The organism is Streptomyces sp. ISL-100 (assembly GCF_018614615.1).
Lineage (GTDB): Bacteria > Actinomycetota > Actinomycetes > Streptomycetales > Streptomycetaceae > Streptomyces.
On sequence record NZ_JAGGOK010000054.1, the window covers coordinates 1 to 46,911 of the forward strand.

General features: G+C 70.5%; 37 protein-coding genes, 2 pseudogenes and 1 riboswitch. Of the genes and pseudogenes, 10 read left to right on the forward strand and 29 right to left on the reverse strand.

What is annotated here, in order from left to right:
• The 6 genes from J7E89_RS23735 to J7E89_RS23760 form a co-directional block, all read right to left on the reverse strand.
• Positions 1 to 1,392 (reverse strand): condensation domain-containing protein (locus tag J7E89_RS23735; protein ID WP_285439280.1); only part of this gene is annotated, 1,392 nt, incomplete at its 3' end.
• A gap of 21 nt (positions 1,393 to 1,413) precedes the next feature.
• Entirely contained in the window at positions 1,414 to 1,698 is a 285-nt protein-coding gene (locus J7E89_RS23740) for an acyl carrier protein (RefSeq protein WP_214976413.1), read from the reverse strand.
• 2 nt (positions 1,699 to 1,700) lie between these two features.
• Positions 1,701 to 3,458 (reverse strand): acyl-CoA dehydrogenase, encoded by a 1,758-nt coding sequence (locus tag J7E89_RS23745; protein WP_214976414.1) that lies wholly within the window; start codon positions 3,456 to 3,458, stop codon positions 1,701 to 1,703.
• On the reverse strand, positions 3,455 to 5,191 hold the full coding sequence (locus J7E89_RS23750; protein ID WP_214976415.1) for an acyl-CoA dehydrogenase family protein: 1,737 nt from the start codon (positions 5,189 to 5,191) through the stop codon (positions 3,455 to 3,457). Before J7E89_RS23750 ends, J7E89_RS23745 begins: the two co-directional genes overlap by 4 nt.
• Before the next feature lie 411 nt (positions 5,192 to 5,602).
• Complete coding sequence (locus J7E89_RS23755; protein WP_308315580.1) at positions 5,603 to 6,790, reverse strand: histidine kinase; 1,188 nt, start codon at positions 6,788 to 6,790, stop codon at positions 5,603 to 5,605.
• 110 nt (positions 6,791 to 6,900) lie between these two features.
• Positions 6,901 to 8,235, reverse strand: a complete 1,335-nt coding sequence (locus J7E89_RS23760; protein ID WP_214976416.1) for a peptidase C39 family protein — start codon at positions 8,233 to 8,235, stop codon at positions 6,901 to 6,903.
• 243 nt (positions 8,236 to 8,478) lie between these two features.
• Here J7E89_RS23760 and J7E89_RS23765 point away from each other — a divergent pair, with 243 nt between their 5' ends.
• Positions 8,479 to 9,120 (forward strand): uridine kinase, encoded by a 642-nt coding sequence (locus J7E89_RS23765; protein ID WP_214976417.1) that lies wholly within the window; start codon positions 8,479 to 8,481, stop codon positions 9,118 to 9,120.
• Between the two features lie 343 nt (positions 9,121 to 9,463).
• Positions 9,464 to 11,389, forward strand: coding sequence for an AAA family ATPase (locus J7E89_RS23770; protein WP_214976418.1), 1,926 nt, complete (start codon positions 9,464 to 9,466; stop codon positions 11,387 to 11,389).
• A 25-nt stretch (positions 11,390 to 11,414) separates the two neighbouring features.
• Here the strand turns inward: J7E89_RS23770 and J7E89_RS23775 are convergent, their stop codons facing one another.
• The 10 genes from J7E89_RS23775 to ribD form a co-directional block, all read right to left on the reverse strand.
• The gene (locus tag J7E89_RS23775; protein WP_214976419.1) at positions 11,415 to 12,509 is read right to left on the reverse strand and encodes a hemolysin family protein; all 1,095 of its coding nucleotides are present in this window, start codon (positions 12,507 to 12,509) and stop codon (positions 11,415 to 11,417) included.
• Entirely contained in the window at positions 12,506 to 13,840 is a 1,335-nt protein-coding gene (locus J7E89_RS23780) for a hemolysin family protein (RefSeq protein ID WP_214976420.1), read from the reverse strand. The genes J7E89_RS23775 and J7E89_RS23780 overlap by 4 nt, the downstream gene beginning before the upstream one ends.
• A 190-nt stretch (positions 13,841 to 14,030) precedes the next feature.
• On the reverse strand, positions 14,031 to 14,483 hold the full coding sequence (locus tag J7E89_RS23785) for a PH domain-containing protein (RefSeq protein ID WP_214976421.1): 453 nt from the start codon (positions 14,481 to 14,483) through the stop codon (positions 14,031 to 14,033).
• 42 nt (positions 14,484 to 14,525) lie between these two features.
• A complete protein-coding gene (hisG, locus tag J7E89_RS23790) occupies positions 14,526 to 15,383 on the reverse strand; it encodes an ATP phosphoribosyltransferase (protein ID WP_069929748.1) in 858 nt (285 codons plus the stop codon).
• Positions 15,384 to 15,443: 60 nt separating this feature from the next.
• Positions 15,444 to 15,716 carry a phosphoribosyl-ATP diphosphatase gene (locus J7E89_RS23795; RefSeq protein ID WP_214905880.1) on the reverse strand — a complete coding sequence of 91 codons (273 nt, stop codon included), beginning with the start codon at positions 15,714 to 15,716 and terminating at the stop codon, positions 15,444 to 15,446.
• A gap of 35 nt (positions 15,717 to 15,751) precedes the next feature.
• Positions 15,752 to 16,237 carry a 6,7-dimethyl-8-ribityllumazine synthase gene (gene ribH / locus J7E89_RS23800; RefSeq protein WP_214976422.1) on the reverse strand — a complete coding sequence of 162 codons (486 nt, stop codon included), beginning with the start codon at positions 16,235 to 16,237 and terminating at the stop codon, positions 15,752 to 15,754.
• Between the two features lie 55 nt (positions 16,238 to 16,292).
• Positions 16,293 to 17,582 carry a bifunctional 3,4-dihydroxy-2-butanone-4-phosphate synthase/GTP cyclohydrolase II gene (locus J7E89_RS23805; protein WP_214976423.1) on the reverse strand — a complete coding sequence of 430 codons (1,290 nt, stop codon included), beginning with the start codon at positions 17,580 to 17,582 and terminating at the stop codon, positions 16,293 to 16,295.
• Entirely contained in the window at positions 17,579 to 18,232 is a 654-nt protein-coding gene (locus tag J7E89_RS23810) for a nicotinamide mononucleotide transporter family protein (RefSeq protein ID WP_214976424.1), read from the reverse strand. The genes J7E89_RS23805 and J7E89_RS23810 overlap by 4 nt, the downstream gene beginning before the upstream one ends.
• On the reverse strand, positions 18,229 to 18,837 hold the full coding sequence (locus J7E89_RS23815; RefSeq protein ID WP_214976425.1) for a riboflavin synthase: 609 nt from the start codon (positions 18,835 to 18,837) through the stop codon (positions 18,229 to 18,231). Before J7E89_RS23815 ends, J7E89_RS23810 begins: the two co-directional genes overlap by 4 nt.
• Positions 18,838 to 19,914 carry a bifunctional diaminohydroxyphosphoribosylaminopyrimidine deaminase/5-amino-6-(5-phosphoribosylamino)uracil reductase RibD gene (gene ribD / locus J7E89_RS23820; protein WP_214976444.1) on the reverse strand — a complete coding sequence of 359 codons (1,077 nt, stop codon included), beginning with the start codon at positions 19,912 to 19,914 and terminating at the stop codon, positions 18,838 to 18,840. It abuts the gene before it with no gap.
• Between the two features lie 211 nt (positions 19,915 to 20,125).
• Positions 20,126 to 20,256: riboswitch (FMN riboswitch) on the reverse strand.
• 186 nt (positions 20,257 to 20,442) lie between these two features.
• Between ribD and J7E89_RS23825 the strand changes: the two genes are divergently transcribed.
• On the forward strand, positions 20,443 to 22,773 hold the full coding sequence (locus J7E89_RS23825; RefSeq protein WP_214976426.1) for a chitinase C-terminal domain-containing protein: 2,331 nt from the start codon (positions 20,443 to 20,445) through the stop codon (positions 22,771 to 22,773).
• Between the two features lie 62 nt (positions 22,774 to 22,835).
• Here the strand turns inward: J7E89_RS23825 and J7E89_RS23830 are convergent, their stop codons facing one another.
• Positions 22,836 to 24,008 carry an ROK family transcriptional regulator gene (locus J7E89_RS23830; protein ID WP_214976427.1) on the reverse strand — a complete coding sequence of 391 codons (1,173 nt, stop codon included), beginning with the start codon at positions 24,006 to 24,008 and terminating at the stop codon, positions 22,836 to 22,838.
• A 110-nt stretch (positions 24,009 to 24,118) separates the two neighbouring features.
• Here J7E89_RS23830 and J7E89_RS23835 point away from each other — a divergent pair, with 110 nt between their 5' ends.
• On the forward strand, positions 24,119 to 25,336 hold the full coding sequence (locus J7E89_RS23835) for an MFS transporter (protein WP_214976428.1): 1,218 nt from the start codon (positions 24,119 to 24,121) through the stop codon (positions 25,334 to 25,336).
• Positions 25,337 to 25,518: 182 nt separating this feature from the next.
• On the opposite strand, the gene J7E89_RS23840 is transcribed toward J7E89_RS23835, so the two are convergent.
• Complete coding sequence (locus tag J7E89_RS23840; protein WP_308315583.1) at positions 25,519 to 26,745, reverse strand: glycoside hydrolase family 6 protein; 1,227 nt, start codon at positions 26,743 to 26,745, stop codon at positions 25,519 to 25,521.
• Between the two features lie 120 nt (positions 26,746 to 26,865).
• Here J7E89_RS23840 and J7E89_RS23845 point away from each other — a divergent pair, with 120 nt between their 5' ends.
• Complete coding sequence (locus tag J7E89_RS23845; RefSeq protein ID WP_214976429.1) at positions 26,866 to 27,579, forward strand: DUF5995 family protein; 714 nt, start codon at positions 26,866 to 26,868, stop codon at positions 27,577 to 27,579.
• A gap of 153 nt (positions 27,580 to 27,732) precedes the next feature.
• Positions 27,733 to 29,279 (forward strand): annotated as a pseudogene (locus tag J7E89_RS23850) (substrate-binding domain-containing protein).
• Positions 29,280 to 29,362: 83 nt separating this feature from the next.
• Here the strand turns inward: J7E89_RS23850 and J7E89_RS23855 are convergent.
• The 4 genes from J7E89_RS23855 to J7E89_RS23870 form a co-directional block, all read right to left on the reverse strand.
• Positions 29,363 to 31,054 (reverse strand): NAD(P)/FAD-dependent oxidoreductase, encoded by a 1,692-nt coding sequence (locus tag J7E89_RS23855; RefSeq protein WP_214976431.1) that lies wholly within the window; start codon positions 31,052 to 31,054, stop codon positions 29,363 to 29,365.
• A 63-nt stretch (positions 31,055 to 31,117) separates the two neighbouring features.
• Positions 31,118 to 31,933 carry a carbon-nitrogen hydrolase family protein gene (locus J7E89_RS23860; protein WP_214976432.1) on the reverse strand — a complete coding sequence of 272 codons (816 nt, stop codon included), beginning with the start codon at positions 31,931 to 31,933 and terminating at the stop codon, positions 31,118 to 31,120.
• Positions 31,934 to 32,364: 431 nt separating this feature from the next.
• Positions 32,365 to 32,820 (reverse strand): Lrp/AsnC family transcriptional regulator, encoded by a 456-nt coding sequence (locus J7E89_RS23865; protein WP_214976433.1) that lies wholly within the window; start codon positions 32,818 to 32,820, stop codon positions 32,365 to 32,367.
• 10 nt (positions 32,821 to 32,830) lie between these two features.
• The gene (locus J7E89_RS23870) at positions 32,831 to 34,312 is read right to left on the reverse strand and encodes an amino acid permease (protein WP_251061000.1); all 1,482 of its coding nucleotides are present in this window, start codon (positions 34,310 to 34,312) and stop codon (positions 32,831 to 32,833) included.
• Positions 34,313 to 34,612: 300 nt separating this feature from the next.
• Here J7E89_RS23870 and J7E89_RS23875 point away from each other — a divergent pair, with 300 nt between their 5' ends.
• Positions 34,613 to 35,674, forward strand: a complete 1,062-nt coding sequence (locus tag J7E89_RS23875; RefSeq protein WP_214976435.1) for a GDSL-type esterase/lipase family protein — start codon at positions 34,613 to 34,615, stop codon at positions 35,672 to 35,674.
• Between the two features lie 55 nt (positions 35,675 to 35,729).
• Here J7E89_RS23875 and J7E89_RS23880 read toward each other — a convergent pair whose 3' ends face one another.
• The 4 genes from J7E89_RS23880 to rpe all read right to left on the reverse strand — a co-directional run bounded on the left by J7E89_RS23880 (position 35,730) and on the right by rpe (position 39,526).
• Positions 35,730 to 35,930, reverse strand: coding sequence for a DUF2191 domain-containing protein (locus J7E89_RS23880; protein WP_214976436.1), 201 nt, complete (start codon positions 35,928 to 35,930; stop codon positions 35,730 to 35,732).
• A 116-nt stretch (positions 35,931 to 36,046) separates the two neighbouring features.
• Positions 36,047 to 37,489 (reverse strand): GuaB1 family IMP dehydrogenase-related protein, encoded by a 1,443-nt coding sequence (locus J7E89_RS23885; protein WP_214976437.1) that lies wholly within the window; start codon positions 37,487 to 37,489, stop codon positions 36,047 to 36,049.
• A 188-nt stretch (positions 37,490 to 37,677) separates the two neighbouring features.
• Positions 37,678 to 38,760 (reverse strand): sugar-binding transcriptional regulator, encoded by a 1,083-nt coding sequence (locus J7E89_RS23890; protein WP_214976438.1) that lies wholly within the window; start codon positions 38,758 to 38,760, stop codon positions 37,678 to 37,680.
• Positions 38,761 to 38,839: 79 nt separating this feature from the next.
• Positions 38,840 to 39,526: a ribulose-phosphate 3-epimerase gene (gene rpe, locus J7E89_RS23895; protein WP_214976439.1), complete on the reverse strand. Its 687-nt coding sequence runs from the start codon at positions 39,524 to 39,526 to the stop codon at positions 38,840 to 38,842.
• A gap of 146 nt (positions 39,527 to 39,672) precedes the next feature.
• Here rpe and J7E89_RS23900 point away from each other — a divergent pair, with 146 nt between their 5' ends.
• Positions 39,673 to 41,832 (forward strand): MMPL family transporter, encoded by a 2,160-nt coding sequence (locus J7E89_RS23900; RefSeq protein WP_214976440.1) that lies wholly within the window; start codon positions 39,673 to 39,675, stop codon positions 41,830 to 41,832.
• Between the two features lie 228 nt (positions 41,833 to 42,060).
• Here the strand turns inward: J7E89_RS23900 and J7E89_RS23905 are convergent.
• Positions 42,061 to 42,471: pseudogene (locus tag J7E89_RS23905) on the reverse strand (helix-turn-helix transcriptional regulator); the annotation flags it as partial.
• A gap of 34 nt (positions 42,472 to 42,505) precedes the next feature.
• Here J7E89_RS23905 and J7E89_RS23910 point away from each other — a divergent pair.
• Positions 42,506 to 42,901, forward strand: coding sequence for a RidA family protein (locus J7E89_RS23910; RefSeq protein ID WP_214976446.1), 396 nt, complete (start codon positions 42,506 to 42,508; stop codon positions 42,899 to 42,901).
• Positions 42,902 to 43,234: 333 nt separating this feature from the next.
• Here the strand turns inward: J7E89_RS23910 and J7E89_RS23920 are convergent, their stop codons facing one another.
• The gene (locus J7E89_RS23920; protein ID WP_214976441.1) at positions 43,235 to 44,695 is read right to left on the reverse strand and encodes an RsmB/NOP family class I SAM-dependent RNA methyltransferase; all 1,461 of its coding nucleotides are present in this window, start codon (positions 44,693 to 44,695) and stop codon (positions 43,235 to 43,237) included.
• A gap of 37 nt (positions 44,696 to 44,732) precedes the next feature.
• On the reverse strand, positions 44,733 to 45,683 hold the full coding sequence (gene fmt / locus J7E89_RS23925; protein ID WP_214976442.1) for a methionyl-tRNA formyltransferase: 951 nt from the start codon (positions 45,681 to 45,683) through the stop codon (positions 44,733 to 44,735).
• 264 nt (positions 45,684 to 45,947) lie between these two features.
• Between fmt and J7E89_RS23930 the strand changes: the two genes are divergently transcribed.
• The gene (locus J7E89_RS23930; protein WP_214976443.1) at positions 45,948 to 46,490 is read left to right on the forward strand and encodes a hypothetical protein; all 543 of its coding nucleotides are present in this window, start codon (positions 45,948 to 45,950) and stop codon (positions 46,488 to 46,490) included.
• Positions 46,491 to 46,911 lie beyond the last annotated feature (421 nt).

Here is a 46,911-nt window from a genome sequence, read left to right on the forward strand (position 1 = left end):
CCGCTCAACCTCATCAAAGAGGTCGGCGTGGCCGACGGGTTCGGTGGGCGCGGCGGTGAGGTCGTTCAGGAAGGCGACAAAGCGGTCCTGATGGGCGGCAAGCTCATCCTCGGTGTAGAGCGCGGGGTTGCCGTCGAACTCAAGAAGCACGCCGTTCTCCGAGGCGGCCGGGTCGCCGTAGGAGGCCACGTACAGGTCCTTGACGGGCCCGGTCGACAGCGGGTGCACGACGGTGTCGTGGCCGCCGAACCGAATCCTCTGCCCGAAGGACATGGCGTTGACGGTGACCGAATGCACTCCTCCGGTGGCGCCGGAGAGGTTCATCTGGTGGCGCAGGTCCTCGCCGCGGTACCGCTGGTGCCTGAGGGAACCGGCGATCTGGTCGGTGGCCTGCCGCACCAGGTCTGACAGCGTGGTGCGCCCGGTCACGGACAGGCGCAGCGGGAGCTCGTTGGCGAGCATCGCGGGGGTGGACAGTGCGAGGGGTGTGGTGCGGGCCGTCATGGGCAGACCCACGATGACATCGCCGGCCGCGGTGAGGCGGTGGATGTACGCGGCGATGGAGGCAACCAGAACGACGGGCCAGCGGCCCGCTGCGGTCAGGTGAGGCGTACGGTCCGTGGTCAGCCGGACGGTACGGCGCAGGAGGGCGGGCGCGGGGTCTGCGGCGCGGCCGGTGAGAGGTGTGGGTTCCGGCTGGTCCGCGAAGGCGTCGTGCCAGTACGCGCGGTCCGCGTCGTGACGCGGCGAGGTGCGGTACGCCCGATCCTCGTCGAGGAGTTCGGCCAGCGGGCGGAAGCGGGTGGCCGACGGCTCCTGGCCGGCGGCCAGGGCGGTGTAGATCTGGGCCAGGCGGCCGCAGTACACGGACTGCCCGTATCCATCGAGGGCGATGTGGTGGTGCCGGAAGTAGAGCAAGGACCGCTCGTCGCTGGTCCGGAACAGGGCGTGGGCGTACAGCGGACCGGAGCGCAGGTCTGCCGGGGTGGCGAGGTCGTCGGCCATCCACGAGCGGGCGGCCGCGTCGGGGTCCGGCTCGGCGGAGACGTCCAGGACGGTTACGCGGACGTCGTCGCCGGCCGGCCCCACGATCTGCGAGAGCCCGTCCCCGTTCTCGACGAACCGGACGCGCAGCGCCTCGGTCTCCGCGACCGCGCGGCGAACCGCCTCGGTCAGGAGCGCGGCGTCCACTCGTCCCGAGATCTCGAAGTAGGTCGCGCAGTTGTACAGCGGGCTCTCAGGGGCGAGCTGCTGGCCCACCCAGACGCCCATCTGCGCAGCCGAAAGAGGCAAGCGAACCGACCCGTGCTCAGACACTGAATACCTACCTAGGTTCTCTTCGAACGAGCTTGTCTTCCTGCCGGACCGCGCGCATCCCCGGCGGCCGGTCATTCCTGCTGCGGAGCCGTACGGTCAGCTCCGGGTACGCATTTCCGCGGAGATGGCGACGACGAGGGCGTCGAGCGTGGGGTTGTCCCACATGACGGTGGATTCGAGGGTGATTCCCAGGCGGTCCTCGATATCGGCGATGACGGCGAAGGCGTACACGGAGTCGAGGCCGTAGCCGGCGAGCAGCTCGTCCGACCGGATGTCGTCGGCCGACATCTCCACGTGCTCGGCGACGCGCTCCTTCAGCCAGGCGGTCAGCTCCTCCCGGGAGAGGTTCTGTCCGGTGTTCTCAACTGCGGAGTCCGACATGATCAGTTCCCCCTCGGGTTGTGGTCGGCGAGCCTTCGTCTCACCAGGCCGAGACTTGTCGCCGATTCGTAGCGCTCCATCAGCTCGTCGAAGAGGAGCCGTTCAAGGTTGTCGGGTAGCCGTGCGGGCGGGCTGCCGGGCCGCACGGGGATTCTGCTGAGGACGGCCGCGAGCCAGGCCGGATCGCGGAGGAACGGGTCCTGGTGGTCCTGGTTTCCGCGCCACAGCCCGAGGCAGGCGGCGGCCACCAGGACGTTCGCATAGCGGTGCGTCCGGTCGTAACCGGCCGAGCTTGCCGCCACGGTCAGTTCGGCGGCGGGCAGTCGCTCGCACTCGTCGGCGAGCCGCCGCAGATCGTCCGCGAGGTGTCCGCCGACCTGCTCGATCTGGGGGTGTACGCCGCCGAGCCCCGGCTCGGCCGCCAGGCCGGCCGCCAGCGAGGAGCTGAGTCGTTCCCGGCCGCCGGCGCTGACTTTCAGACGGTCGAAGGGAACGGGCGGCAGGTCCGTGCCGAGCCGGAAGAGTTCTTCGGGGGGTGCCTCCGCTCCCCGCCAGGAACGCCGTGCCAGCAGGGGAAGCTGCGGCAGCAGCGACATCTGGCAGGCGGCGCGGGCGGCGTGTCCGAAGCCGGCCAGCTGGTTGTCGCGCAGCAGCTTCTGGAAGATCGCGTGCTCGCCCTCGCGGATGTAGAAGTGGGCGCCGAGGAGCGTCGAGAGCCGGTGCATGGCGTCCATCAGCACCTTGGAGACGACGTACTTGACGGCCGACGAGTAGATCGCGGTCTCGGCCGGTACGACGTGGAGGGCCCGGGCCGCGACAGTGGAGAAGGCGTCGCACAGCAGCAGGTCGGCATGGGCCGCGGCCAGCACGGAGCGGACCTCGGGAAGTTCGACCGCGGGCCGTCCGTACAGTCTGCGCGAGGTGAGATGACGCAGGCACGTGCGCAGGGCGGTGTCGAGGATGCCGGTGAACATGGCCACCAGCGTTGTGCGCGTCACCTGGAAGGACTTCAGCGCCGTCTCCAGGCCGTGGCCCTGTGGGCCGACCATGACGTCGGCGGGCAGCGGACAGTCGTGGAACTCCATGCCGCCCAGCTGGACGCCGCGCATGCCGACGGTGGAGAACCTGGGCAGGTAGCGCATGCGGCCCTCGGGTATCCGGGCCTTGTCGACCAGGATCTGGGAATGGCTCCGGCTGCCCGGTCGGCGGTCGGTGCGCGCGAACATGACGACGGCGTCGGCGCGCTGGATGTTGGTGACCACCTCCTTGCGGCCGTTGAGCAGCAGACGGCCGTCGGTCCCGGGAAGGGCCTGGAACTCGGTGCCGACCATGTCGTTTCCGTGCGCCAACTCGTGGTAGGCGACGGCCACTTTGCGGTTGCTCAGCAGCAGGTCGGCCATCCGGCGGCACTGCTCCTCGTTGCCGGCGGTCCAGATGTTGACCGAGGCGATGAAGGAGCTGACCCCGTGGCCGAGGCCCAGGCAGGGGTCGCGGCGGTAGACGGATCGCATGATCTCGATGAGCTCGTCGAGGCGGGTCAGGCGCCCGCCGTACCGGGCCGGTACGAACTCGGCGCCCAGGCCGTACGCGTCCAGCGCGCGCTCCCCGTCGGCGAACATGTCGGCTCGCTCGTCCGCCGCGAGGACGGCGGGGAAGCCCAGGGGGTTGCCGGGGTCGAGGGGATCACCGAGGTGCTGTTCCAGCGCGTCGGCCCGGTGCGGGAACGGGCCGCGCGCGGACGGGGTCGTCGTGCCCGTCATGATGTGCTCCTGGCCGCTTCGTGGTGTGGGGGAGAGAAGAGGGTCGGCACCCGGTCCTCCAGGAAGTGCTCGACGAGCCGGTCGTAGACCGCGTCGTCCGCTTCCTCGAGGGGGAGGCCGAGCCTGGTGGCGATGGTGTGGAGGCATGCCTGCAGCCACAGTCCGTCGTGCCACACCGTCGGCTGCTCGCCGCGTGCTTCCGGGAGCGGCATGTTGCCCAGCCACAGCTGGAGGCACGCGGCGGCGGCGTAGCACAGCTCGTACCGCTCGGCTCGTGCGAAGGCGGCGGAGGGCACGGTCCGCGCGGACCGCTGCCGGGTCGCGAGTTCCTCGTGCAGGGTGTCCGTCGCCTGCCTGATCCGGTCGGCCAGCGCGGCGACCTGACGGGGCAGCAGTCCCTCGGCCGCCTGGGCGCGGACGCGTGCGACAGCGTCGGGGAGGCTCTGGACCAGACTGCAACCCCCCGAGGACAGCAGGGCCAGCCGTCCCGGTGCGAACTCGGGTGGCGGTGCGCCGAGATCGGTGGCGTGCCGGACGCCCGCCGCGTCGCACCGTCGTCGGCGGTAGCCGGCGGCGAGCAGGGGGAACTGGTCGATCAGCGCGTTCCTGTTGACGGCCGTGTTGCCGTCGAAGATGGACACGACCCGGTGGTCGCGTTCCAACTTGGCGAACACGCCGTCGGCGTACGCCTTGGTGAGGAAGCCCCGCACTCCGAGGAGTTCGGCGACCCGGTCGACGGCCCCTTGCACCAGGTCGGGCACGAGGGCCTTGGCCACTGCGGAGGTCACGCTCATCTCGCCCGTGAGGGCGTGGATGCTGCGTACGGCCACGATGCCGGCGGCCTCCGCCACGAGCCGCTCGGCGCTGACCCGGCCCAGGATGCGGCGGATCCGCGGCAGCTCGATCAGCCTTCGGCCGTACAGGCTGCGGTCGCGCGCGTAGTCCAGGCCGATCCGCAGCGCCGTGTCGACGGCGCCGAGCGACAGGGCCACGCAGGTGGTGCGGGTGAGCTGCAGCGCCTTGAGGACGGTTTCGATGCCGTCCCCCGCCTCGCCCACGAGCGCTGTGCCGGGGACCTGCGCATCGTGGAATTCGATGCCGCTGATGTCCGCGCCGCGGATGCCGTGCGTGGGGACCTTGGGCAGAGTGCTCCATGATCCGTCCGCGAGGCGCTGCTTGTCCACCAGGAACAGGCTGAAGCCGCGCGGGCCGCCTTCCCGGGCGGTTCGGGCCAGTACGCAGACGGCCCGGCCCCGGGTGGCGTTGTTGATCAGCCATTTCTCGCCCGTGAGGCGCCAGGTGTCCGCAATTGGCGTCGCCATGAGTTCTCCCGCGAGCAGATCACTGCCGTGATGCCGCTCGGTGAGGCCCCAGGAAACGACAGCCCCGTCGGTGATCAGGTCGCCCAGATGCGCGGCCTGTTCCGAACTCCCCGCCACCCACACGGACGCCCCGCCCAGGAATGTCTTTCCATGTGCCACGGCGACGGTCAGGTCCCTGCGGGCCACGGTGCGCAGCAACTGCAGAAGTTCCGTGTAATCCCGGAGACTTCCGCCGGCCCCAGCAGGTACGTAGTACTCGTTCAGGCCGAAGTCATCCAGGACCTTGCATGCCGCGGCGGGAAACTCCTCACGCCGGTCGAGCTCGGCGAGATATGCGGGCCGAAATGACGGGTGCTCATTTCCCGGGGCCCCTAGTTCGAATTCCAGAGCTGCGGCAGCGGTCTCATGCACGGGACGGTTCTCTTTCTGCCTCACGGCTGTTCCTCGCACGGTCGGCAATGGATACGAGCTAATATCCGGAGCGCATCCCGGGACATAATTCCATGTGACCAGGGAACATAGTCTGCGGCTTGCGAGGTTTCAACACATCGACGCGGCAAAGCCGTTACGCCCGATCCTGCACAACCACGCGTGTTCAACTGCGCCATCGCGGCAGTTGAACACCCGGGCGTGCCTCATGAGAGAGCTTGACGGTGCGTGAAACGACATGCCACCGTGGTAATTGACTGGAGAAGCCTGCGACGCATTGCAGGGCGATCCGCTGACACCCCGATTGGCATTTGAATATTCTCTGACACTTAGAGAAACGACAGACGGAAAGACGGCGAATCCGGCGACGATCCAGTGCGAATTGCGGCTGCTCTACGGAGCTACGCCGTCTGCGATCAGTGCTCGGATGAGCGTGTTGCGGTGTGCTCCACAGGGGCGGCGGGTCCGGCGGGGAGCAACGCGGGCAGTACGGCAGTCACTTCGTATCCCCCGTCGGCCGTGGCTCCGCATGCCACGCTGCCGCCCACCATCGCGGCGCGCTCGCGTGATACGGAACGCCGACAGCTCGACGCTCTGCGCCAGTTGGACCGGCCTCCCGCTGGTACGGACGGTGACGCCGAGCCCGGCGCCGCGGACATTGGCGACCAGCTCGTCCAGCCGGCCGAGGTCGGGTTGCGGGGCGTGCCGCTCGGCGTCCGGTTCGGGGTGCTCGGAGCGCAGCACGCCGAGCACCTGGCGCAGTTCGGTGAGCGCGTCCTTGGCATTCTGGCGGATGCTCTCCAGGTTCTCCTTCAGCTCCGGGGACGGGTTCTCGACCAGGTGGGGGGCGGCCTGGGCCTGGATGGAGATCACCGACATGTGGTGGGCCACTACGTCGTGCAGTTCGCGGGCGATCCGGGTGCGCTCCTCCAGGAGTGTGCGCCGGGCCCGCTCCTCGGCGGTGAGTTCCTCCTGCGCGACCAATTGGCTGCGCGCCACATTGCGGTAGCGCAGCGAGGAGCCGACCAGCGTGGCGATCGCGAGGACCGCGACGGTGAGAGTGGCATAGCCTTCGTAACCCCAGACGAAGACGAACAGCAGGCCCGTCACCACACTGATCAACAGCGTCTCGACCGCGACGCGTGGCCGGGATCGCAGGGCGACCAGGAACAGCACCCATGCCTGCAGCGCTAGTTCGCGTCCTGACCAGTCCGCACTCCAGTCGCTGGCGACGTCACGGGGTGCGAACCAAGCCACTACGAGCGCCACCTGCAGCAGTGTCGACGTCCACCAGCCCGGGATCGGGCGGAGAAGCGCCAGAAGGGGCACAACGGACTGGCCGACAACGATGAGGATGCCGAGCGCCCCCAACTGGTAGCCGTAGAAGTAACGGTTCCAGTTGAAGACGGCCAGGGCCACTCCGAACAGGACCGGCGCCACGCCTTCGAGCACGGACAGCCGGCGCGACCGGCTCTTGCGGGGGCGAGCATCGGCGTCGGCCGTCCAGAGGTCCCTGCGCAGGTTCCCCGGCACGGTCCGCCAGATCGCCGCGAGCCTCTCGCCCCTGTCCGGTTCCTTCATGCGAACCACCCTAGACACGTCGAGCCGGCTCCGACGGGGTGTTCAAGCCCTGCTGATCTTTCGTACGGCGGGTCCGACCGTCTATGGTCGGCCAGGAGCGCCGCGCATGGTCAGGCCAGACCAAGCGACCTCAATACGCGGTGCTGACTTGGGGCTGCGTTGGTCGGCCAGTAGATGTAGCAGACGCCGCCGGTGCCGGACGTGACTTTTCCGCTCGCGTTGTAGCGCTTCGTACGCAGCCAGATATTTTCCCACTCGCGGCGCTTGTAGACGCGGCGCACTGCCTCGTTGCTCGGCGAGGCGGGGTCGTTCGCGATCACGTCGCCGTCGGGCGTGAACCCGATGGCGGTCATGAGGTGGCCTGCCGTGCCGTAGCCCGCGCCCGTCAGTTCCTCCTTGAGGAAGGACTGCGACGTTATGGCCGGGATTCCCGCACGGACCAACCTCTCCAGGTCGGTGAGCGAGTGGAGGCGGGTGACGACGGCGTTCATCTCCTTGTACGTCGCGGCGTACGCGGCGTTGAAGGGCCAGTTGCCGCACCCGTCGTACTGGTAGTCGAACGTGAAGCGCGCCGCGTGGCAGACCTGCGGGTCCGCGAAGGCCGGATTGACCCAGGCCAGGTCGGCGGCGGTGGGCTTGCGGCCCCAGTACTCGATGATCATCTGCGAGGAGGTGGGGCTGCACCAGGCCTCGCCGCCGTTGTCGTACTCGGGGTACTGGCCGATGTGGGTGTTCTGCGAGTAGCGCGGGACGACGAGCTCACGCGATACGCCGGGCTGCGAGGCGGGCACGGTGAAGCGGTCCGGGATGTCGGAGGCCATTGCGCCGAGGCGCCAGACCGTGGGGGTCAGCTGCGTGCCGGGCTTGCGGTGGAGGGTCAGCCGCAGTTGGTACGAGGCCAGGCGCAGGGCGCCGGCTGTGCTGTTCATGGAGAACGTGTCGGTCCAGATGCTGCTGCGGCCGTCGCTCTGGTCGTCGACGGAGGTCCGCTTGATGTCGGCGTCGCCCGCCGCCCAGCGGCCCATCACGTACCAGGGTGTCGTGGTTCCGTCCGAGTACGTGCCGTGCAGCTCGACCGCGAGCCAGGTGCCGGCGGGGGTGTGGGCGTTCCAGGAGGCGATGACCTCGGTGGCCGGGACCGTGGAGCGGTGGACGGGTGAGGTCCAGGTCGCGCTCTCCCAGCTGGAGGTGGTCCCGGTGTGCGGGTCGGTGTAGTCGGTGCGGCCGGACGGGGTTGCGATGACCAGTCCGGGCCTGCGGCCTGCCACAACCTTGGTGCCGGCGGCGGCGCCGGAACGCCAGTCTGGGTACGAGGACCAGAAGCGGTTGTCGATGAGGCGGCGGGGCGGGGCGGCGGCGGCAGGGGCGGCTGATGCGGTGCCTGCGCCGACCGCCGCGGCGATCGCGGCGGTCAGGACGGTGCGGCGTGACGTGGGTCTGGTCATGGTCATGGCCCCCGGGTCGGATGCGGATGGCGCGGGAAGGTGCACGACAGTGGGCCAACTATGGCTGGTGGCGGCGGGCTTCTGCCAGCACTTCGGACCGCGTCGCCCGCACCAATATTGGTGTGGACCGGTGGCGTGGCGGCAGGCCCTCCGGCTTTGAGGAGCGGGGTCTGGGGTGGAGCCCCAGTTTCGGGAAGGGGCGGGGTGCGGAATGCTCCGCCGCAGGCGGCCTAGGGTAGAGGCGTGGAACGTCGTCTCGATCAGCTGGCCCGCTCCCTGCGCGCGCTACCGCCCTCCTGCGGCCCCGTGCGGCTCGTCGCCGTCGACGGACACGCCGGCTCCGGCAAGAGCACCTTCGCCGCGCGACTGGCGGCCGCGCTCGGCGGGGCGCCCGTACTGCACCTCGACGATCTGGCGACCCACGACGAGCTCTTCGAGTGGACCGGACGGCTGCGCGAGCAGGTGACAGACCCGTTCTCGCGGGGCGAGAGCGCACGGTACGCCCCGTACGACTGGACGCTGCGCCGCTTCGGGCCCGCACAGCCACTCGCCCCCGCGCCCGTAGTGCTGATCGAAGGCGTCGGGGCCGGGCGGGCCGCCGTACGCCCGGTTCTCGCGCGGCTGCTCTGGATGGAGATGGCTGCGGGCGACTCCTGGGCGCGCGGGCGCCGCAGGGACGGACCGGCGCTAGCCGGCTTCTGGGACGGATGGACAGCGGCGGAGATGCGCCATTTCGCCGCGGACCCCTCGCGTCCGTACGCGGATCTGCTGGTACGGCAGTGTCAGGAGGGGTACGAGTGGCTCCCGGGGCCCGCCGCGACAGCACGACCGAACCAAACCGTCACGATGCGTGACTACCTGCCCCGACCCTCAGAAACGGCCTGAAAACCTCCCTCGCAAGTGCCTCAACTCCGCTTGACCCAGGGGGCGTACAGGTCTTACGTTCTCAATGTGCGGCTTTTCGAAGCCCCGCAGACGCGAAGCCCCCGGTTGTTCCCCCGTGATCGGGGGCTTCGTTCTGCCCACAGCGCCCTTCGGCGGGCGTCGGGTGACCCACTTCGCTCACCCTCGGTCACTGTCACTGCTGGGCCTGCGCCACCCTTAGGTCTGTGCCACCCGCACGGGTACGATGCCTTACGGTGCGGTCAATTCCCGTCCGCGACAAAGCGGTTCCGAGGACAGCCGACGGGCGCAGGCCCGGCCGGCACATCACGGGGGGGCACGGTCTGTGGGGGACGTGACGGAATTCGGTACGCAGGGCATCAACGCCCCCGCCGACCTCGCCTGGCTGCGTGGCGTCGACGCGTACACGATGGGCGCCTATCCGCAGGCCGAAGAGGAATTCAGGGCCGCCGTACGGATGGATCCCGGCATGGCCGACGGCTGGCTCGGACTCCACGCGCTGCGCATCGACACCACCACCGCTCTCCTGCGCATGTACCGCCACCGCGAGCGCTTCGGCGAGCAGCGCGCCAGACACCGGCGGACCCTCAACTCGTGGTACTGGCTGGGCTGGTGGGTCCAGCCCGTCCTGGAGAAGCCGCGCGACCTGCTGCTCGCGCACGCCTCCCACTGGCTCGACGGCCGCCATGTCCCCGAGCTCGACCAGGCGCTGGCCGGACTGCCGCCGGTGGACGCAGATCCGCAGGTGCGGTTCCTGCACGCGTGCCGGGCGTACCTGGTCAAGGACTGGGAGCAGCTCGTACGCCATACGGACCCGCTCGTCGACGATCCGCTGCTCGGCATCGAGACCGGGCTCTTCGGCGGCATGGCGCGGGTCCGGCTGGAGATGTACGGGCAGGCCGAGCCGATGCTGTCCGCCGCCCTGATGCGCTGCCGCAGTGAGCAGCCGCAGCGCAAGGAGCTGCGCTACTGGCTGGCCCGCGCGCACGAGGGAACCGGGCGCAGCGCGGCCGCGCTGCCGCTCTACCGGGCCGTGCACCGGGTGGACCCGGCCTTCATGGACACCTCGGCGCGGCTGGCGGCGATCGCCGAGGGGGACGGTTACGAGGACTCCGCCGGCTTCGCCGCCGTATCGCTGGCGGGGATCGGCCAGGACGCGGCCGACGCGGCGGGTGATACGGAGAGCCTCGCGGGGCCCGAGGTTCCGGAGGGCGGCCGGGACCTGCTGCTGGGCGGCGGAGGTCAGCCGCCGCTCGGCGGCGGCGCGGGCCCGGTGGCCGGGGACAGCGGCGTACGGGAGAAAGCGACGATTGGGCCGCGGCCGGGGGCGGCTCAGGCCTTCCCGGCCGGTCCCTCCGATCCGGCGCTGCTCGCCGAAGCCCTGGCCGAGCTGGAGCGCATGGTCGGCCTGGAACCGGTGAAGCGCCAGGTCAAAGCCCTGTCGGCGCAGCTGAACATGGCCAGGCTGCGGGCCGGGCAGGGCCTTCCCGTACAGCCGCCCAAACGCCACTTCGTTTTCTCCGGCCCCTCCGGCACCGGCAAAACCACGGTCGCCCGGATCCTGGGCCGGGTCTTCTACGCGCTGGGGCTGCTCGGCGGCGACCATCTGGTGGAGGCCCAACGAGCCGATTTGGTCGGTGAGTTCCTGGGGCAGACCGCCGTCAAGGCGAATGAGCTGATCGACTCGGCGATCGGTGGGGTGCTCTTCGTCGACGAGGCGTACTCCCTCTCCAACTCCGGTTACAGCAAGGGCGACGCCTACGGCGACGAGGCCCTCCAGGTGCTCCTCAAGCGCGCCGAGGACAACCGGGACCACCTCGTCGTGATCCTCGCCGGCTACCCGGAGGGCATGGACCGCCTGCTCGCCGTCAATCCCGGCCTGTCGTCCCGCTTCACGACCCGGGTGGACTTCCCCAGCTACCGGCCGCTGGAGCTGACGGCCATAGGCGAGGTGCTGGCCGCCGAGAACGGCGACGCGTGGGACGAGGAGGCGCTGGACGAGCTGCGCAGCATCAGCGGGCACGTCGTCGACCAGGGCTGGATCGACGAGCTGGGCAACGGCCGTTTCCTGCGCACGCTGTACGAGAAGAGCTGCGCGTACCGCGACCTCAGGCTCTCCGGTTACGCCGCCACCCCTACCCGCGACGACCTCTCGACGCTGCGCCTGCCCGACCTGATGCAGGCGTACGGCGAGGTCCTCTCGGGCCGCGGACCGGCGAACCGCGGCCGGCAGGAACCGCCCGCGCTCTGAGCGAACGCGCGGACGGTCCCGCCGGTCAGCCCACCAGCGCCACCTCTTCGTCCGCCGCCGGCGCCGTGTCCCGGGACAGCTGCGGCACCACCACCCGGTGAGCGGGATCGCGCACCTCGCCCACCAGCATTTCCAGTACGTCCTCCAGCGCCACCAGCCCGAGCACCCGCCCCGACCCGTCCGCGACCTGCGCCAGATGCGTCGCCGCGCGGCGCATCACGGACAGGGCGTCGTCCAGGGGCAGTTCGGCGCTCAGCGTCGCCATCGGGCGCCAGACCTGCTGCGGAACTGCCCGCTCCCGCTCCTCCAGGTCGAGTACGTCCTTGACGTGGACGTAGCCCATGAACGCCCCGCCGTCGGCGCACACCGGGAAGCGCGAGTAGCCGGTGCGCACCGTCAGCTCCTCGATCTCGCGCGGCGTGACCGACGGCTGCACGGTCACGAGCGACGCCCGGTCGAGCAGCACGTCGGTGACCGGCAGGCTGCCGAGCTCCAGTGCGTCCTCCAGCCGCTCCTGCTCCCCCGGCTCCAGCAGCCCCGCCTGGCCGGAGTCCTCCACGAGCCGGTTGAGCTGTTCGCTGGTGAAGACCGCCTCGACCTCGTCCCTGGCCTCGACGCCGAAGAGCCGCAGCACCACCCGCGCGCACGCGCCGAGCCCGGCCGTCACCGGACGGCACAGCCGGGCGAATCCGACGAGCCCCGGGCTGAGCCACAGCGCGGTCTTCTCCGGAGCGGCCATGGCGAGGTTCTTGGGAACCATCTCGCCGATGACCAGGTGCAGGAAGACCACCACGGCGAGCGCGATCACGTACCCCAGTGGATGGATCAGCCCTTCGGGCAGGTGCACGGCGTGGAAGACCGGCTCCAGCAGGTGCGCCACGGTCGGCTCCGCGACCGCGCCGAGCGTCAGGGAGCAGACAGTGATGCCGAACTGCGCCGCCGCCATCATCTGCGGCAGATTCTCCAGGCCGTGCATCACCTGTCCGGCGCGCGCCGAGCCCTGGGCCGCGAGCGGTTCGATCTGGCTGCGGCGTACGGAGACGAGCGCGAACTCGGCGCCGACGAAGAAGCCGTTCGCGAGCACGAGGAGCAGTGCGAACAGCAGTTGGAGAACGCTCATCGCACCGCCTCCGTGACGACTCGCGCGGTGCGGACGAAGCGCACCCGCTCCGCGCGGTAGCGGTCCACCTGTCGTACGGAGAGCCGCCAGCCGGGCAGTTCGGCGCGGTCGCCGGGAGCGGGGATGCGCCCCAGCAGGTCGGCGACGAGCCCGGCCACGGTTTCGTACGGCCCCTCGGGTACTTCGAGGCCTATGCGGCGCAGGGTGAGGACCCGGCAGCTGCCGTCCGCCTCCCAGGCCGGATTGCCGTCCTCGGCGGGCGCGGCGGCCAGTTCCGGCCGCTGGGCGCCCTCGTCGTCGTGCTCGTCCCTGACCTCTCCGACGAGCTCCTCGACAATGTCCTCCAGCGTGACGACCCCGGCCGTACCGCCGTATTCGTCGACGACCACGGCGATGGGCTGCTCTCTGCGCAGCCGGTCGAGGAGCTGCTGCACGGGCAGGGTCTCCGGGACCATCAGCGGCGGTACGGCGACCCTGGCCACCGGGGTCCGCAGTCGTTCGTGCACCGGCACGGCGAGCGCGTCCTTGAGGTGGACCATGCCGACGATCTCGTCGATGCGCTCCCGGTAGACGGGGAAGCGCGAGAGGCCGGTGGCACGGGTGAGGTTGAGTACGTCGGCGGCGGTCGCGGAGGACTGGAGGGCGCTGACCTTCACGCGCGGCGTCATGACGTGCTGCGCCGTGAGCCCGCCGAGGGAGAGCGTCCGTACGAACAGATCGGCGGTGTCCTGTTCGAGGGCTCCGGCCCGCGCCGAGTGGTGGGCGAGCGAGACGAGTTCGCCCGGGGTGCGCGCGGAGGCCAGCTCGTCGGTGGGCTCGACGCCCACCATCCGTACGAGCCGGTTGGCGACCGCGTTGAGCAGGGAGATCACCGGGCGGAACACGGTCGAGAAGAGGTGCTGCGGTCCGGCGACGAAGCGCGCGACCTGCAACGGGTGGGAGACGGCCCAGTTCTTCGGGACGAGCTCGCCGATCACCATCTGGACGGCGGACGCGAGCAGCATGCCGACCATGACGGAGACGCCGGGGACGGCTCCTTCGGGTATGCCGGCGGCGGTGAAGGGACCGGACAGCAGGTGGGCCAGCGCGGGCTGGGCCAGCATGCCGACCACCAGCGAGGTGATGGTGATGCCGAGCTGGGTTCCGGAGAGCTGGAAGGACAGCTCGCGCAGCGCTGATACGACGGTGCGGGCGCGCCGGTCGCCTGCGGCGGCGGCGCGCTCGGCGTCCTGCTTCTCGACGGTGACCAGGCCGAACTCGGCGGCCACGAAGAAACCGTTGGCGAGGATCAGGAGGAATGCCGCGGCAAGCAGCAGGAGGGGGACGGTCATGCCGCCGCCTCAGAAGAATGAGAACAAGGGGCGGCGCAGGTACTGCCGGACGATCCGTCCATTGCTGGAGGGAGTCACTCCTCGGGTCGCAGGTGCCCCGCGGGCCGGTGAGGCCCTTGAATGCGGAGCGGGGCGCACTCGGCGCCGCCTTCCACAGAGTAAACGGCACCGGGCCGGGTCGGGCAGGGGCTCACCCGGTGTGTGTGCCTGTGCCGCGGGATTCCGCGAGGGCGCGCAGGGCGCGGGCGTCGCGGATGGCCTGCTGCTTGGCGACACCGGGCTGGATGCCGAGGGCGGGGAGGCTGGTGCCGTCGCTGAGGTCGAGGAAGACCCAGGCGTCACCCGGGCGCAGGTTGACCCGTACGATCTCGGCCCACTCCAGCCGGCGCTTGGTGGTCAGGTTGACCACGGTGACACCGGCCTCGTCGGCGACGACCTTGGGGCGGCTCAGCAGCAGCAGTACGCCGAAGAGCAGCACCGCGGTGAAGATGAAGGAGACTCGCTCCCCGGCGCTGAGCGTTTCGAGGAGCAGGGCGATCGCGGTGATGACCGCGAACATCGCCACCCCGACGGTCAGGAGGACGGCCCGGGTACGGGTCGGCCGGAAGGTGACCGGCAGGGTGGGGAGCTCGGACTGTGACACGGCGGTCGCGTTCCTTCTGAGGGCTCGGGTAAGGCTGGTGGTTCAGAGGCGGCAGGCGTGGATGGCCGTGGTGAGGATGGCGCGGGCGCCGAGCTCGTACAGGTCGTCCATGACGCGCTGCGACTCCTTGGCCGGGACCATCGAGCGGACGGCGACCCAGCCCTCGTTGTGCAGCGGCGAAATGGTCGGCGACTCCAGGCCCGGGGTGAGGGCGACGGCCGCTTCGAGGTGCTCGGCGCGGCAGTCGTAGTCCATCATCACGTAGCTGCGGGCGACCAGGACGCCCTGCAGGCGGCGCAGGAACTGGGCCACCTTCGGGTCGACGGCCTCCTCGGCGGAGACGCCTGTACGTCGGATCACGACGGCCTCGGACTTCATGATCGGCTCGCCGATCACTTCGAGGCCCGCGTTGCGCAGGCTGGTGCCGGTCTCGACGACGTCGGCGATGACCTGCGCGACACCCAGCTCGATGGCGGTCTCGACCGCGCCGTCCAGGTGGACGACGGCGGCGTCGATGCCCTCGTCGGCGAGGTGCTTGGCGACGATGCCCTCGTAGGAGGTGGCCACCGTCATGCCGCCGAAGTCCTTGACACCGGTCGCGGTGCCGGGCTTGGTGGCGTAACGGAAGGTCGAGCGGGCGAAGCCGAGCTGGAGGATCTCCTCGGCGTTCGCGCCGGAGTCCAGCAGCAGGTCACGCCCGGTGATGCCGATGTCGAGGCGGCCGGAGCTCACGTAGATCGCGATGTCGCGGGGCCGCAGGTAGAAGAACTCGACCTCGTTCTCGGGGTCCACGAGGCGGAGCTCTTTCGACTCCTTGCGCTGCTGGTAACCGGCCTCATGGAGCATCTCCGACGCAGGTCCGGAGAGGGAGCCCTTGTTGGGGATGGCGATGCGCAGCATGAGGTCAGGTTCCTTCTGTGCGGTGGGAGTAATCGTACGTAATGAGAAAAAGGGTGCAGCTCAGAGGTGGGCGTAGACGTCGTCGAGCGAGATCCCGCGGGCTACCATCATCACCTGGACGTGGTACAGCAGCTGCGAGATCTCCTCGGCGGCGGCTTCCTTGCCCTCGTACTCGGCGGCCATCCAGACCTCGGCGGCCTCCTCGACGACCTTCTTGCCGATCGCGTGCACACCCTTGTCCACCAGCTCGGCGGTGCGGGAGGTGGAGGGGTCGCCGTTGGCGGCCTTGAGCTGGAGCTCGGTGAAGAGCTCTTCGAAGGTTTTGTTGGCCATGATGGTCCTTAGAGTACGGGGTGGCCTGCGGACACTCAGCGCCAGGGTTCGGCGACCGTGCGCAGTGTGGTCGCAGTGGCGACGGCGGCGGTGACCGCCTCGTGGCCCTTGTCCTCGTTCGAGCCTTCGATTCCCGCCCGGTCCAGGGCCTGCTCCTCGGTGTCGCAGGTCAGCACGCCGAAGCCGATGGGGACACCGGTGTCGACGGAGACCTGGGTGAGGCCGTTCGTAACGCCCTGGCACACGTACTCGAAGTGGGGGGTTCCGCCGCGGATGACGACGCCCAGGGCGACGATCGCGTCGTAGCCACGGCCGGCGAGGACCTTGGCGACGACGGGGAGCTCGAAGCTGCCGGGGACCCGCAGGACGGTCGGCTCGTCGATGCCCAGCTCGTGGAGAGCGCGCAGCGCGCCGTTGACGAGACCGTCCATGACCTTCTCGTGCCACTGGGCCGCGATCACCGCCACCCGGAGGTCTCCGCAGTTCTTCACGCTCAGTTCGGGTGCGCCCTTGCCGCTCACTCGTTCTCTCCTTCGAGGTTTGTTACGGAGTTACTGGTTGCCGTTACGGGTTGCGTTACTGGTTTCCGCAAGTGGAGGCGGAGGCGCCGTCCAGCCACGGAAGGTCGTGCCCCATCCGGTCCCGCTTGGTCCGCAGGTAGTGGAGGTTGTGCTCGCCCGCCTTGACGGGCATGGGCTCGCGCCCGATGACGGTCAGGCCGTGCCGTACGAGCGCGGCCGTCTTCTCGGGGTTGTTCGTCATCAGCCTGAGGCTGTGTACGCCGAGGTCATCGAGGATCTGCGCCCCGGCCGCGTAGTCACGGGCGTCGGCGGGCAGGCCCAGCTCCAGGTTGGCGTCGAGGGTGTCGCGGCCGAGTTCCTGGAGCTCGTACGCCCGCAGCTTGGACAGCAGTCCGATGCCGCGCCCCTCGTGGCCGCGCAGATAGACGACGACGCCGCGGCCGGCATCCGTGATGCGCTGCATGGATGCTTCCAGCTGGGGGCCGCAGTCGCAGCGCTGCGAGTGGAAGATGTCGCCGGTCAGGCACTCGGAGTGGATCCGCACGAGGACGTCGTCGCCGTCGCCGATCTCGCCGTGTACGAGCGCGACGTGCTCGACGCCGTCGACGGTCGAGCGGTAGCCGTACGCCGTGAAGTCCCCGAAGGACGTGGGGAGCTGGACGGTGGCCTCGCGGCGCACCTTGGGGTCGGAGGTGCGGCGGTAGGCGATCAGGTCCTCGATGGAGATGATCGTCAGGCCGTGCTTGCGGGCGAACGGGATCAGCTCGGGCAGCCGCAGCATCACGCCGTCCTCGCCGGCGATCTCCACGATCGCTCCGGCCGGGCGCAGGCCCGCGAGCCGGGCGAGGTCCACGGCGGCCTCGGTGTGGCCGTTGCGGACGAGTACGCCGCCGGGCTTGGCGCGCAGCGGGAAGATGTGGCCGGGGCGTACGAAGTCGCCGGCGGTGGAGCGGCCGCTCGCCAGGAGGCGCAGCGTGGCGGCGCGGTCGGCGGCCGAGATGCCGGTGGTGACGCCGTGCTCGGCGGAGGCGTCGACGGAGACGGTGAAGGCCGTACTCATCGACTCGGTGTTGTTCTCGACCATCTGGGGGAGTTCGAGCCGCTCCAGCTCGTCGCCCTCCATGGGCGCGCAGATCAGGCCGCGGCACTCGCTCATCATGAACGCGACGATCTCGGGCGTCGCCATCTCGGCGGCGATGACGAGGTCGCCCTCGTTCTCCCGGTTCTCGTCGTCGACGACGACCACGGGGCGGCCGGCCGCGATGTCGCGGATGGCGAGTTCGACGGGGTCGAGGGCCAGGTCCTCGGCGTTGTCGGTGCTGTACCAAGTGGGCAGGGCGCTCATGCTGCTGCTCCTTCCATGGCGGGCTTCACGCTCGTACGCGAACGCTGCCACCAGTCGTAGGCACCCCAGAGGACGAGGGCGAAGTAGACGACGTACACAAGGCCGGAGAAGGCGAGGCCGCTGCTGAAGGCAAGCGGTACGCCCACCAGGTCGACCAGCAGCCAGGCGAACCAGAACTCGACCAGGCCGCGCGCCTGGGCGACCATCGCGACGAGCGTGCCGACGAAGATGTACGCGTCGGCCCAGGGGCTCCAGGACAGCGACGGGTACAGGGTGAAGAGGCCGCCGACGGCCAGCGTGCCGACGACCGCTCCGGCCGCCAGCAGTCCGCGCTCGCGCCAGGTGGCGAAGCGCACTGCGATCGAGCCGTCCTGGGCCTGCTGCTTGCCGAGCTGCCACTGCCGCCAGCCCCACAGGGCGACGCCGATCACGAGCAGCTGCTTACCGACGCCGCCGCTGAGGTTCGCGGAGGAGTACGCGGCGACGAGGATGACGCCGGAGATGAACTGGGCGGGCCAGGTCCATATGGAGCGACGCCAGCCGAGCGCCAGGGCGATCAGGCCGATGGTGTTGCCGATCATGTCGGACCACAGGATGTGCTGGTCGAAGGCGGTGAACGCCTCGGTGTTCAGCCAGGACACGGCGCTCACTTGATGCTCTCCTTCTGTTCCGCGCCCAGCAGCCGCTCGACGTACTTGGCGAGTACGTCCACTTCCAGGTTGACCGGGTCCCCGGCCTGCTTGATGCCGAGAGTGGTGAGGGCGAGGGTGGTGGGGATGAGGCTGATGGTGAAGTAGTCGTCCGCGGCCTCGACGACGGTGAGGCTCACGCCGTCGACGGTGATGGAGCCCTTCTCGACGACGTAACGGGACAGGTCTGCCGGGAGCGAGACCTTGACGATCTCCCAGTGCTCGGACGGCTCGCGGCCGATGATCGTGCCGGTGCCGTCGACGTGTCCCTGGACGAGGTGCCCGCCGAGGCGGCCGCCGAGCGCCATGGGGCGCTCCAGGTTGACGCGGGAGCCGACGGTGAGCGCGCCGAGGCTGGAGCGGGTCAGGGTCTCGGCCATCACGTCGGCGGTGAACTCACCGTCCCCGAAGTCCACGACGGTGAGGCAGACGCCGTTGACGGCGATGGAGTCGCCGTGCTTCGCGTCCTCGGTGACGAGGGGTCCGCGCAGTCGGAAACGGGAGGCGTCACCGAGGTTCTCGACGGCGGTGACCTCACCCAGCTCTTCGACGATTCCGGTGAACACTCAGTGCTCCTTCGATACGGGGGTGGCGGGGACGGCGGTGATGCGCAGATCGGGGCCGATGCGGACGGTCTCGGTCACGTCGAGCCGCAACGCCTCGGTGATGGTGGTGATTCCGGCGTCGGCGAGGGCGGCGGGGCCCGCGCCGAGCAGTACGGGGGCGAGGTAGCCGGTGACGGCGTCGACCACGCCCGCGGCGACGAAGGCGCCGGCGAGCGTCGGCCCGCCTTCGAGGAGTACGGAACGGACGCCACGGGCGTGCAGGGCGGAAAGCAGCGCGTGGATGTCGAGACCGGTGGCGGCGCGTGGCAGCCGTACGACCGCCGCGTCCGCTTCGGTCAGGTGTGTGGCGTCGGCGTCGTCGGCGACCGCGATCAGCGTGGGCGCGGCGTCGTCGAGGACGCGGGCGCCGGGCTTGACGGCAGCGGCCTGCGTGTCGACGACGACGCGCAGCGGCTGGGTTGCGCCCTCGATGCCGCGTACGGCGAGGTGCGGGTCGTCGGCGCGCATCGTGCCGGAGCCGACGATCACGGCGTCCGCCTCGGCGCGCAGCCGGTGGACGTCGGCGCGGGACTCGGCGGAGCTGATCCAGCGGCTGGTGGAGTCGGCGGCGGCGATACGGCCGTCGAGCGTCGCGGCGTACTTCCACCGGACGTACGGGCGTCCGAGGCGTACGGACGTCAGCCAGGCGGCGTTGCCCGCCTCCGCCTCGTCCGCGAGCAGGCCCTGCTCCACTTGGATTCCGGCCGCGCGCAGGGTGTCCGCACCGCCGGTTGCCTGCGGGTTCGGGTCTGCGACGGCGTACACGACGCGGGTGATTCCGGCGGCGACGAGGGCCTGGGTGCAGGGGCCGGTGCGGCCGGTGTGGTTGCAGGGTTCGAGGGTGACGTACGCCGTACCGCCGCGCGCCCGCTCCCCCGCTTCCCGCAGGGCGTGCACCTCGGCGTGCGGGCCGCCCGCGCGCTGGTGGAATCCGGCGCCCGCGACCTGGCCGGCGGCGTCGAGAACGACGCATCCGACGACCGGGTTGGGGCTGGTGGAGCCGAGTCCGCGGGCGGCAAGCGCGACCGCCCGACGCATGGCGTTCGCGTCGGTCGTGGCTGCTTCGGCTGCGGTGGCCACCGGGTCCTCCTGCCTCTTCGGGCACGGACTCCGGGGCTGTCGATGACGACAGAGAGCGGGAAAAACGCCAACGGGTACGACGGGACGCCGTAGCCGGAAAAGAGGGTTCGCCCTTGAACGGACGAGCCGAACCGCCGACAGCGGCGTACCCATGACCTGTGACGGCCCGCCGCGCACTGCCTCCCATCCGGACTTTCACCGTCGGTACAGGAATTTCACCTGTTCAACCGGCCACTGGAGGTGACCGGGTCGCGGACTATAACCGCCGGTTCGGAATTACACCGACCCCGGAGTGCGCTGCTGCTGGTACACGGTCAGTGTGCCACGCCCGGCCGAGTGCCATGCACACGATCTCCTGTGGCCCGGCTCACAGGAGATTGGTCCATACCTATTGACGCCCTGGTCTAGTCCTCTTAACGTCTGCGCCACAAGACGATCACCCATCGTTCGCTGCGCCAGGCCGACCCTCCCCAGGAGGAACAGATCGTGCTGTCCCCCACCCGAGCGAGATCCTCCCTGCTCGCCGCCGGCGCCGCCGTCGCCGGACTCCTGCTCAGCTCACTCGCCGGCGGCGTCTCGCACGCCGCCGACCACGAGTCCTGCCGCCCCGACGGGCTGTACAAGACCCCGGGCGTGGACGTCCCGTACTGCGCCGCCTATGACACCGAGGGCCGCGAGAAGATGGGCGCCGACCACCAGCGCCGCGTCATCGGCTACTTCACCGGCTGGCGTACGGGCAAGAACGGCGAGCCCGCGTATCTCGCCTCCGACATCCCGTGGGACAAGGTCACCCACCTCAACTACGCCTTCGCGCACATCGGGAGCGACAACAAGATCTCGGTCGGCGCCGACGGCGAGAAGAACGCCGCGACCGGGATGACCTGGCCGGGCGTGGCCGGTGCGGAAATGGACCCGGCGTACAGCTACAAGGGTCACTTCAATCTGCTGAGCAAATTCAAGAAGCAGCACCCAGACGTCAAGACGCTTGTCTCGGTGGGCGGTTGGGCCGAGACCGGCGGGTACTTCGCCGACAACGGCGACCGGGTGAATTCCGGTGGCTTCTACTCGATGGCGACGAACGCGGACGGCTCGGTCAATCAGGCCGGTATCGACACGTTCGCGGATTCGACGGTCGCGTTCATCAAGAAGTACGGCTTCAACGGCGTCGACATCGACTACGAGTACCCGACGACGATGAAGGACGCGGGCAATCCGCTGGACTTCTCGTACTCGAACGCTCGCCGCGCCGGGCTGGTCAAGGGCTACGCGGCGCTGATGAAGTCACTGCGCGAGAGGCTCGACCGGGCGGGCGCGGCCGACGGGAAGCACTACCTGCTGACGGTGGCCGCGCCTTCGTCCGGATATCTGCTGCGCGGTATGGAGACGTTCCAGGTCCAGAAGTACCTGGATTACGTCAACATCATGTCGTACGACCTCCACGGCGCCTGGAACGAATACGTCGGTCCCAACGCCTCCCTCTTCGACGACGGCAAGGACGCCGAACTGGCGGCCGCGGGTGTGTATTCCACCGCGCAGTACGGCGGGGTCGGTTATCTGAACACGGACTGGGCGTATCACTACTTCCGCGGCTCGATGCCGGCCGGCCGCATCAATATCGGTCTGCCGTATTACACCCGCGGGCACAAGAACGTGCAGGGCGGTACGGACGGGCTGTGGGGCAGGGCGCCCTCGACGAACTGCCCGGCCGGCGCGGGGCTGACCAAGTGCGGCGACGGTGCGTCGGGCATCGACAACCTGTGGCACGACAAGGACACGGCGGGCAAGGAGTCCCCGGCCGGTTCCAACCCGATGTGGCACGCGAAGAACCTGGAGAAGGGCGTCGTCGGGGACTACGTCACGCAGTACGGCTTCCCCGCCGACACGAAGCTGACCGGCACGTACGCGCGCAAGTACGACTCGACGCTCGTCGCGCCGTGGCTGTGGAACGCGGAGAAGAAGGTCTTCCTGTCGACGGAGGACGAACAGTCGGTCAACGCCAAGGCCGACTATGTGGTCGACAAGGGCATCGGCGGCACGATGATCTGGGAGCTCGCGGGCGACTACGACTGGAACGCGGCCAAGGGCCAGTACGAGATCGGTGACTCGCTGACGGCGGCGATGTACGAGAAGTTCAAGTCGGCGTCGCCGTACGGCGCGAAGCGGTCCACGATCGGCCTGCCGGCGAAGGCGCTCGACATCGGCGTGGACTTCGGGCAGTTCCCGCTCGGCGACTCCAACTATCCCATCAGCCCCAAGCTGAAGATCACGAACAACTCGAAGGCGACGCTTCCCGGCGGTACGGAGTTCCAGTTCGACTACGCGACCTCCGCGCCCGCCAACGCCAAGGACCAGTCCGGCTTCAACACGAAGATCGTGCGCAGCGACCACACCGCCGCCAACAACATCGGCGGCCTCAAGGGCGACTACAACCGCGTCTCCCTGAGCCTGCCGGCCTGGCAGACGCTGGCGCCCGGCGCCTCGGTCGAGCTGGACTTCGTCTACTACCTGCCGACGTCGACCCCGTCCAACTGGACGGTGACCTTCGGCGGCCAGTCGTACGCGCTGGCAGGGGACTTGGCGCGCGGTACGACGGTGGTGGACCCGGGGACGGCTCCGGGGCCCGGGCCGGACCCGAGCCCCACACCGACCCCGGGCGGGCCGTGTGCGGCTCCCGAGTGGAGCGCTTCGTCCGCGTACGGCGGCGGCACAACCGTCTCCCACACGTCACACCACTGGAAGTCCAAGTGGTGGACCAAGGGGGAAGAGCCGGGTACTACCGGTGAGTGGGGTGTCTGGCAGGACCTCGGCGCCTGCTGACCCGCCCCCAGTTAACGCCCGGCGGCGGAGACCGGCCCTTCCCGCCGCCGGGTCCATACTTCTCAGCTCCGATGCGCGAATACGTCGTCCTGAGCCGCGTCCCGCGCCGCGAGCAGCGCGCCCTGGAGTACCGCCGCGTCGCCCAGTTCCCCTGACCGCACCTCCGTGCGCAGCGGTGACATGGCGGCCAGCCGGTCGGCGACCCGGGCCGCGAGCGCCGCGCCGCCCGCGTGGCCACTCGCACCGCCCAGGACGACGCAGCCGGGGTCGAGGACGGCGGTGACGGCCGCCGCGCCGACGGCCAGGTGCGTCGCGAGCGCGTCCAGGAAGGGCTCGCCGCGCCGTCCCGCCGCGAGGGCCGCCCGTACCCCGGCAGCGGCGGAAGTGTCCCCGGCCGTCGTGATGCCGTGCCGCGCGGCGAGTTCACCGATCGCGGCGCCGCCGACCAGCGAGTGGAACCCTCCCCCGCAGTCCGTCGCCGACGGCAACCCCACCGTCCCCGGCACCGGCAGGAACCCGATCTCGCCCGCGCCACCCGACGCCCCGCGGCGCAGCTTGCCGTCGAGCACGAGGGCCGCGCCGACGCCGTGGCCCAGCCAGAGCAGTACGAAGGTGTCGCGGTCCCGGGCCGCGCCGAGCCGCTGTTCCGCGACGGCGGCGAGGTTGGTCTCGTTCTCGACGAGCACGGTGGCAGGCAGCCGTTCCTGAAGGGCGGCGACCAGCCTGCGGTGCCAGGCGGGGAGCCCGGTGGTGTTGCGGAGTTCCCCGGTGGCCGGGTCGATCAGGCCGGGCGCGCCGATCCCGACGCTGTGCAGGCGCCGCGCGCCGGCGTCGCGGGCGGTGCGTTCCAGGAGGGCCACCGCCTGCTCCACGGCGGGCCCGGTGCCGGTCGCGTCGCCGTCGATCGGCAGCGTCGCCTCAGCGAGGGTCGTGCCGAGCAGGTCGGCCACGACGACGGAGACGCCCTGGGTACGTACGTCGAGCGCGGCGAGGTGCGCGCGGTCGGCGACGATCCCGTACAGCCGGGCATTGGGGCCGCGGCGCTGCGCACCGGTCTCGCCCACCACGGTGATCAGGCCCGCGCCCTGGAGCCGTTCGACGAGGTCGGCGACGGAGGGGCGGGAGAGTCCGGTCAGCGTTTTCAGCTGTCCTGCCGTCAACGGGCCCTCGTCCTGGAGCAGCTTCAGGGCGGATCGGTCGTTGATGGCCCGGGCGGTGCTCGGTGATGCGGGCATGCCACGGATCCTCTCAGATTTCAGATGTGATCCTTCTATTATCAGGCAGGGTTCCTGATAGTTTTCTCCGGCAGGCTGGAAGTGATGGACGAACGGGGAGGGTGCGACGGATGCCGGACGAAATGGTCTTCAGCCAGGGGCAGTTGAAGCGGGCGCGGTACGCCGTGGCCGCTGTCTTCTGCGTGCACGGCGCCGTCACTGGCAGCTTTGCGACCCGTATCCCGTGGATCGCGGACCACACGGGCGTCAGCGCGGGCCAGCTCGGCCTGGCCCTGGCCTTCCCGGCGATCGGCGCCTCGGTGGCGATGCCGCTGGCCGGCGCGATCAGCCACCGGTTCGGGGCGCGGGGCGCGCTGCGCGGGCTACTGGTGCTGTGGACGCTCGCACTGACGCTGCCCGCCCTGGCGCCGAATCTGCTGACGCTGTGCGGCGCGCTCTTCGTGTACGGCGCGACGGCGGGCATGTCGGACGTGGCGATGAACGCGCTCGGTGTCGAGGTCGAGAACCGGCTCGACAAGTCGATCATGTCCGGGCTGCACGGCATGTGGAGTGCGGGCGCGTTGATCGGCTCGGCGGCGGGTACGGTCGCCGCGCACCTGGGCAGTGACGCGCGGCTGCACCACGCGCTGGCGGCGGCCGCGCTGACGGCGCTCGGGCTGGTCGCCTGCCAGGGCGTCCTCGACCTGCGCAGCGCGCCGGAGGCCCAGGCCCCGCCGCGGTTCGCGCTGCCGCCGAAGTCGGCGCTGGTGATCGGCGCGATCGGGTTCTGCGCGGTCTTCGCCGAGGGCGCGAGCCTGGACTGGTCGGCGGTCTATCTCCGGGACGTTCTCGACACGTCGGCGGGCGTCGCCGCCGCGTCCACCACGGCGTTCGCGCTGACGATGGCGGTGGCGCGGCTGGCCGGGGACCGGGTGGTCGACCGGTTCGGTCCGGTACGTACGGTCCGGGTGGGCGGGGTCGCGGCGACGGCCGGCGGCGTACTGGTCGTCGCGGCGCCCCATCCGGCGCTCGCGATGACCGGCTTCGCACTGATCGGGCTCGGCATCGCGGTGGTCGTTCCGCTGGCCTTCGCGGCGGCGGGGCGCAGTGGGCCGAACCCGAGCCAGGCGATCGCGGGCGTCGCGACGATCACGTACACGTCCGGTCTGATCGCCCCCTCGGCGATCGGCGCGGTGGCCGACGCGACGTCGCTGGTGGCGTCGTTCGGGGTGGTGACGGTGCTGGCGTTCGGCCTGGTGGTGGGGGCGGGGGTGCTGCGCGGCGCGGGCCGCGTCCCGGTAGCCGGCGGAAGCGACGCGCTCGCCCGGGCAGCGGTGACGAAGGAGTAGGGCCGCGCGCCCCGCGGGGCTTCTGGAGGTCGGCCGAATTTAGCCCGTCCGGCGTTTGAGGACACGCCCGAAGGGCGTCCCGGGGGCCTGGGGGTTTGCCCTAGGTCGGGAGGGGGCGGGGCGGGGAACAACTCCGCAGGACTCCGTCCCGCCGTTGGCGCGGGCCGACGCCCCTGCGGTCTTCAGTCGCCCTTCGCGAGCTGGTAGGCGTAGTCAGGTGTGAACGAACCCGCCGCCCCCTTGCAGCCGTCGGACTCCCCCGGCAGCTTGATCCACAGGTAGGCGTCGACCCTCGCCTCACCGGTCCGCGTCGTCGGTGACCGGCCGAGGGCCCGGCCCGCCGGGTCGCACCACTGCCCGGCGGCCGGCGGGCCGTTGCCGTTCCTACTGGTGTCGATGACCGCGCCGAGGCCTGCGGGGCCACCGAGCGCGGCGAGCACGCGCCGGGCGTAGGCGGCCTCGTCGGTGGTGCGGTGGAAGTTGGAGACGTTGGTGAAGATGCCGTCGCTGCTCGACCTGGCACCCGCCGCGCGCAGAGCGGCAGCCTGCTTCTCGGCGGAGTGCCACCCGGAGTGGCCCGCGTCGAAGTAGACCTTGGCCCTGGGGTTTGCGGCGTGCAGGGTGCGACCCGCGCGTGCGAGTGAGGCGAACCGCGCCTCCCGCTCACCCGCCGAGAGGCAGTCGGAGAGCGCGATCGAGTCGGGCTCCAGGATGACGATCACCTCGCCGCTGCCGAGCCCCGCCGCGAAGTCGCCGATCCAGTCGTCGTACGCCCCGAGGTCCGGCGCACCGCCCTGGGACGCGCCTCCGCAGTCCCGGTCGGGTATCGCGTAGGGCACCAGAACCGGGACCCGTCCCGCCCCCGCCGCGGCCGAAGTCACGGACCTGACCTGCGCGGTGACGGCGCCCGGGTTGTACGCCGCGAACCAGACGGCGGCGGGCTGGTCGGCTATCCGGGACTTGATGAGCGGATGCCTGGGGTCGTCGCGGTTGGCCCTGACCCAGTCGAGCACCTGGGACTCGGGGTGCCGGTAGAGGGCGGCGCCGGGAGGTGGTGAGGCCCGTGGCCGGGACGCGTGCGTCTTCGTGGGCTCCGCCGGCGAAGGCGTCGAGAACTCCGCCGACTTCGAAGACGACGCCGCGGCCGGCGGCGAAGCCGACGCCGACGCCTTCACCGAAGGTGTCACCGAAGGGCTCGGCCGCGCGGGCAGCGGCCCCGGAGCCGGCGTTCTGGTCGTCTCGGGCCTTGCGGTGTTCCGGTGGTCCCCCTCGCCCGCCACCGCGGACATCACACCCGTCACCGTACCGACGGCGACGACCGCCGAAGCCGCGACGGCCATGGCGATGCGGCGCTTGGCGCGCCGCCGCTCGGCGCGCTCGATCCGGCGCTGCGCACGTAAGCCTGGCACCTTGGCACTCCCCCCAGATGGCCCATCCCCCGGCGCCCGCGACCCGGTTCGTTCCCCCGTTGTGGGGAAGCCCGGGCCTACGGCACCCGGTGAAAAGCCTAGGGCTGCGACGCTGCCCGTATGGCGCAGATCGAGCACTTCCCAGCTCAGACGGACCGCTCCCGGACCTCGGTCGACACTGTTGTGGCGCGGATGCGTTCCTTCCGCTGCGACTGGCCGCCGTCGGACGGGCTCGCGGTCTTCAACCGGGTCTATCTGGCGGTCACCGAGGAGATCGACCGGCGTATCGACGGCGGCCTGTTCCCCGACGCCCGCACTGCCGCCACCCTCGACGTGCTCTTCGCCGAGCGCTACCTGGCCGCCGTCGACGCCTCGTCCGCGGGCCGGCGGGAGCCCGCCTGCTGGCGGCCGCTGCTGCAGTACCGGCGCCATCCGGGCGTACGACCGCTGCAGTTCGCGCTCGCCGGGATCAACGCACACATCGGGCACGACCTGGCGCTGGCCGTGGTCGACACCTGCCACGCGCTCGACTGCCGGCCGGCCGATCTGGAGGGGGACTTCGACCGGGTGGGCGACACGCTGGTGGCGCTGGAGGAGCGTATCCGCGAGGAGCTGATGCCGGGGCCCGACCTGCTGGAGATCGCCGATCCGCTGACGCATCTGCTCGGCTCGTGGAGCCTGGAGCGGGCCCGCGACGCCACCTGGTCCGCCGCCCGCCTCCTGTGGCGACTGCGCGAACTGCCCGAACTGACCGAGGAGTTCACGGAGCGGCTGGACGCCGGGGTGGGACTGGTCGGCCGAATGCTGCTGACCCCCCTGCCCGGCGGCGACTGATCCCCGGGCCCGACGGCGCGGCACCGGTGAATCCCCGGTGAACAGCGTCCGTCGGACCGCCCGAGGCCGCGCTTCCTCCCCACGCCTCGCCCTACCCTGACCCGCACAAGCGCACGAACAAGCGCGCACCGGCCGGCTGGGCGAGGACAACACGTGAAGTGGCTGAATCCCGAGAACGTGGTGGCGCTGCTCACCGCCGTGGTCGGTGTGGCCGCCGCCGTCGGCCCCTTCTGGTACGAGCGCCGGGTCCCCCGCCGCAAGCGGATCGGCTACCGCGTGCAGATGGACACGCCAATAGGCGGCGACGCGCGCAACGGCCACGACACCGTGCGGCTCGGCCTGTTCGACGACTCCCCCGACATGTCCAACGCCACCCTCGTCCTGCTCCGTATCGAGAACGACGGCGCGCAGGGCATCTCCGCCACCGACTACACCGGACCCGACACCCACGGCCTCACCGTGCACTTCACCGACCGCACCGTCCGCGGCGTAGCGGTCACCCAGCCCAACCCGAACACGCGCACCTCATGGCGCACTTCACTCCCGCCGCCGGTATGCGCCACCACCTGAACCGGGTCCACCTGCCGAAGGTTCCGCTCAACCGGGGCCAGCACTACAAACTCCTCGTGCTGCTCGGCGGAGGCGGCGTCGGCAGTACGGTCCGGGTGACCGGCGGCATTCAGGACGGCGACGTGGTGCCCAACGAGAGCACCACCCCGGACGACAAGCCACCGCTCTTCAGGAGACCGGCCCGCGCCATCACTTTCGCGCTCGCCGTCTGCGTCATAGCCCTGGCCACCCTCACCGTCGTACGTGACAACCCCGGCCCACCGCCCATGGGGTGCGCAACCGGGGAGCTGACCGTCACCGGATCCACGGCCTTCACACCGGTCGCCGAGGAACTGGCCGAGAAGTACCAGGAGGAATGCCCCGGTTCGAAGGTCACCGTGGACACGCACGGCAGCACCGCCGGAATCCGCAGTCTCGACGAGGCGGGCAGCGCTGCCGAGGACGGATCGCCCCCGCTGATCGCCCTCTCCGACGGTCCCAAGCCCAACGGCTATCCCCAGTTGCGCGAGAGCCGGGTCGCCGTGTCCGCTTTCGCGCTCGTGCTGAATGACCAAGTGCCGCTCAAGGGGCTGACGACCGCGCAGGTACGGCGGCTGTACGCCGGCGGCATCCGCAATTGGAAGGAACTCGACGGCCCCGACCTGCCGGTCCGCCTGATCAGCCGGGATGCCAACTCCGGGACCCGGCAGGTCTTCCAGCGCAGAGTGCTGGGCAGGGGCGAGCCCGCCAACTCCTCGCAGGACTGCGTCGACCGGGACGACGGGCGGGACGACGCGCGGGCCGGTGTCATCCGCTGCGAACTCGACTCCACCGAGCAGGTCCTGGCCAAGGTCGCCTCGGTCCCCGGCGCTCTCGGCTACAGCGAGCTGCGCTCATCCGGCACCGCCCCCGAAGGCCTGCACCGCCTGCGACTGGACGGCCGGGAGCCGAGCATCGAGAAGATCGGGACCAGCGGCTACCCGTACCACGAGATCGAGTACGCCTACACGTACGGCAGCCCGCCCGCCGACTCCCTGGTCTCCAGCTTCCTCGTCTACCTGACGCGCGGCAGTGGCCAGGACATCATCCGCACCCACGGCCACCTGCCGTGCGCCGCCCCGGAAGCGGCGAAGCCCTGCGCCGGAGGGTGAACCGGACAGCAGGGCGGGTTTGATGACCGCCCGGGGCCGGCCGGATCGCGGCCGGCCCCGAGCGGCACGTTTCTGGGAGCCGCTCAGTCCTCCGGCAGCTCGACCGGGGCGATCTCGTCGTAGAGGTCGCCGGGGCCCGGGTTCGTCGGGTCGGTCGTACCGCCGAAGTGGTGCATGACGCCCCACACCGCGTTCAGCGCGGTCTGTACGGCGCCTTCGGCCCACCCGGCCGTCCAGGAGATGTCGTCGCCCGCGAGGAAGATGCCGCGCTTGTCCTCGGGGAGGCTGTCCTGCATGAAGTGGGTGAACAGGCGGCGCTGGTAGCGGTAGTGGCCGGGCAGGTTCGCCTTGAAGGCGCCCATGAAGTACGGCTCGTTCTCCCACGACACCGTCACCGGGTTGCCGATGATGTGACGGCGGATGTCGACCTTCGGGTAGATCTCGCCGAGGGACTTCAGCATGACCTCCATCCGCTCGTTCGCGGACAGCGGCAGCCACTTGAGGCTGTCGTCGCACCAGGTGTACGAGAGGCAGATGGTGGCCGGCTTGTCCGGACCGTCGTCCAGCAGGTACGTACCGCGCGTCATCCGGTCGGTCAGCGTCATCGACATGACGTCCCGGCCGGTCTCCTCGTCCTTGTCCAGCCAGAACGGCCGGTCCACGGGCACGAACAGCTTGGACGACTCCATGTAGTGAGTACGCTCCATCGCCGTCCAGTGGTCGATGGGGAACAGCGAGTCGTCGCACGTGATCTTGGAGAGCAGCATCCAGGACTGCGCGGTGAAGATCGCCACCGGGTACGTCCGGATGTCGCCGGAGGCGTCGGTGACGGTGATCCGGTTGCCGGCCGTGCGGTGCAGGCGCGTCACGGCGGGCTTCGGCTCGCCCTCGTGGAGCGACTTCAGCGACGTACCGAGCGGCCAGTGCACGAGCTTCTGCGGCTCGCGCTCCCAGAGCCGGACGGGGAGCTGCTGGCTGCCGCCGACGATGCCCCGGTGGTGGTCGTCCGCCTCGGTGTAGACGACGCGCAGGATCTCAAGAATCGAGTTCGGGAAGTCGGTGTCCCAGCCACCGGTCCCGAACCCGACCTGGCCGAAGATCTCGCGGTGCCGGAAGGACTTGAAGGCCTCCGACTCGCAGAGGAAGCCGTAGAAGGTCTGGTTGTCCAGCTTCTCGACGAGCTGCGCCCAGATCTCACGGATGCGCGGTACGTCGCGCTCCCGCATGGCCTGGTTCATGTCGGTGAAGTCGGCGCCCTCTTCGAGGCAGGCGTTCCAGGCGTTCATCACGTCGCGGTAGACCTGCGGCAGGTCGTCGACGGTCACGGCGTAGTGCGACTCGCCCTTGAGGTCGACGACGGTCGACGGGGTCTCGGGGGCCAGCGGGTTGGGGAACGCCTTCGTCTCCAGCCCCACCAGGTCGATGTAGTGCTGGAGCGCGGTGGACGACGGAGGGAAGCGCATCGCGCCCATCTCGGCGGTCAGCGACTCGTCGCAGCCCTCGAAGCCGACGGTACGCAGCCGGCCGCCGATCTGGTCGGCCTCGTACACGACGGGCTTGAGGCCCATCTTCATGAGCTCGTACGCCGCGATGATGCCCGAGAGCCCGCCGCCGATGACCGCGACCTCGGTGCCGTGCTCGGTCGCCGGTATCTGGCCGAGGCCGGCCGGGTGCGCGAGGAAGTCGTCGTACGCGTAAGGGAAGTCCGGCCCGAACATGGTGATCGGCGGCTGCGCGTCGGTGTGCTGGACGGCGGTGGGCACCGTGGACGTCATGGGGTCGGACTCCTTGCAATGCAGCGGAAAGCAGAAAGAAAAGGGGCGAGGCTTGGGGGCGCGTCAGACCAGGGACACCAGGGACGCGTAAAGCCCGGGGCGGCGGTCGAGCAGGTACGGGTTGTTCTCGCGCGAGGCCCGCAGGAACTCGGGGTCGGCGTCGCCGAACACCAGCTCCTCACCGCGGCCCGCACGGGCGCGCGAGGCCCCGTCGGGACCGGCCAGGCAGCTGAGCCCGACGAACTCGAAGTCGCCTTCGGGCCCGGTCCGGTTGACGTAGGCGACGTACATCTGGTTCTCGAAGGCCCGCACCGGCACGACGGACTCGGCAACGAACTGGAACGGGTGCATCTGTGCGGTAGGCACCAGCAGCAGGTCGGTGCCCGCGAGCGCGTGGGCGCGGACGTTCTCCGGGAATTCGACGTCGTAACAGATCATGAGGCCGACGGTCAGCCCGCCGAGCTCCGCCTGTACGACCGTGTCCTCGCCCGGGGTGAACCACTCCTGCTCGAAGCCGCCGAAGAGGTGGGTCTTGCGGTAGTTCGCGAGCCGCGTGCCGTCGGGCCCGATGAGCTGGGCCGAGTTGTACACGACATCCCCGTCCTCCCCGTCGCGCTCCGGGTAGCCGTAGTGGACGGCGAGTCCATGGCGTACGGCGATGTCCGCGACGGCGTCGGCGGCCTCTCCGTCGGCGGGCTCGGCCAGCCGGTGTACGTCGGCCCCGATGGCGTAGCCGGTGAGGAACATCTCCGGGCAGACCAGCAGCCCGGCACCGGCGGCCGCCGCACGGCCCGCGGCCTCGTCGAGAACCTTGAGGTTCGCGTCGACGTCGCCGGGACGGCCGGAGCTCTGGAGCAGTGCGGTGCGCAACGGCGGCATGGCTGACCTCGGGCAGATGGGGAGGGTGTTCGGGGAGACGTAATGACGGTACGTTCCGCGCTCGCACCGGGACAAGGCGCGACCGTTGCGGACCGACCGTCGATCCGTTGCGCAGTTTGCGCGGGGGGCGGCGATTCATTGCGCGTACGCCGGTGGGTCCGGGGCGGTACGGCCCTGCGGGGCCTTTTTCCTACCCGCCCCTTCCCGAACGGGGGGCAAGCCCCCAGCCCCCGGACGCCCTACGGGCGTGTCCTCAAACGCCGACGGGCTGGATTTGCCCGCTGAGCGGGAACATTCCCGCTCAGCGGCACTATCCAGCCCGTCCGGCGTTTGAGGACCGGGGTCTGGGGCAGCGGCCCCACGCGGCGGAGCCGCAAAATGTCACAGCCGGGAAGGGGCGGGTCGGGGAAGGCCCGCCGCAGGCGAATCTCCTACGCCGGCGCGCCCGACGAGAAGCGCCTGAGCAACGGCGACAGCACCAGCACCGACTTCGTGCGCTCCACGAACGGCTCCCCCGCGATCCGCTCCAGCACCCGCTCGAAGTGCCGCATATCAGAAGCGAAGATCTGGACGACGGCGTCCGCGTCACCGGTGACGGTCGACGCGGACACCACCTCCGGGTACCGCGACAAGCCACGCCGGATGTCATCGGGGGACGTGTTGTGGCGGCAGTACATCTCGATGAAGCCCTCGGTCTCCCAGCCGAGCGCCGCCGGGTCCACCCGTACGGTGAACCCGGTGATCGCTCCCTCGGCGCGCAGCCGGTCCACCCGCCGTTTGACGGCGGGGGCGGAGAGGCCGACCTCGGAACCGATGTCCGCGTAGGAGCGGCGGGCATCCTCAGCGAGGGCGTGGACGATGCGTTCGTCGAGATCGTTCAGTCGCACGGGCGGTGGATCACTTCTCTGTCGTGGCCTCTACGGCGGCCTCAGGGGTGGCCAGGCTGGAGCGGCGCATGCCGTACAGGAAGTAGATCACGAGTCCGCCCACCATCCAGGCGCCGAAGACCGCCCAGGTGACGCCGGGCAGCTCCATCATCAGGTAACCGCAGAAGAGGAAGCCGAGGATGGGGGTGACCGGGAACAGCGCCACCTTGAAGGTGCGGTTCATGTCGGGGCGCTTGTAGCGCAGGATCACGACGGCCACGTTAACCAGGGCGAAGGCGAAGAGCGTGCCGATGCTGGTGGCATTGGCGAGCTGACCCAGCGGGATGCTGGCGGCCAGCACTCCGCAGAAGACGCAGACGATGATCGTGTTGATACGCGGGGTGCCGGTCTTCTTGTCGACCTTGGCGAAGACCTTGGGGATGAGCCCGTCGCGGGACATCGCGAACAGGATGCGGGTCTGGCCGTAGAGCACGGCGAAGACGACGCTCGCGATGGCGACGACCGCACCCGCCGCGAGGACGACGCTCCAGAAGCTGTGCCCGGTGACGTCCTCCATGATCTGGGCGAGAGCGGCTTCGGTGCCCTCGAAGTCCTGCCACGGCATGGCGCCGACGGCGACGAACGCGACGAGGCAGTACAGCACCGTGACGATCAGCAGGGACAGCATGATCGCGCGCGGCAGGTCCCGCTTCGGGTTCTTCGCTTCCTCGCCCGCGGTGGAGGCCGCGTCGAAGCCGATGTACGAGAAGAAGAGCAGGGACGCGGCGGAGCTGATGGCGGTGACGCCGAGCGGGGCGAGCGGGGTGTAGTTGCCGGCCTTGATGCCCATGAAGCCGATCACGATGAACAGCACCAGCGTCACGATCTTGACGCCAACCATGATCGAGTTCACCCGGGCGCTTTCCTTGGCGCCCCGGACCAGGAAGACCATGCAGAGCAGCACCACGACGAGCGCGGGAAGGTTGATGTATCCGCCCTCGCCCATCGGCGCGGAGAATGCCTCGGGGATGGTGAGCCCAATGGTTCCGTCGAGCAGCTCGTTGAGGTACTGGCCCCAGCCGACGGCGACGGCCGCGACGGAGACGCCGTACTCAAGAATCAGACACCAGCCGCAGATCCAGGCGACAAGCTCGCCCATGGTGGCGTAGGAGTACGAGTACGAGGAGCCGGAGACCGGGATGGATCCGGCCAGCTCCGCGTAGGAGAGAGCGGAGAACAGGGCGGTCAGGCCCGCGACTATGAAGGCGATCCAGACGGCGGGGCCGGCGATCGGGGTGGCCTCGCCGAGCACGACGAAGATGCCGGTGCCGAGGGTCGCGCCGATGCTGAGCATGGTCAGCTGCCACATGGTGAGCGAGCGCTTGAGTGCGCCGCCCTCGCCCTGGCCGCCCTCGGCGACGAGCTGTTCGACGGGCTTGCGCCGCATCAGCCGGCTACTGAGCTGCGGACGCTCAGATTCCGGTTGGGGAGTGACGGGTGCCGCTGCGTCCAACACTGGGGTGGCTCCTTATCGCTGCCGATCGGGAAGGCGGCGACCGCAGCGGTCCGCTCCGGGGGTGACTTGAAACACCCCGGAGCTCGGGAACCGCCGAGCAGGCGGTCCCCGCCACTCCACGTACAGCGCGAAGCCTACGAGGTGTGCGTTCGCATACGTAATGCAGCAACCTTGCGTATCGACGGACGATCATTGCGCACAACCGCGACAGATGACTCTTTGTTGCGCCTCACCTTTCGATATCCGTTTTGTCCGTTACGCGCACGCCGCGACCGCAACCGCCGACCGGAGGCGATCATGACGACCAGGGACCGGGCAGACCGGGCAGACCGGGGGGATCACGCAGACGAGGCCACCGACCCGGCGGGATGGCTGGACCCCGGGCCCTTCCTGCGCGGCGTCGCCTGGCGCGACGGCGGTCGCCCCGTGCGCGCCGACCCCGGCGACCTGGACCGGCTGCCGTGGGACATCGCGGAGCGCTGCGCCGTCCCCGTCGGCGTACGCCTGGAGTTCACCTCGCGCGGCACCACCGCACTCGACATCCGCTACCGCGCGGCCCTGCCAGGCCCCGGAGACGCCCTGCGCGACCTCGCGCACACGTTCGCGCTGTGGCACGGCGGCGCGCTCGTGGAGGAGGTCACCGCGGCTCCGCAGCGGGAGACGGTCGTACGGATCGGCGTGCCGGGGCGCCGGGGCCGGTTCACGGTCCACCCGCCGGAGAGCCAGTGCCCCGAGATCCTCGGTCTGCGTCCGGTCGGCGGTTCCCTCGCCCCTGCCCCGCGGCAGCCCCGCTGGCTGGTGCACGGCGACTCCATCACCGAGGGCTGGTGGTCCACCCGCCCCGCCCACGCCTGGCCCGCCGCGGCCGGCCGGACGCTCGGCCTGGACGCCGTGAACCTCGGCCACGCCGGTGCCGGCCGCGGCGAACTCGCCGTCGCCCAGCAGATCGCGGGCCTGCCCGCCGACCTCCTGACCCTGGCCTTCGGCACCAACTGCTGGTCCCGCACGCCCTTCTCGGCGCCCCTGTTGTACGAGACGGTGCGGGCTTTCATCGACCTGGTGCGCCAGGGCCATCCGGACACGCCGATGCTCGTCCTCTCGCCCGTCCTGCGCCCCGAGGCGGAGCGGACCCCCAACGCCCTGGGCGCCACCCTCGGCGCCCTTCGCACCGCCCTGGAGGAGGCCGTCCGGGCCGGCATCGCCGCCGGCGACGACCGCCTCGCCCTGCTGCCGGGCCTGGGGATCCTCGGCCCGGAAGACCTGGCGGACGGCCTGCACCCGAACGACGCGGGCCACGCCCTGATGGCGGACGCGGTCGCCTCCGCCGTGCGGGAGGCCCGCTTCCTGGACTTGCCTTAGGAAGGGCGTACTGGAAGGAGGTCCGGGCCGGGGCCCAGTCCTGCGGCTCCTGTGTTCAGCCCTGCGGCTCCGGCGGCGCCGCCTCGGCGTCCCGCAGGATCCGCTCCCTGGGCCCTGTGCGCGACTCCGTGCGATGGCCACGAGCGATGTAGTCGCGGACGACTGCCTCGATGGCGTCCTGGGGCGAACCCACCCCGGCCAGGACCATCACTTCCACCACCAGCTCGGCATCGAGACTAATGCTGATCTTGGCCACGGCTCCCCCTCGTCGCGTCGTACCGGGGACTCCAGCCGGGCACGGCCCAACACCGCGGCCGGTCCCCGCAGAAGCGGGAACCGGCCGTGGAGTGAGGACGGAAACTGCCCGGAGCGTCAGCTCCAGCTGGCGTGCAGCGCCTTGCCCTCGGCGTAACCGGCCGCGCTCTGGACACCGACGATCGCCTTCTCGGCGAACTCCTCCAGCGAGCTCGCGCCGGCGTACGTGCACGAGGAGCGGACGCCCGCGATGATCGAGTCGATCAGGTCCTCGACGCCCGGACGGGCCTGGTCGAGGAACATGCGTGAGGTGGAAATGCCCTCCTCGAACAGCGCCTTTCGTGCGCGGTCGTACGCCGACTCCTCGCTCGTACGGTTGCGTACGGCGCGGGCGGAGGCCATGCCGAACGACTCCTTGTACGCCCGGCCGTCCGCCGAGTACTGGAGGTCGCCGGGCGACTCGTACGTACCGGCGAACCAGGAGCCGACCATGACGTTGGACGCGCCCGCGGCAAGCGCCATCGCGACGTCGCGCGGGTGACGGACGCCGCCGTCCGCCCAGACGTGCTTGCCGAACTTCTTCGCCTCGGCCGCGCACTCCATCACCGCCGAGAACTGCGGGCGGCCCACGCCGGTCATCATGCGGGTGGTGCACATGGCGCCGGGGCCCACACCGACCTTGATGATGTCCGCGCCGGCCTCGATGAGGTCACGCACGCCCTCGGCGGCGACGATGTTGCCCGCGACGATCGGGACCTGCGGGTCGAGGCCGCGCACGGCCTTGACCGCGGCGATCATCGACTCCTGGTGACCGTGCGCGGTGTCCACGACGAGCGTGTCCACACCGGCGTCGAGGAGCTGCTTGGCCTTGCCCGCGACGTCGCCGTTGATGCCGACGGCGGCCGCTATACGCAGCTTGCCGTCCGCGTCCGTGGCGGGTGTGTAGAGGGTCGCGCGCAGGGCGCCCTTGCGGGTCAGGACACCGGCGAGACGGCCGTCCTTGTCCACGGCGGGGGCGTACTTGTGGTTGACGGCGTCAAGCCGGTTGAAGGCCTCGCGCGGGTCGATGTCGGCGTCCAGCAGGACCAGGTCACGGGTCATGACCTCGGAGAGCTGCGTGAAGCGGTCGACACCCGTCAGGTCGTGGTCGGTGACGACGCCGATGGGACGGCGGTCCGCGTCCACGACGACGCCGGCGTTGTGCGCGCGCTTGGGCAGCAGCGACAGCGCGTCGGCGACGGTCTGCGAGGGGGCCAGGATGATCGGGGTGTCGAGCACCAGGTGGCGCGACTTGACCCACGAAACGACCTCGGTGACGACGTCGATCGGGATGTCCTGCGGAATGACGACGAGCCCGCCGCGCCGGGCCACGGTCTCGGCCATCCGGCGGCCGGCGATCGCGGTCATGTTCGCGACGACCAGCGGGATGGTGGTGCCGGTGCCGTCGGGGGCCGCGAGGTCCACGCCCTGGCGGGAACCAACGGCCGAGCGGCTCGGCACCATGAATACGTCGTCGTACGTGAGGTCGTACGGCGGCTTCAGATCGTTGAGGAAACGCACGTGCTGAACATCCCAGTCGTTCGGAGTTGGCCCCCGGGCATTTCAGCCGGGGAAAAACGCACGTACTTCAGTGTCCCACGACCATGCCTATACACCCTCCGGGCCGAACATCCAGGCCACGGCGGGTGCGCTCGTCGAATCCTCCAAAAGACGCCTCGCGCTCAGCCGGCAGAGTCGGCTCCGTCGGCTCAGTCGTCGGGGTCCGCCCGGTCCAGGGCCGGCCGCGGCGCCGTACCCGTCTCGCTCAGCAGGAAGTCGGCCGCCGCCGTGTCCGTGACCAGGCTGGTGACCAGGCCCGATCTGAGTACGGCGTCGATGGCGGACGCCTTGCGCAGCCCGCCCGCGATGGCCACCACCTCGGGGATGCGCCGCAACCGGTCCGCCTCGACGGTGATGCACCGCTCGCCCAGGTCGCGTCCGACCCGGCGGCCCTGCGCGTCGAAGAGGTGCGCGGACATCTCGGCGGCGACACCCAGCGAGGCGTAGTGCGCGCGCTCCTCGTCGGAGAGCATGTCGTGGACGGTGGAGATGCCCGGCTCCCACGAGCCGATGGAGACGGCCGCGACGGTCACCTTGTCGAAGTACTCGAAGGCGCGCGCGATGCCGGTCTGGTTGCGCAGCGCCGCAGCGGTGGCCGGGTCGGGCAGCAGCATCGGCGCGTAGATCGGGTGCGCCTCACCGCCGGACACCTGAGCGGCGCGGCGTACGGCCTCGACCGAGCCGCGCTCCGCCGTCCCGGCGTCGTACACACCCGTCAGCTGTACGACCGTGCAAGGCGGCAGCTGATGCAGAGCAGCAGCCATGTGGATGGTGGACCGGCCCCAGGCCAGGCCCAGCACATCGCCCTCGTTCACCAGTTCGCCGAGGAGGTCGGCAGCGACCTCGCCCAGGTTCTCCGGGTCGGTGGGCGCGCTGCCGGCGAAGCCGGGAGAGCCGGGCAGGGCGTCCTCGGTGGCGTCGGCCGGGGATTCGACGACGACCGCGTGCCGCAGGCCGTAGCGGGCACGCAGCGCGTCGGAGCGCTCCGCGTCCAGCTCGGCGGGCACCCTGATCTCGATGCGTACGAGATCGCGCTCAAGGGCGGTCTCCAGGACCCTGGCCACCTTGAAGCGGCTGACGCCGAACTCCTCGGCGATCTGGATCTTGGACTTGCCCTCCAGGTAGAAGCGGCGGGCCATGGCCGCCGCCTGGACCAGCTCTGCGGGTCCCATCCGCAGGGCTGACCGGCCCGCCGACATTGCAGACACCGCGTTCTCCTCACCGTTGTTCACACTCTGGGCTCGCTGTTCATCCTGTCAGATCACCGAGACCTTGATCAGCCCCGAAGGGCGGCGTTCACCGAGCCGTGGCTCAGTGGCCGCATGCCCAGCCGGCGGCGGCGGTGGCCTCGGTCGCCTGGCTGCGCAGCATGCGCACCGCGGCGGCCGGGTCGTCCGTCCCGTACACGGCGGAGCCGGCGACGAAGACATCCGCGCCCGCCTCGGCGCAGCGCTCGATCGTCGACGCCGATACGCCGCCGTCGACCTGCAGCCACAGCTCCAGGCCGTGCTTGGAGATCAGCTCCCGGGTACGGCGGATCTTCGGCAGCATAATGTCGAGGAACGCCTGGCCGCCGAAGCCCGGCTCCACCGTCATGATCAGCAGCATGTCGAGCTCGGGGAGCAGGTCCTCGTACGGCTCGATGGGCGTGGCCGGCTTCAGCGCCATGGAGGCGCGGGCGCCCTTGGCGCGGATCTCGCGCGCCGTCCGGACGGGGGCGGCGCACGCCTCGGCGTGGAAGGTGACCGATCCGGCGCCCGCCTCGACGTACTGCGGGGCCCAGCGATCGGCGTCCTCGATCATCAGGTGGCAGTCGAGGGGGATGTCCGTCGCCCGGCTGAGAGATTCCACGATCGGTACGCCCAGCGTCAGGTTGGGCACGAAGTGGTTGTCCATCACGTCGACGTGGAGCCAGTCGGCGCCTTCGACGGCCTTCGCCTCCTCCGCCAGGCGGGAGAAGTCTGCGGAGAGGATACTGGGATTGATCTGAACAGCCATGGGCCAAGCCTGCCATGTTCCGAGGCTCTTCCTGTCCTCGGTAGGCCCCTCGGTACGGACCAGAGGCGCCCGGGATCAGTCCGGGATCAGTACAGTCCGCGCAATCCTGATGATTCGGCGCGCCGCGGAAGGCATTTGGGAGCCTCATGCCGGACGCGAAAGAGCGACAGGAGCCCCGACGGCCGTCTCGACGGCCGTCGCGCGAAGGCGTGGCCCGGCTGGTCTGCGGGCGGCGCAGCAAGTGGGCCGTGGTGGCGCTGTGGCTGGTGGTGATGATGCTGGCCTTCCCGCTGGCGTCGAAGCTCACCGATGCCCAGGACAACCAGGCGTCCTCCTGGCTCCCCGGCAAGGCCGAGTCCACCCAAGTCCTCCAGGAATCCGAGGAGTTCCGGCCCGAGGTCACCCCTGCAATCGTCGTGTACGCACGCGACAGTGGCCTCACGTCCGCCGACCGCGCGCGCATCGCCGACGACGTCGCCGCCTTCAAGGAACTGCGGGACCACGGGGTACGCGGCGACGAGACCCGCGGCCCCGTCCTCGACCGGCTGGACGACCCGCGGGCCGCGCAGGTCTTCGTACCGATCACGATGGACGAGAAGGGCTGGGAGCGGATCGCGCCCGCCGTCGATTCCCTGCGCGCGCAGACCGGCACCGGCGAACCCGGGCTCGCGGTCCACGTCACCGGGCCGGGCGGTACCGCGGCCGACTTCTCCGAGGCCTTCGAGGGCATCGACTCCACGCTGCTGCTCTCGGCGCTCGGTGTGGTGATCGTGATGCTGCTGCTCACGTACCGCAGTCCGACGCTGCTGGTGATCCCGGTGATCGCGGTGGTAGGCGCCCTGTCCGCCTCGCAGGCGCTCATCTACCTCCTGGCGGAGCACGCCGACCTGACGGTCAACGGACAGAGCGCGGGCATCCTCACGGTCCTGGTCTTCGGCGCGGGGACGGACTATGCCCTGCTGCTGGTCGCCCGCTACCGCGAGGAGCTGCGTCACCACGAGGACCGGCACGAGGCGATGGCGCTGGCGCTGCACCGCGCGGGCCCCGCGGTGCTGGCCAGCGGCGCGACCGTGGTGCTCGGGATGCTGGTGCTGGCGTTCGCGGAGATGAACTCCACCAGCGGGCTCGGCCCCGTCGCCGCCATCGGCGTCACGGTCGCTCTGCTGGCCATGCTCACGCTCTTCCCCGCCCTCCTGGTGATCTTCGGCCGCTGGATCTTCTGGCCCGCGATCCCGCACTTCGGCTCGCCCGAGCCGACGGAGCGAGGCTTCTGGGCCCGTACGGGACACCGCATCGCCCGCCGTCCACGTGCCATCTGGGCCGCCACGGCCGTCGTCCTCGCCGTCTTCGCCCTGGGCCTGACGCAGTTGCGGGCGGAGGGCATCAGCAACGCGGACGCCTTCACGGGAAAGCCCGACTCGATCACCGGGCAGGAGGTCCAGGCCAGATACTTCCCGGCGGGCAGCGGCGATCCGCTGGTGATCGTGACCAATGCCGGGCAGGCCAGGCAGGTCGGCGAGACGGTGGCGCGGACGAGTGGGGTCGTACCGCAGTCCATCGCCGTACCGCCCGGTACGAAGCCCGTGCACGACGGCCGGGTGCTGATCGAGGCGACGATGACGGACCGCAGCGACAGCGCGGCCGCCAAGGACACGGTGGAGCGGGTACGGGACGCGGTGCACGCGGTCCCGGACGCCGATGCCCGGGTGGGCGGCGGCACGGCGACGCTGCTCGACATGGACGAGGCCACCACCCACGACAACATCCTGATCATCCCGCTGGTGCTGGCCGTGGTGCTGTTGGTGCTCATGGTGCTGCTGCGCGCACTCGTCGCCCCACTGCTGCTGATCGCGACGGTTGTGCTGTCGTTCGCCGCCGCCCTGGGTCTGAGCGCCCTCGCCTTCCGGTACGTCTTCGACTACGCGGGCGAGTCGACCGACTTCCCGCTGTTCGTCTTCGTCTTCCTGGTGGCCCTGGGCATCGACTACAACATCTTCCTGTCCACCCGGATCCGCGAAGAGGCCCGCCGCCAGGGCACCAGACCGGGCGTAGTGACCGGCCTGGCCGCGACCGGAGGGGTCATCACCTCGGCCGGCCTGGTCCTCGCGGGCACGTTCGCCGCCCTGGGCACGTTGCCGATGGTGGCGTTCGCGGAGATCGGATTCGCAGTCGCGCTGGGCGTGCTGCTGGACACCTTCGTCGTACGGTCCGTACTGGTGACGGCACTGTTCCTGGACGCCGGCCCAAAGGTCTGGTGGCCCCACCGCCTGTCCCAGGAGAACGCCCCCAGCCCGTCCGGCGTTTGAGGATCGGGGTCTGGGCCGGAGCCCCAGTTACGGCCGTGGCCTGCGCGTTGTCGCGGTGTCTCACGCCCGTGGCCACGTTCCTGTCTCGGGAGCGTGGCCATTTCCTCATTTCCCTCCGGCAGCCGGCCCGGGGAGAGCGTGAAGGTCAATGGCCGTCGGTGAGTTCGCCGCTCAGCGTGTGATGGAGGACGTGCATCCGAAGGTCCGGGTCATGGGGGAGCGCCAGTCTCAGGATGACACTCCGTAGCAGGTGGCGATCGCGGCGGCGCGGTCGCGCAGGGAGTTGCGCAGCCACTGCGGGGCCAGGGCCTCCGCGCTCGTGGCGAGCTGCCACAGCGCCCATTCGGCGTGTCTCGAATCTTGGAAGGTCACCTCCAGCCGCAGCCAGCCGTCTGCGTCGGCTTCTTCGGCGCGGACGGCCAGCGCGGTGCCCACCAGATCCTCCCGCCGCGCCAGGTTCACCCGTACCAGCACGGTGACTTGGCCGCCGCCGCTCCGAAACTGCGTGCTGCGTTCCTGCCAGATCCGGTCCAGATCGACCTGGTTTGGTCGCTGTGCCGTTTCGGGGAGTTCCTCGGCGGCCAACACCCGCGACAGCCGGTAGGTGCGGTCCGCGCCAGATCTCGTGGCCAGCAAGTAGATGAATCGAATGGAGCTGAGAGCTGACGTGGCAATGGAACGAACGGCGGTCAACCCGGTGACGTGGTCGGTGGAGATGGGATTTAACCAGGGTGAGCTCGTCTCTGGGCACACCCGGACCCTGTACATCTCGGGGCAGACCGCGATGAGCGGCGACGGCAAGCCCCAGCATGACGGTGACATGGCGGCGCAGTTGGCGCTGAGCATCGACAACCTGGAGGCCGTGCTTGGCGAGGCCGGCATGTCTCTCGCGAACCTCGTCCGGCTCAACGTCTACACGACCGACGTCGATCTGCTTTTCCAGCACTACGGCGTGCTGGCGGCGCGGTTGGGCGCCGCCGCGGTGGCGCCGACCACCACGATGCTCGGGGTGACGCGGCTGGCGATCCCCGGCCAGATGGTCGAGCTTGAGGGGACCGCCGTCGCGTGATGCGACCTCGCCACCTCTGCTACCGGTGCCGGTTGAACCGGCACGAGTAGCAGGCAGATGGGTGATTTCTGGTGCCGAGATACTCGACAGCGCCGACCTCACGCCGGTCGTGTCGGCGCTGTCGAGTGGTGGGGTCGCAGCGCTGTTCTGTGTCGAGCGCGACCCAGAGGCTTGCCACCGCTCGTTGATCGCCCAGCGATTCGTGCGCAGCGGCTGACCCCGGCCGAACCGCGCAACGACGGCCGTCAGATGCCCTACCGCGGGCATCCCGTGTTCGTCGCGCAGCACGCCACCGCGACGTGCTGCCGCACCTGCCTAGAGCGCTGGCACGCCCTACGCGGTCCGCCGCAGCAGGGCCAGGTACATCGCGTCCGTGCCGTGCATGTGCGGCCACAGCTGTACGTCGGGACCGTCGCCCAGCGCGGGAACTCCGGGCATCAGCGGCCTGGCGTCGATCCACTCGACCTCGACCGGCGCGTGCCCACCACGTCCCTTCAGCACGTCGTCGACGACGATCCGGGTCTCGGCGAGATGCGGCGAGCAGGTCGCGTACCCCACGACGCCGCCCACCCGCACAGCGTTCAGCGCCTCCCTCAGCAGCCCACGCTGGAGCGGAGCGAACCCCTCCAGGTCCTCGGGGCGGCGGCGCCAGCGCGCCTCCGGGCGGCGGCGCAGCGCGCCGAGCCCCGAGCACGGGACGTCCATCAGCACGCGGTCGAACGAGCCCGGGAGCCACGGCGGGTTCAGGCCGTCGGCGGCGATGACCTGGTACGGGCCGGGATTACCCACCAGCGCCCGCTCGACAAGACGCGCCCGGTGCGGCTGCTTTTCGGCGGCCAGCAGCGCGGCGCCGCGCTGAGCGGCGAGTCCGGCCAGCATGGCCGCCTTGCCGCCGGGCCCGGCGCAGCCGTCCAGCCAGCGCTCGTCCCGCCCGTCGACGGGCGCGTTGGCCAGGGCGATGGCGACCAGCTGGCTGCCCTCGTCCTGAACGCCGGCGCGGCCCTCGTGCACGGCGCCGATGGCCCCCGGCTCGCCGCCCTCGGCCAGCCGTACGGCGTACGGAGACCAGCGGCCCGGCAGCCCGGAGTCCTCACCCAGTACGTCCAGGAGCTCATCGGCGGTGGAGCGGCCGGGGCGGGCGACGAGCGTCACCTCGGGCCGCTCGTTGTCGGCCTCCAGCAGGTCCTCGATACCGGCCCGGCCGCCGCCCAGCGCGTCCCAGAGCGCGGAGACGATCCAGCGGGGGTGCGAGTGGACGACGGACAGGTGCTCCTCGGCGTCGTCGTCGTACGGCGGAGCGACCTGCTCCACCCAGGCGTCCAGATCCTGCTTCGAAATCTTCCGCAGCACAGCGTTGACGAACTTCGCGCGGCCCTCGCCGAGCACCACGCGCGCCAGCTCCACGCTCGCGGAGACGGCGGCGTGCGTGGGGATGCGGGTGCCGAGCAGCTGGTGCGCGCCGAGCGCCAGTACGTCGAGCACCGGCGGGTCCACCTCGCGCAGCGGCCGGTCGATGCAGGCCCTGATGACCGCGTCGTACGTGCCCTGGCGGCGCAGCGTCCCGTACACCAGCTCGGTCGCGAGCGCCGCGTCGCGCTCGTCGAAGTTGCCCTTGGCGCGGGCCTTCTTGAGCAGCGGTGGCAGGACGAGGTTCGCGTACGCGTCGCGCTCGTCGACGGCGCGCAGCGCCTCGAACGCGAGGAAGCGGACCGGGTCCTTCTGTGGGCGCCGGTGCGGCTTGGCCGGACGCTTGGCGGGACGCTTGGCTGCACTGCTGCTTGGCTGGTCACTCACGAAAAAGGTGCTCCGCTGGAGAGGGGGACGAACCCTCTCAGCGTACGTCCGCCGCGCCCAGGTGTTCGCCCGGGGCGATCCGCACGCCGCGCGCCCAGTCGGCCGCGAGCATCGGCTTCTTGCCCTGCGGCTGCACCCAGAGGAGCTCGACGGGATGCGATCCCGTCCCGGCGTACACATTCTTCTTCCCTGCGGACAGCTCGCCGGGAGCCAGGCCCAGGTCCACCCGCTCCGGCAGCGGCTTCACGGCGACCAGCTTGAGCCGCTCCCCGCGGAACAGCGTCCAGGCGCCGGGGGCGGGCGTGCAGCCGCGCACGACACGGTCGACGCGCAGTGCGGGAGCCGTCCAGTCGACCTGCGCGTCCTCGACGCTGATCTTGGGCGCGAGCGTGATGCCCTCGGTGGGCTGCGGTACGGCGTGCAGCGTGCCGTCCTCGATGCCGTCCATAGTGGCGGCGAGCAGCCCGGAGCCGGCGAAGGCGAGCCGGGTGAGGAGGTCGCCACTGGTGTCGGTGGGCCGTACTTCCTCAGTCACCACTCCGTACACCGGCCCGGAGTCGAGCCCTTCCTCGATCAGGAATGTCGAGGCACCCGTGACCTCGTCGCCCGCGAGGATCGCGTGCTGGACGGGGGCGGCGCCGCGCCAGGCCGGCAGCAGGGAGAAGTGCAGATTGACCCATCCCTTGGCCGGGATGTCGAGCGCGGTCTTGGGCAGCAGCGCGCCGTACGCGACGACGGGGCAGCAGTCCGGCGCGATCTCGCGCAGCCGCGCGAGGAAGTCCTCGTCGCGCGGACTGACCGGCTTGAGCACCTCGATCCCGGCCTCTTCCGCCCGCGCGGCGGCGGGGCTGGCGACGAGCCGGCGGCCACGTCCGGCGGGGGCGTCGGGCCGGGTGACGACGGCGGCAACTTCATGCCGGCCGGAGGCGATCAGGGCGTCCAGGGCGGGTACGGCGACCTCGGGGGTGCCTGCGAAGACGAGCTTCATCGGTGGCGCGGGCCTCTCGGGCAGGAAGGGCGGAACGTGGTGCGGCGGGCAAGAGGCGCACCAGTCTATGGGCCTCGAAGGGCCATGGCTCCAGGGGGCGTACGCACGTCCGCGCGCCCCGCGCGTATGCGCATACGCCCCCAGCAGCGTGACCCCGGTGCCGGGTGACGCGTTGGTCAAGAGAGATTGACCAATACGGCCCGCACACGCGGCTCCCTTCCCTTCTTCCGCCCCTTATTTCACGCCGGTTCGAGAGGCTTGTTCATGGCCGACCACGCAACCCACGACGCCCAAGCACGGGCCAGCCTGCATCTGTTGGTACGGGACATCGAGCGGGTCCGCCGGCAGGTGGACGCCCTGCGGACCCTCACCGCCCAGCTCGGCAACGTCTACCGCCCGCGTCGCTCCGGACCTTCCACGGGCTTCGTCGTCTACGGCCGGGCCCCGGCGCCGACCGTCCGCCTCGCGCAGGAGCTGCGGGACAGCGTCGAGACGCTGGTGACCGCCGCCGTGGACTTCGACCGTTCGCTCGGCTTCTCCTGGGACGCGGTCGGCTCGGCGCTCGGAGTGACCAAGCAGGCGGTGCACCGCCGTTACGGCGCGCGGCGGGCGGCGACGCAGAACGGTGCGGCCGCCGAGGCCGAACTCCCGGTCGAGACGGCAACCGCCACCCGCACTCTTCCTCCCCCATCGCCGGTGTCGTCCGTGCCCGCCGCCCGGTCCATGCCCCCGCAGCCGACGGCCGCCACCCACTCCCTGCGCGAGGAGATCCGCCCGAACGCCTTCCCGGGCCCCCGCAACGGCTGACCCTCCCTCCCTCCCCGGCCGTCCCGCCACCCCGCAGAACCCAACGGGACGGCCGAGCCCCTTCCGAAACTAGGCACGCCCCCCCACAGCCCCCGGAACGCCCTACGGGCGGTGTCCTCAATCGCCGGACAGGCTTGATTTCCACCAGCACCGAGCCGACTCAGCCCGCCAGCGCCGACCTTCCCCGCCGGAGGCCAAGCCCCGCAGGGGCGGCTTGCCCGACAGGGCGGCTTGCCCGACAGGGCGGCTTGCCCGACAGGCGCAAGCGCTCAACAGTCGGTGTCGGCGTCACGCGGCGCGGGTGAGCTCTGCTCGTGCGGCGCCTTCAGCCCGTCCGGCGTTTGAGGACCGGGGTCTGGGGCGGAGCCCCAGTTCGGGAAGGGGCGGGTCGGGGAACAGCTCCGCAGGACCTGCACCCCGC

Bases quoted from the DNA above. Each gene is read 5' to 3' on its own strand.
- J7E89_RS23755 (WP_308315580.1), bottom strand. From the start codon at position 6,790: ATGAAGGAACCGGACAGGGGCGAGAGGCTCGCGGCGATCTGGCGGACC.
- J7E89_RS23830 (WP_214976427.1), bottom strand. From the start codon at position 24,008: ATGCCCGCATCACCGAGCACCGCCCGGGCCATCAACGACCGATCCGCC.
- rpe (WP_214976439.1), bottom strand. From the start codon at position 39,526: ATGGCTGTTCAGATCAATCCCAGTATCCTCTCCGCAGACTTCTCCCGC.
- J7E89_RS23900 (WP_214976440.1), top strand. From the start codon at position 39,673: ATGCCGGACGCGAAAGAGCGACAGGAGCCCCGACGGCCGTCTCGACGG.
- J7E89_RS23775 (WP_214976419.1), bottom strand. From the start codon at position 12,509: ATGAGCGTTCTCCAACTGCTGTTCGCACTGCTCCTCGTGCTCGCGAAC.
- J7E89_RS23875 (WP_214976435.1), top strand. From the start codon at position 34,613: ATGACGACCAGGGACCGGGCAGACCGGGCAGACCGGGGGGATCACGCA.
- J7E89_RS23835 (WP_214976428.1), top strand. From the start codon at position 24,119: ATGCCGGACGAAATGGTCTTCAGCCAGGGGCAGTTGAAGCGGGCGCGG.
- J7E89_RS23855 (WP_214976431.1), bottom strand. From the start codon at position 31,054: ATGACGTCCACGGTGCCCACCGCCGTCCAGCACACCGACGCGCAGCCG.
- J7E89_RS23780 (WP_214976420.1), bottom strand. From the start codon at position 13,840: ATGACCGTCCCCCTCCTGCTGCTTGCCGCGGCATTCCTCCTGATCCTC.
- J7E89_RS23795 (WP_214905880.1), bottom strand. From the start codon at position 15,716: ATGGCCAACAAAACCTTCGAAGAGCTCTTCACCGAGCTCCAGCTCAAG.
- J7E89_RS23745 (WP_214976414.1), bottom strand. From the start codon at position 3,458: ATGACGGGCACGACGACCCCGTCCGCGCGCGGCCCGTTCCCGCACCGG.
- ribD (WP_214976444.1), bottom strand. From the start codon at position 19,914: ATGCGTCGGGCGGTCGCGCTTGCCGCCCGCGGACTCGGCTCCACCAGC.
- J7E89_RS23930 (WP_214976443.1), top strand. From the start codon at position 45,948: ATGGCCGACCACGCAACCCACGACGCCCAAGCACGGGCCAGCCTGCAT.
- J7E89_RS23760 (WP_214976416.1), bottom strand. From the start codon at position 8,235: ATGACCAGACCCACGTCACGCCGCACCGTCCTGACCGCCGCGATCGCC.
- J7E89_RS23860 (WP_214976432.1), bottom strand. From the start codon at position 31,933: ATGCCGCCGTTGCGCACCGCACTGCTCCAGAGCTCCGGCCGTCCCGGC.
- J7E89_RS23845 (WP_214976429.1), top strand. From the start codon at position 26,866: ATGGCGCAGATCGAGCACTTCCCAGCTCAGACGGACCGCTCCCGGACC.
- hisG (WP_069929748.1), bottom strand. From the start codon at position 15,383: ATGCTGCGCATCGCCATCCCCAACAAGGGCTCCCTCTCCGGACCTGCG.
- J7E89_RS23740 (WP_214976413.1), bottom strand. From the start codon at position 1,698: ATGTCGGACTCCGCAGTTGAGAACACCGGACAGAACCTCTCCCGGGAG.
- fmt (WP_214976442.1), bottom strand. From the start codon at position 45,683: ATGAAGCTCGTCTTCGCAGGCACCCCCGAGGTCGCCGTACCCGCCCTG.
- J7E89_RS23805 (WP_214976423.1), bottom strand. From the start codon at position 17,582: ATGAGCGCCCTGCCCACTTGGTACAGCACCGACAACGCCGAGGACCTG.
- J7E89_RS23910 (WP_214976446.1), top strand. From the start codon at position 42,506: ATGGAACGAACGGCGGTCAACCCGGTGACGTGGTCGGTGGAGATGGGA.